Origin of the sequence: Arthrobacter sp. SRS-W-1-2016 (assembly GCF_002009585.1) — a bacterium.
Classification (GTDB): Bacteria; Actinomycetota; Actinomycetes; order Actinomycetales; family Micrococcaceae; genus Arthrobacter; species Arthrobacter bambusae_A.
The window spans coordinates 1-55,992 of sequence record NZ_MTPV01000066.1; the positions used below are offsets into that span (position 1 = coordinate 1).

The following is a 55,992-nucleotide window of genomic DNA, read 5'->3' on the forward strand; positions in this document are numbered from 1 at the left end:
TGGGGGAGGCATGGGGTTCCGTCCTGATCTGATCGTTTCATCGCGGCTCTTGCCGGGAAAATAAGCTTGCTTACTTTAGAGTCTACGCGTAAAGTCTACATTGTAGATAAGTTCCTACCTAGGTTCGAGGAAGCAGGCTCAAGCGCATGGCAGCGGGCCGTTCGCACCGCCTCGGAAGTCCGTGACTGCGCAGCACGCATGGACCGTCAAAACCGCACTTACCCACCATCCACCTTTACTTACACTCAATAGTAAGTATGCTTACTAATGAATGCCCCAGGCCGCCGGCCAGGGCACGCAAACAAACAAGGGAGATTCACATGTTGCTTTGGATAGCCATCATTATCGCCGTTCTCTGGCTTCTCGGCCTGCTCGGCGGCATCGGCGGAGGCCTCATTCACATCCTTCTGGTCGTCGCTGTGATCGTTCTGATCTTCCACTTCGTCCGCGGCAGGTCACGCGTCTAGCCTCCAGCTGCCACGCTGCCGCCCCTCCTGGGCTTAAGTCCAGGAGGGGCGGCGCATTTAAGAGCCGGACTCCTCCGGGGAACGGCCTTCAGCTGCCCCCGGCCTCTACTTCTTCAAAAGGCTCCGGGGCTTCCACCCGGCCCAGGAGCGACAGGCGGCTCGCGATTCTGGCCATGTCAACGGTCTGGGCGCTTGTCTGCCGGGAGCCACTCGGATGCGCCGGGTCCCGGGCCGGATCACCGGCTAAGTCCCAGTCCAAGCGGCCGTGTCCGACCAGGAACAGCGTGATGCCCCGGTCGTAGAGGACATCCACCACATCGCTGAACCGTTGCCAGGCCGATGCGGACCCGGCAGCCGACTCGAACGTGGGCGAGGGTATGCCGTCGATCACCCAGGTTTCGTAGTCCTCCGCCAAGGCGAGGTAGTCCGCCGTCGACATGATGCCTCCGCACAATTCCGCGAAACCAACCCAGAGCATGTCGTCGGCCGCTTTGACGGTGAGTCGTTGCGTTGTGGGCGTGAGGATCCTCTCTTGCGATTTCGACGGCGGGAACAAACCGAAAGCTCCCAGCTGCGCCGGCGTTCCGGGGGTAATGATCCTGCCCCTGCTGAAGCCATCCTGCCCGGGAGCCACTAGAGCCAGTTCTTCCGCTTGAAGATGACCCACATGACAAAGCCCGCGAGAACCATCATGCCGAGTGCCATGGGATAGCCGAGCGGCCAATGGAGTTCAGGCATAACATCGAAGTTCATGCCGTAGAGCCCGGTCACGAATGCGGGTGCGAAGAAGATCGCGGCCCACGAGGAGATCTTCTTCGTTTGTTCGTTTTGTGCCGCGCTCGCCTCGTTTTGCCGGTTCGCGGTCAGGGTCCCGTCGAGGGTCAGGGCGTTTTGGAGCAGGTCGCGGAACCCGTTTGCCCGGGAAATTACCTGCTCGACGTGGTCTTCCACGTCGCGGAGTTTGCGTTGCAGTTCGATGTCGACCCGGTATTTCTCGAACCCGCGCTTCAGGGCGGCCATCATTTCGGGGAGCGGGTTGATCGCGCGCTGGAACTGGATGACCTCCCGGGCGAGTTCGTAGATGCGCCGCGAAACCAGGGGATCGCCGCCGAAGAGCTGGTCCTCGATCTCGTCGATGTCGTTTTCCAACCCGGAGATCACGGGGCCGTAGTCGTCCACCACCTGGTCCAACAATGCGTACAGGACGGCCTCGGGACCATGGCGCAGCAGCTCGGGTTGTTGTTCCAGATCGCGACGGACCTGGGCCACCCCGGGTGTTTCAGCGTGCCGGACCGTGACTACGAAGTTCTTCCCCGTGAAGATATGAAGTTCACCGAACTCCACGGTCTCCGTAGCGTCCACGTATCTGGCCGGCCGGAGGACCGTGAAGAGGTTGTTGTCGTACCGTTCCAGCTTGGGCCGCTGGTGGGCATTGACGGCGTCCTCGACGGCGAGCAGGTGGAGGCCGAACTCGGCAGCCACTGCCGCCATTTCCGTCTCGTCCGGCCGGTACAGTCCAATCCACACCATTCCGCCGTGCGCGGCCAGTGTTTCGACGCTTTGCTCAAGGCTTTCCGGAGTCGCGGTCCGGATACCGTTTACATAGACGGCATTGTCAATGATGGTCACGAGGTTATTCTCCTCCGCTACTGCAACGCCCCGATGATTGACCCGGCGGCGGTCATGGCCACGATGTCGTGGCCGGAGTCGATGAGGGTCACGGGGGACGGCCTGCCCGCGAAACCGTTGTGGATGACGTGGCCGCCCACGCGGAAGACGACAGCAATTACCAGCGCGAAGAAGCCGCAGGCCAAGCTGCCATGCACGCCCAGCTTTCCGATGAGGACGGCCAGCAGAATGCTCGTGAGTGCTGCGGCAACCATCATGGGGATCCAGATTCCAGCCCCGCCGTCGATCTTCTTGAGGTCTTCTTCGGTCTTGCCGATGGCCTGCATCCATCGTCTGCCGAGGACCGCCGGCATGTACCAGACAAATCCGATGACCATGCTTGAGAAGAATGCCAGGAGTATGGCCAGCCAGTTGATGTGCGGAAGAGAAGAGAGCCAATCCATTCTGGAATCCTAGTCGGCTTGGCTGACCGGCGAATCAGGGGAAACTTGCGTTTTCGCCCGTTTGGTAGCCCCGGCCGTTTCTGCCGCGCCCACGAGCCTGCCGATGAGAGGTTCTGTCCGGTAGGGGATATGGGTGTGCAGGGCAAGGACCGTTTCCGTGCGAATGACGCCTTTGGTTCTGAGGATGGAGCGAAGCGCGGTTTGCAGGTTGTGCGTGTCGGTGGCCACCACCCGGCACAGGAGATCGCCCCGCCCTGAAATTTCATGCACCTCAAGGACCTGGGGGATGCGGCGGAGGGCTCCGATGACCCCGTCGAGTTCCCGGTGGGTCACCTCCAGCGTCACGAAGCCGACGACGTCGTACCCCACCTTTTCGAGGTCGACCTCGCGGCCGCCGTCGTTCAGTACGCCCGAGCGGACCAGGCGGCGCATCCTCGATTGGGCGGTGTTGCGTGCAATCCCCAGGGACTCGCTAAGTTCGCCGATCTGTACCCGGGGATCACGGATCAACTCGAGCAGGATCTTCAGGTCCGTCGGATCGAGGCTGTTCAAATCATCACTCCGGATCATTTTTAGTCATCGACAAACATCAATTTTGACTGTTCTGATCAATTGTTTCATGGAGATCTGATCTATCCAGCAGGTTTGCGACATCCTGTTGCCATCAAATATTTTGGGCCGCATAGTCCCGGCCCACAAAGCCAGGTTCCGTGACGGCCGCTGAGGCAAAGGCACGGAAATGACGGTCTTTAGCGAACTCCGCATGCGCCAGGCCACCGCCGGGCGCTGGGGCTGGGATGCTTCCACCACGGCGCGGCTGGTTTTGGCCGGCGCCGTCATGTTCACGCTCCTGGTCGGTGCCAACTTGGCGAGTCCGCTTTATCCGTTGCTTCAGGCGGAACTGGGGATCACCTCACTCGGGGTGACAATTGCCTTTGCAAGCTACGTCCTGGCACTCGTCGCTGTGCTGATGCTCGCCGGCCACTGGTCGGACCACATCGGCAGGCGTGCGGCACTGGTGCTGGCTGTCCTCGTGGGCTTGGCCGGCGGCCTGGTTTTCGCCAACGCGGACAATCTCCTGATGCTCTCGGCCGGCCGGATGCTCCAAGGCGTCGCCGTCGGCCTTGCCACCGGAGCGAGCTCAGCGGCTTTGCGTGAATTGCTTCCGTCCCGGCCGGAGTGGGCTTCGCGCTTCACCTTGCTGTCGTCCTCCGGAGGTGTGGCCGCGGGTCCCGCCATCGGCGGATTGCTCTCGCTGCTCCCGGGCGCTACCTCAACGCCGTTCTTCATCCACGCTGCCGTCCTGCTTCTTCTGCTGATCCCACTGTGGCTCCTCAAGGCTCGTCCGGCGATTCGGCCTGCCGAAGGCCCGCGTCCCTACACCGTGCTTGCCCCGCGGCGACCCTCCGTTTCGCGGGAAGCCAGGGGAGCCTTTTGGCTGGCCTCCAGCGTGGGATTCCTCAGCTTTGCCGTGTTCGGATTCTGCCTTTCGCTTGCGCCCGGCTACTTCGCCGTCGTCGTGCACGCCGATTCCCGCCCCATGACCGGGCTGCTGGCCGGACTCACGCTCGGGGCGTCCGCTCTCAGCCAATTGCTGACAGTCCGCGGCCGGTTCGCCGTCCCCGCTGGACTGGCCGTCCTGGGAGTCTCCATTGTGCTGGTCGGCGTGGCGGCTTCTTTGTCCAGTCCGGTGCTGCTGGTGGCGGCGAGTCTGTCCGCCGGGGTCGGGCAGGGGATCGCCTTCCGGCTCGTGTTCAATGACGTTGCCAGCAAGGTGGAGGCGTCCCGGCATGCGCAGATCATCAGCACCGTCTATGTCATCACCTACCTTGGCAGTGCCGTGCCGGTCATCGGGCTGGGTCTGGCCGCCTCGGTCATCGGCTTGAGCGCCGCTGCCAGCTATTTCACCGTGGTGTGCGGGCTGGCAGCTGCCGTGCTCGCTGTCCTGTCCCTCCGCAGGGTGCTCCGGAAGGGCTGAGCGGCAGTTAATCCCGCATAGCCAAGTTCGCAAAGATTGATTTGCAAAGAAATGCTTGCAAAGGTTTCTTTGCAAGAGTAGCGTTTCCGACATGGACAAGGCCCCAGAGCAGGAATTCCCCGTCCGCAAGGTCGATACGGCGTCCCTCAAAGCGCTCGCGCACCCGTTGCGCGTTCAAATTCTCGAGATGCTGTCCCGTTATGGGCCGCAGACTGCCTGCAGCCTGGCCGAGCTCCTCGATGAATCCAGTGGCGCCACGAGCTACCACTTGCGGCAACTTGCCAAATTCGACTTCGTCCAAGAGGTGCAAGGCAAGGGGACTGCGCGGGAGCGGTGGTGGGAGCGGCCCAGGGGAGCCATCCAGATCACCTCGCCCGAGTTGGCTCATTCACCGGCAACGCAGGAGGCATCGCGGCTGGTAACCCGGGAGTTTGAACGGAGCAGGCAAGCAGTCCTCGCCGACTTCATGGCACACGGGATGGACTCCCTGGACGAAGATTGGCTTGACGCAGCCATCGTCAACACCGCCAACGCCCGGATGTCAGCCGAGCAGCTCGCCCGTTACTCCCGTTCCATGGAAGCCTTCGCCCGCAAGCTCCTGGAAGAAATCAGGAGCGAACCCGAGGCGGACGATGCCCGCCCCGTGCAGATCCACTTCAACGCATTCCCGATCCTGGGCGTCCCGGCGTGGGCCGGGGACAAGAAATCCCGCGACGCAAAGTCGCAGGCAGCAGACACCGAAGGGAAAGAATCATGAGCACTGCCACCGCATCATGCGGCACTTACCGCCGGCCCTCCATGTTGGAGTCGGCAGCCGCCGGTATCGGAACCAGCCTGGTCTCGTGGGCCGAGCGTAGGCGGTACATCCCTCCGGCCGAGCTGGCCATGAAGCGAGCGGCGTTCACGCGCCGGCAGGAACTCGGTGAATTGCGCCGGGACGCACTGGGGGCCGCACACTCGGGACTCGAGCCACGTCACTGAGCCGATCTCATCCACGCCGGGTCCAAGCCGGCTGCTATTCCGGCAGCGGACCGTGGTTGCCCTGGATGTGGGCAAAGACCAAGGTGGTTTCGGTGTGGCCCACCACGGGGTCCGTCGCGAGGTTGTCCAGGACCCAGTCGCGAAGGTCGTCGGTGTTGGCAACCGCGATATGCAGAAGGTAGTCCACGGAGCCCGAGGTGTGGAACGTGGAGATCACTGCGGGGAGCGCGGGAACCCGGGCTGTGAAGCGGTCAATCTGGTCGCGGTCATGGGCGCGGAGGCGCACGGCGATCAGGGCCTGGACCGAACGCCCGATTGCCGGAAGGCTCAGGACGGCTTCGAAACCCTCGATGATGCCGCGTTCGGAAAGCGACCGGGTGCGCATGAGCGCCGTCGACGGTGCGATTCCGACCAGTTCGGCGAGCTGCTTGTTGGAGATCCGGGCATCGTCAACCAATGCCGCCAGGATGCGTTCGTCGATCGCATCCAAAGGCTCGCTGATGCCGACGGGCCGAACGTTCTTCGGGGTGGTGCTCACGGATCCTCCTGAAAGTGCTTTCTGTTCATCATAGAGGCCAATTTCCGCACAATCCATTCATTTGCACTGTCAATATCCGAATTATTGCCAGATACTAACCGAGTTCAACGGTGAATAATTCAAGGAGAACTGTGACAGCCATAGACACACTCGCAGTCCACGCGGGCCGGACAGGGCTCACGGAACAGGGCGTGCACGCCGTTCCCATCGACCTTTCAACCACTGCGCCTTTGCCTTCAGTCCACGACGGCGGCCTCGCGTACGAGCAGATGGCCACGGGCGGCGTGCCCCTCGACGGTCAAAGCACCGTGTACCAGCGTCTCTGGAATCCTACGGTAGCCAGGTTCGAAGACGGCGTAGCGGCGCTCGAAGGCGCAGCGCAATCCGTCGGTTTTGCCTCAGGCATGGCCGCGTTCAGCGCGGTGCTGCTCGCCGCCCAATCGGAAGGCAAGACGCACGTGGTTGCGGTGCGGCCCCTCTACGGTGGCACGGACCACGTGCTGGCCAGCGGCCTGCTTGGCAATCAAGTCACGTTCGTCAACGCCGACGGCGTGCGGGATGCCCTTCGTCCGGACACCGGCCTGGTGGTGGTGGAGACCCCCGCGAACCCGAGCCTGGACCTCGTGGACCTGAACCGCCTCGTGTCCGACGCGGGAGACGTTCCGGTCCTTGTGGACAATACGTTCGCGACGCCGATCCTCCAGCAACCGCTCAAGCACGGCGTCGCGATGGTGCTCCACAGTGCCACGAAATTCCTGGGCGGCCACGGCGATGCCATGGGCGGTGTCGTGGCAACGAGCGCGGAGTGGGCCACGCGGCTGCGCCGGGTCCGTGCCGTGACCGGCGGCATCCTGACTCCGTGGCCCGCGTACTTGTTGCACCGGGGCCTGGCGACCCTTCCCATCCGGGTGCGAGCCCAGCAGGACCATGCCCACAAGATCGCGGCTGTGCTCACGAGCCACGAACTGGTCGCCAAGGTCTATTACCCGGGGCTTCCCGAGTGCGATCCCCTGCACTTGGTGGGCACGCAGATGAGCGGCCCGGGCTCATTGATGGCTTTCGACCTCGAATCGGCCGAGCATGCGGAACGCATTCCCGGCGCCGTCCGCCTCATCACGCACGCGGTGTCGCTGGGCGGCATCGACACTCTGATCCAACACCCCGCCGGACTGACCCATCGCCCGGTGGCCCCGGAGGCCAAGCCCCAGGCGCGCATGCTGAGGCTTTCCATCGGCTTGGAAGATCCGGCCGACATCATCGAGGACCTGGTCCAGGCTATCGAGTCCACCCGTTAGCGTGTCCCGGATCCCGGAGCTGCCCTGAGTCTTGGTTACCCAAGGCAATCGACTGGTTACCTTGAGTCGTTCGCATTACCATGAAATTACTGGGGTTGTCAATTTCCAAAGGTGAATCGGATGACTCAAGGAGGCACTCGGAATGAGTGATGTCAGTCCACTAAGGAATGCAGTCCGCAAGGGAAGTGGCCTCAAGCAACTGGGTGGTACTTGGGGTGAACTCCTCGCCGAGTTCCTCGGCACGTTTGTCCTGATCGCTTTCGGCGACGGCGTCGTGGCCATGGCGGTTGCCGCGTTGCCCGGCTCGGGACGGGCCGCGACGTCGACCACGATCTTCATGGCCGCCGGCGACTGGTTGTTGATCACGTGGGGATGGGCCATCGCCGTAACGATGGCAATCTACGTCGGCGGCGGGGTCAGCGGGGCCCACATCAATCCGGCCGTGACGCTCGCTTTCGCGGTGCGGCGGAAGTTTCCGTGGAAGAAGGTGGGCCCCTATATCCTTGCCCAGATTGTCGGCGCGTTCGCCGGTGCCGCGCTGGTGTACCTGCTCTACCACGATGCCATCGACGCCTATAACAAGGCTGTCGGCACCGGGCGCGGGGATCCGAAGGGCCTGGCCACCTACTCCATTTTCGCCACGTTCCCGGCACCGTACTTCAACGGGAATCCCGTGGGGCCGCTGGTGGATCAGGTTGTTGGCACGGCTTTCCTCGTTTTGTTCGTCGTGGCGATCATCGACATGCGCAATACCGCCGTACAGGCGAACCTGGGTCCGTTCATGATCGGGCTGGCCGTGGCGGCGATCGGCATGTCCGTGGGCGCGAACGCCGGCTACGCGATCAACCCTGCCCGTGACTTCGGACCGCGGTTGTTTGCGTGGCTCGCCGGATGGGGCCAGACGGCGATGCCGGGCACTGTAGACGGGGCGTTCAGTTGGTATTTCTGGATCCCGATCGTCGGCCCCCTCGTCGGTGGAGTGATCGGTGTGCTGATCTACGACTGGTTTATCGGGGATGTGCTCCATGCGCGCACCCTGCTGGCGGAACCCACGCTTCCGGGACGGACCGGCGCGGACATCCCCCGGGCGTCCGAACCGAAGCAAGCAGCCTAGGGATAGCTCAGTCCCGCGGCTGATCCGCCGTGCCGTGCGGCGCGCGCACGGTCACGCGGAGGAGCCGACGACGGCGACCTGGCGCGCCGGGGACCGGTGCACGACGGCGGTGGTCACCGCCGTCGTGCACGCCAGTGCCATGACCGTCAAGGCGAGCGCCGCCCAGCCGAAAGCCTGGAAGGCGAGTCCTCCGGCCCAGCCGATGATGCTGGAACCCAGGTAGTAGGAGAGGTTGTACAAGGACGCTGCTTGCGCGCGGCCGCTCGTCGCGATGGTCCCGGTCCAACCTGCACCGATGCTGTGCGCGGCGAAAAAACCGCCGGTGAAGACCACCAAGCCGGCCAGGACGGCGGCGATGTTGTCCCACAGGGTGAGTCCAAGGCCGGCTGTCATGGTCGCTATCCCGGCGAGCAGGACCGTGCGGCGGCCGAATCGCATGGACAAACCGGCTCCCCAGCGGGAGCTCACGGTTCCCGACAAATAGGCCAGGAAAATCAGGCTGACGACCGTGGCGGGAAGTCCGAAGGGCGCGGCGTGGAGTCGGAATCCGAGGTAGTTGTAGACAGCCACGAATCCACCCATCAACAGGAACGCTTGAACGTAGAGGGCCAGCAGCCGCGGATTGGAAGAATGGCCCGCCAGCGTCTTCATGGCTCCGCGGAAACCTCCGGCGGAACGGGGCGTGAAGCGTTGCGGCTTCGGGACCAGCAGCAGGAACAGGGCGGCAGACACTGTCGCCAGGACGGAGACTGCGAAGGCCGCGGCCCGCCAACCCCACAATTCACCGATGGGTCCCGCGAGCAAGCGGCCGGCCAGTCCGCCGAGGGTGGTGCCGGCGACGTAGCTGCCGGCGGCCAGCGCAGCGTGCACTTTGTTGACTTCTTCATTCAAGTAGGCGATCGCGATCGCCGGAATACCGCCGAGGGCCATGCCCTCCAATGCCCTCAAGGCGAGGACAAGGGGGAAAGTGGGAGCGAGGGGGACGAGCAGGCCCAGGACGGTGGCGGCCGCGATTCCGATGGCCATCGCACGCACGCGGCCGATCTTGTCGGCAACGAAAGACCAAGGCAGCACCGTTGCCGCGAGGCCTACCGTCGCCAAGGAGATGGTGAGCGCCGCCCCTGCGGCCGTGATGTGCAGTTCGTTCGCCATGAGCGGCAAGACAGCCTGGGTGGAGTACAGCTGCGCGAAGGTGGCCACCCCGGCGAGGGCCAGGCCGGCGAGGATCCGCCGGTAAGCGGTGGAGCCTTTCAGGTGGCCTTCCCAGTCGGACTCGGCAGGGCTCGGGGATGCTGCGCTTGTACTCACCTTTCCACAGTAGGGCGAGCCTAAGTGATGACTCCAATGCATTAGTTATTTAGGATTGATAGCAGATTTGGATGATTTACAACGGCGGTCGATCTGAGAGCGGACAAGCATGGACATCGAACACAAGCAATTGGTCCAATTACTCCCGTTGCTGCCACTGCTGGCCGAGCTTGGCCGCACCGAACATGTCACCGAGACAGCCGAACTGCTCGGAGTACCCCAATCGACGGTGAGCCGGGCGCTGGCCCGGGCAAGCGCCGTCGTCGGAACCGAGCTCCTGATCCGTGAGGGGCGCGGCGTCCGACTGACCCCTGCCGCGAAGACGCTGATTCCCTACATCGAGGCGGCGCTCGCGGAATTCCAGGCGGGACTCGACGTGGTCCGCCACGAGTCCGACGTTGTCCGCGGTCGAATCGCCGTAACCTTCCAGCACACCTTCGGCGAGGCGACGTTGCCACTCCTCATGAGCGCGTTCCGGAACCGGCACCCCACCACGGCCTTCGAGCTGAGCCAAGGAGCGCGCGCCGCCTGCCTTGAATCACTCATCGCCGGTGAAGCCGACTTCGCGTTGACGGCACCCGTGGCGGCTCCGGGCAGGAACCTTGGCTCGGCGGCGCTGTACCGCGAGCCGCTGCGGCTCGTGGTCCATCACCGCCATGCAGTGGCCCGGCGGCCCAGCGTGCGGCTCGCCGAGCTCAAGCACGAGCCGTTCGTTTCCATGGGCCCAGGCTTCGGCCTGCGCTCGCTGACCGACGCGATCTTCCGGGATGCGGGCTTTCGCCCACGGGTCGCTTTCGAGAGCCAGGATTCGCACACCATCCGCGGGCTCGTGTCCGCCGGCCTGGGGTACAGCATCCTGCCGCCCGGGGGACTGGGTCCGGGACCCCAAGGGGTTCTGGATTCCACCGACTTGGGGTGGGTGGAAGTACCGCTCGACTCGGAACTCGCATACCGGGAGATAGGGATAGCCTGGCGCGATCGGCGCACGGAGCCTGATCCCGTCAGGCGATTCCGCGAACTCGTGCTTTCCGAAGGGCCGGGGCTGCTCGCAGGGCTGGTCAGGGCGCGATCCGGAAGCGAGGCGCGGTCCGGAAGCCAGGCGCGGTCCGGAAGCCAATAGGAGCACCAAGCGGCCCGCGCTAGGCTTTTGGACGTGGAGACTGCAGAGAACACGACGCCCCGGCCTGACGTAACGGTCATCGGGCTCGACATCGGTGGCACGAAGACCCGCGGCGTCCGTTTCGAAGACGGCAAACCGGTCCGCGACGAAAGCACCGGCAGCTCCAACGTCCAGAACGTCAGCCGGGAGACGGCGGCCAGGAACCTCGCCGAGCTCTTCGCCATGATCGGTGGCGGCGACGTTGACCGCGTCCTCGCCGGCGCGGGCGGAATCGACACCGACGCCGATGCCCGCGCCCTCGCCGAGCTGATCGAACCCCATGTCCCCGGCGCCCAGGTCACGGTGGTCCACGATTCCCGCCTCCTGCTGGCGGCAGGCCGGGCGAGCACAGGAGTGGCTGTCATCGCCGGGACCGGATCCGCGGCCTGGGGTAAGAACGCCGAGGGGGAAGAAGCCCGTGCCGGCGGCTGGGGTTTTCTCCTGGGCGATGAGGGCAGCGGTTACTGGCTCGGCCGTGAGGCGGTGCGTCACAGCCTCCGCAGGATGAACAAGGGGCTGGAGCCGGATGGCCTCACAGCGGCCCTTTTGGAATCCTGCGGGGTGGACGATCCAAACAAACTCATCGCGCTTTTCCATTCGGAGGACACAGACCGGCGGTATTGGGCCCAGCGCGCAAGCGCAGTGGTCGAGACTGCCCGCGAGGGGCTCGAGATCAGCCGCCAACTTCTGGACCAGGCAGGACGGGATCTCGCCGAGCTCGCGGCTCAGGCCGTCCGGCAACTGGGCCTCTCCGGTCCGGTGATTCTTGGCGGCGGGCTCGGGATGAACGTGGAACCCTTGCAGTCCGCATTCCGGGCGGGACTGGCCGCGCACGGAATCACCGATGTGCGCGTCCTGGACCAGGAACCCGTTTTCGGCGTGCTGCGGATTGTCGCGGAGCTTCCTTAGCCGGGCACGGACCCAGGGGCGACGCGCAAACGGCCAGCGGACCCGGAGAGAGACCGGCGACAGACGGAGACCGGAGTCCCGAGCCCTGCTCTGTGTCGCCACGCCATTTGGGTGTCGGGACCGTTAGCCAGTAGCCCTGTTCCGGGACCTCGGCTTGAGCTGGACTCCCGGCATGGGCGGTGCGGCGATGCGCCCGGCTTCAGCTCCGGCGTCGGGCCCGTGGCCGTGGATCCAGCCGAATCGGGCATTGCGGGCGTCCTCGTCGTTCAGGAGGCCCTGGGCTTCCCACTCTTCGCGGGCCTGCTCCACTTCCTCGTGCGTCCGGCCCACGAAGTTCCACCACATCAGGATGTCCTCTTCGAGAGGTTCGCCGCCCTTGAGCATGAAGCGGGTTTCCGGAGCTGCCTCAAGCCGGAGCGATTCCCGGCCCGTGCCGAGGAAGGCCAGGGGACCGGGGTCGACTTCTTGGCCGTCGATCACCGCGGAGCCGTCCAGGACCAGGACCGCATGCTCGAAACCGGGATTCAGCGGCAGCTCGACGGCGCCCGACGCTGAGACTTCGACGCCGACTATCGGGCTGTACATGATAGCGGGGGAGCGTTGTCCGGCAAATTCACCCACGAGCACAATCGCCGTGAAACCGTCGGCGGCGACCACCGGCAGGTCCACGATCTGCTGGAACGACGGCGCCCGGTGCCGTACGGCGTCGGGCAAAGCGACCCACAACTGCAGGCCGCGGGACAGCGGCAGGAGAGCGCCGCCGTCGGGCGCGTCCGGGTCGAGTCCTGGCGGCAGGACGCCGAACTCGGAATGCGAAATGCCGCGGCCGGCCGTCATGATGTTCAACTGCCCGGGACGGACCACGACGTCGCTGCCGACGCTGTCGCGGTGCCGCACCTCGCCGTCGAGGGGCCAGGTGACCGTCTGCAATCCCATGTGCGGGTGGGGAAGGACGCTCATTGCGACGCGATCCGGGCCGAAGCTGTCGAGGAAACACCAGGCTCCTACCGTCGGCATCCCGCGCTGGGGGAGGGTGCGGGAGACATTCATGGCCCGGACGCCGCCGAGGGGAACCTCGCGGGCCGGCCAGAGCTGCACAAAGGGTCCTTGCCCGGGATGTCCGGCCGGGCAGACTTCCTGCGACGGGGCCGTTTCCAAGTTGGTCACAATGCAACTCCCTGTGCTGAACGGTGTTCCCTCCAGCTTAGGCCTAGGCTGGCTCCATGAGCATCCAGTTCGACACCCGCCCGGCCGCGTACGGAGTGGTCATCCGCGACGGAGCGATCCTCCTCGCCTATTGGAAGCAAGACGGCAAGGAAGGCTGGACCCTTCCCGGAGGAGGCCTGGACCTGGGGGAGCATCCCGTGGACGGCTGTCGCCGCGAGATCCAAGAGGAAACCGGGTACGACGCCGATATCGGGCCGATGCTCGGAATCGACGTCGGCCACTGGCCGGGTGAAGAGCGGATGGACGGATCCGACCGTGATTTCCAGGCCATCCGGCTGGTCTACGAGGCGAGCATCACGGGCGGAGAATTGACACACGAAATAGACGGCAGCACCACCCACGCCGCATGGGTGCCGCTGGGCAAGGTTCCCGGACTGAACCGGGTATCGCTGGTGGACATCGGCCTCCGCCTGCACAGCGAGCGGCCACTCAACGGAAAACTGCAGTCGCCCTGAGCATTGCCGATTCATTACGGTCTTCGCGCCTGCGCTGACATCGTCGGTGGCGCTGGTTAGGCTGTAGAACATCAGTTCACTGTTGATTGACTTCCATCGTTGATATTTGCGGCCCGAAAAGTTAGGTAAGCCCCGGAATGGCTGAAGCCATGATTGAGTTCCAGAGCGTCACCAAGCAGTATCAGGGCGGGCAACCCGCCGTTGATGGATTGAGCATGTCCATCGACAAAGGTGCCATCACCGTTTTCGTCGGGCCCTCGGGCTGCGGAAAGACCACGTCCCTGCGGATGATCAACCGCATGGTGGATCCCACCTCGGGCACCATCACCGTGGACGGCAAGGATGTTTCGAACGAACCTGCCGCCCAGTTGCGCCGCTCCATGGGCTACGTCATGCAGTCTTCGGGACTCATGCCGCACCGTTCGGTCCTGGACAACATTGCCACCGTTCCACGGCTCAACGGCGTTTCCAGGGCCGCAGCCCGCAAACGCGCGGAAGAGCTGCTCGACGTCGTCGGGCTGGCTTCGGTGCTCGGCAAGCGGTACCCGTCCCAATTGTCCGGCGGCCAACAGCAGCGCGTCGGGGTTGCCCGTGCGCTCGCAGCGGACCCACCCGTGCTGCTCATGGATGAGCCTTTCAGCGCCGTGGACCCGGTGGTCCGTGACGAACTCCAGCAGGAACTCCTGCGGCTGCAGCGCGAACTGGCCAAGACCATTGTTTTCGTGACCCACGACATCGACGAAGCCACCGTGCTCGGTGACAAAGTGGCCGTCTTCGCCGTCGGAGGCAAACTGGCGCAATACGCGGCACCGGAAGAGATCCTCCGGGCCCCTGCCAATGACTTCGTCGCCTCGTTCGTGGGCCGCGACAGGGGATTCCGGCACCTTGCCTTCAACGGCGCCGAAGCTGTTCCGGTACATCCGGTCAAGACGGTGGAGGTCCCGCAGGTTGCCGCGGGGAGCACAGAATGGGCCTTGGTGCTCGACGGCGACTCCCGGCCCATGGGTTGGGCCTCGCCACGCGACGGTGCCGGGCTGATTCCCGGAGGCTCTTTGTTCCGGCGCGGGGATACGCTCCGCCGGGCGCTGGATGCCGCCTTGTCCTCGCCTTCCGGCCTTGGCGTGGTGGTTGACGACGACGGCAGGCTCGTCGGCGTCCTCAAAGCCGATGAAGTGCTGGCCTTGATCGAAGTGACCCGGCACAACCGGGAGGACGCCCCCTGATGGAATGGTTCCTGGCGAACAGCGGCATGGTCTTCGAACGGGCCGGCGAGCACCTCATCCTGGCTTTGATTCCCATGGTTTTGGGACTGCTCATCGCGGTGCCCCTGGGGCAGCTGGCCCGGCGGAACCGTACCCTCAGGGCCGTGGTCACCACGGGAAGTTCGCTGCTTTACACCATTCCTTCCCTGGCGCTTTTCATCATCCTGCCGCCGATCCTGGGAACCCGGATCCTGGATCCGCTCAATGTGGTGGTCGCCCTCACCCTCTATGCCGTTGCCCTGCTGGTGCGGGCTGCCATGGACGCCTTCGATTCCGTGGACGACGACCTCCGCATGGCGGCTGTGTCCATGGGATTCAAGCCGACCGCACGATTCCTGCAGATCGACCTTCCGCTTTCCCTGCCGGTGCTGTTTGCGGGCCTTCGCGTGGTGTCAGTCAGCAATATCTCCCTCGTGAGCGTCGCCGCGCTCCTGGGTGTCGGGAACTTGGGGATGCTGTTCACTGACGGGCTGCAGCGGGCGTTCGTCACAGAGGTGGTGGTGGGCATCATCGCGATCCTCCTGCTGGCCCTCGTCATGGACACCGTCCTGGTCCTTCTGGAGAAGCTGCTGACGCCCTGGACGCGGGCCGGTGCGGTCTCCGCCAAGCAGGATGGCAAAACAGCGCAGTTCATCGCTGATGCCCGGGTCCACGCGGAGGCAGGCCGATGAGCAACATCTTCGTTGACACCATCGCGTGGCTCACGGATCCGGCCCACTGGTCAGGAAGCGACGGAATCGCCACGAGGCTCCTGGAGCACCTGCAGTACTCGGGGCTGGTGCTGGTGATTGCCGCGGCCATCGCCGTGCCGGTGGGTCTCTTCATCGGCCACACGGGACACGGGCGCGTCGTTGCCGTGGCGTTTGCCGGCGCCTTGCGGGCCCTTCCCACCCTTGGCCTGCTTGTACTCTTCGCCTTGTTGGCCGGGAGCGGTCTCATGCCACCTGTCTGGGCCCTGGTCATCCTGACCGTGCCGCCCCTCCTGGCCGGGACCTACGCGGGGATTTCCAGCGTGGATCCGACGGTGGTTGACGGTGCCCGGGCCATGGGCATGACAGAACTCCAGATCTTGTTCCGTGTGGAGCTGCCCAACGGACTCCAAGTCATGTTCGGCGGCATCCGCACTGCGGTCCTCCAAGTCATCGCAACGGTTTCCGTGGTGGCGTATCTTCCGCTGGGCGGCCTGGGGCGTTATCTTTTTGACGGATTGGTCCTTCAGGACTTCCCCCGCATGCTCGGCGGGTCACTGCTCATCGCGGCGTTGGCAATCGCCGTCGACCTCGTTCTGGCCTTGGCGCAGAGGGTCCTCCTCCCGCCCGGACTTTCCATCGATTCCAACGGCGGCCACAAGGCCGCCGGAGATCTCGCAGCCACTGCACCAGCGGGGGCTGCCGTTCAAGGAGGTACCGCATGAAGCAACCCGTCACCCTGACCCGCCGCGGGCTCGGCGGCCTGGCGGCCGGCGTCGGCATTGCGCTCGCATTGAGCGCATGTGGCGGCAGCCCGCTGTCCAGCCCGTCCACTAACGCCCCCTCCGGGGCCGGTGGCTCGCTCGTCGTGGGCTCGGCAGATTTCCCCGAGAGCCAGGTCATTGCCGAAATCTACGCCGGAGCACTGAACGCCGCCGGCGTCACCGCTACGACGAAGCCCAATATCGGATCCCGCGAGATCTACTTCAAGGCTGTCCAGGACGGTTCGATCGACCTCGCCCCCGACTATTCCGGCAACCTCCTGTCCTACCTGGACACCAGCGCCTCGCAGGTCTCCGCCGACGACGTCTACAAGGCGCTTCCCGGGAAGCTTCCGCAGGGCCTGGGAGTACTCGACCCCGCCAAGGCCGAAGACAAGGACGCCATGGTTGTCACGAAGGCCACGGCGGAAAAGTACCAGCTCAAGTCCATCGAAGACCTCGCCAAGAACTGTGGAGACTTCACGATTGCGGCACCGGCAACCTTTGAGACCCGCGCCTACGGGCTCCCGGGCCTCAAGACCAACTACAACTGCGTGCTCAAGGGCCTGAAGCCGTTCAGCGACGGAGGCGGAAACCTGACACTGCAGGCGCTGCTTTCCAACGACGTCCAGGTTGCCGACATCTACACCACCACGCCGTCCATCCAGGACAACGCGCTGGTGGTCCTGGATGACCCCAAGAACAACTTCAAGGCCCAGCAGGTCCTCCCGCTGTACAACATGGCCAAGATGACGGACAAGGCGAAGCAAGCGCTCAACAACGTGTCCAAGATTCTGACCACGGACGACCTCATCAACCTCAACCGCGCCGTGAGCGGCAACCAGAAGCAGAATCCCAAGGATGCTGCAGCCGCTTGGCTCAAGGACAAGGGGATCGTGAAGTAAGTCCCCACCGACTCCCTCGCCTCGCTCCGCTCGTCCAGGGAACCCTCCCCGCCACCTCCCCAAAACTCGCAAGCTCGATTGGGGCCCCTCGGTGGCGTGGGCCCAGGCGGCGGAGGCCCGTGCAAGGGACGACGGCGGCGAGGAACCCTTTGGGGGCCTCGCCGCCGTCGTCGTCAATGTGAGTGATGTCTCAACGGAAGTACATCCCCGGTGTGGCATATTTGATGGATGGCAGAATTCAAGCAGTCCACCAAGCTTCATAATGTCCTTTACGACATCCGTGGACCGATTCTTCAGGCCGCCCAGCAGATGGAGGCAGAGGGTCACCGCATCCTCAAACTGAATATCGGAAACCCGGCACCGTTCGGATTTGAAGCGCCGGACGCGATTTTGGTGGACATGATCCGCCATCTGCCCCATGCCCAGGGTTACAGCGATTCGCGCGGAATTTTCTCGGCCCGTACCGCCGTTTCGCAGTACTACCAGACCCGTGGCATCCAAAACATCCACGTTGACGACATCTACCTTGGCAACGGCGTCAGCGAGCTCATCACCATGTCGCTCATGGCGTTGCTGGAAGTGGGAGACGAGATTCTCATCCCCACTCCCGACTACCCGCTCTGGACCGCCTCGGTAGCACTGGCCGGCGGCCGTCCGGTCCACTATCTGTGTGACGAAGAATCGGGCTGGCAGCCGGACCTTGAGGACATGGAATCCAAGATCACGCCGCAAACCAAGGGCATCGTGGTCATCAACCCCAACAACCCCACGGGTGCCGTGTACCCGGAGGAGACCCTCAAGAAGATCGTGGCCCTGGCCGAAAAGCACGGCCTTGTGGTGTTCGCCGATGAGATCTACGAGAAGATCCTCTACGAAGACGCAGTCCATGTGAACCTTGCCGCGCTCACCGGCGACGACGTCCTCTGCCTGACGTTCAGCGGACTGTCCAAGGCCTACCGTGTGTGCGGCTACCGTGCCGGCTGGATGGCCATCTCCGGTCCCAAGAAGGACGCCGCAGACTATCTCGAGGGCATCAACCTGCTCGCCAACATGCGTTTGTGCGCCAATGTGCCCGCACAGCATGCCATCCAGACCGCCCTCGGGGGCCACCAAAGCATCAACGATCTCATCCTGCCCGGCGGCAGGCTCCTTGAACAGCGGAACAAAGCCTACGACCTGCTCAATGCCATCCCCGGCGTGAGCACACAACAGGCCAGGGGAGCCCTCTACCTGTTCCCGAAGTTGGACCCCGAGGTCTATCGCATCCGCGACGACGAGAAATTCGTCCTCGACCTTCTCAGGGAACAGAAGATCCTCGTCTCACACGGACGGGCCTTCAATTGGGTGCGTCCGGACCACTTCCGCATGGTGACCCTGCCAAACGTCAAGGATATTGAAGAAGCGATCGGCCGCATGGCGGACTTCCTCGGCCGGTACCAAGGGAACTAGCCTGTTGTGCAGGCCGCGACGAATGCGGCCAGACCAGAGGAGAAGCCCACATGGCCGCTGCAGTGCGTTTCAAGCACAGTCCGTCAAAGGAACTGAAGGCCGGGCCGGGCTTCCTGCTGTCCGGTGTGGACCCGGAATCCACGCCGGGCTACAAAGGAAAGAAGTCTGACGGCGTCGCGTTGCTTGCCGCCCAGGACGAACGCTTGGACGAACTGCAGGAGATGCTCTTTGCGGAGGGAAAGTTCGGATCGTCCAAACGCGTGCTGCTGATCCTCCAGGCCATGGATACGGCCGGCAAGGGCGGGATTGTCGAGCACGTCGTGGGGTCCATGGATCCCCAGGGAGTCAAGGTTGCTCCGTTCAGGGCTCCAACGGACGAGGAGAAAGCCCACGATTTCCTCTGGCGGGTTGAGAGGTCCCTTCCCGACGCCGGATTCGTCGGGGTCTTTGACCGCTCGCACTATGAGGATGTGCTGATTCACCGGGTGCACGGTTGGGCCAATGAGGCCGAACTGGAACGGCGCTATGCTGCCATCAACGCGTTCGAGGCACGCCTCGCCGAACGAGGCACCGCGATCGTCAAGGTCATGCTCAACATCAGCCGCGATGAACAGAAGGAACGCCTGCTTGCGCGCTTGGACGACCCGTCCAAACACTGGAAGTACAGCACCGGCGACCTCAAGGAACGCGCGTTTTGGGATTCCTACATGGAGGCCTACCAACTCGTCTTCGAGAAAACCTCAACCGAAGTGGCGCCTTGGTATGTGGTTCCGGCGAACAAGAAGTGGTTTGCGAGGATCGCTGTCCAGGAACTTCTCCTGGAGGCCCTCGAAAAGCTGGACCTGGCGTGGCCCGCGGCCGACTTCGACGTGTCGGCGGAACGGGCCCTGGCCGTCCGCTCCTAGCCGGCGGTCGGGCTGTCCTCGCCCTTGCTCCGGGCCGCGGCAAGCCTCCTGCGGGCGCCCTCCAGCCACTCCTCGCATCGCTTCGCAAGAGCTTCGCCGCGTTCCCAGAGGGCGAGTGATTCCTCAAGGCTTGCTCCACCCGCTTCAAGGCGGCCCACCACGGCCATGAGCTGCTCACGGGCTTCCTCGTAGCTGAGGGCGTCCAGGTTGTCAGCCGTAGCCTTGGCTGCAGGGGATGTGTTTTCTGCTGTCATTTCTTAGTCCTCGTTTTGCTGATGCTTGCTCGGGCGGCCGGCAGTTCCGGACGATTCGGCGGATCCGGCAGATACGGCGGCAAGGCGGCCTTCCGCCAGCCGAAGGGTCAGTCCAGTGCCTTCAGGGGCTTGGTCCGGGCTCCGGACGACGTCGTGGCCCACCCCGTCCGCCCCGGCAACCTGGACGACGGCGTACCCGCGGTCGAGCGTCTTTTGGGGGGACAACGCCCGTACCTGGGCGCGGAGGTGATGCACTTGGTCAAGGGCGCGGACAACCGCGGAGCTCACCGCAGTGTGTGCATGTTTCCGGAGGCGCTCGATGTCCTCTTCCCGTGCCGTGACCATTCCCTCGGGTGACGCCAGTACAGGTCGCGATCTCAACGCGTGGAGTCGATCCGTTTCGCGGTCCACCAGGCGACCGACGCCCCGGCGTAGCTGCTCGCGGGCCTGACGTACCGTCGCCAATTCCTCGACGACGTCAGGGACGATCCTCTTCGCGGCGTCGGTGGGCGTGGAAGCGCGAAGGTCGGCGACATCGTCCAGGATGGGGTGGTCTGCTTCGTGGCCGATAGCGCTGACCACCGGGGTGGTCGCCGCGGATACTGCCCTGACCAGTTCCTCGTTGCTGAACGGAAGCAGATCTTCCAGGGCTCCGCCGCCTCGGGCGATCACGATCACATCCACGTGCGGGTCGGCGTCGAGTTCCTTGAGCGCAGCCAGGATCTGGTTGACTGCGGTGACGCCCTGGACTGCGACCTCCCGGACGGCGAATTCGACGGCGGGCCAGCGAAGGGCCGCGTTGCGCAGAACGTCCTTCTTGGCGTCCGAATCGCGGCCCGTGATAAGCCCGATCCGGTGGGGGAGGAGGGGCAGCCGTTTCTTCCTCGAGTCCGAAAACAGCCCTTCGGCGCCAAGGGCTTGGCGCAAGCGCTCGATCCTCGCGAGGAGATCGCCGAGGCCGACGGGACGGATGTCCTTGATGGACATGTTGAGCCGACCGGTCTTGAGCCAGAATTCGGGTTTCACCAGGGCCACGACGCGTGAGCCACGCTCAAGCGGCATCTTCTGGCGGTCCAGGACATTGGACCACAGGGACGCCGGCAAGGAGATTTCGGCGTCGGTGTCCCGCAGCGTCACGAAAGCGCTGCTTCCGCGACGGTTGAGTTCGATGACCTGGCCTTCGATCCACGCTGCCGGGGCGCGTTCTATGTGCGTCTTGAGCTTGCGGGACAGCAGCTGCAGCGGCCAAGGATTGTCGGGACTTGTCTCCGACGCCGTCGCGGGCAGGGTTGACTCTGCCTTCGTGGATTCTTCCCCGGAGGTCGCCTCTTCCTGGGCTCCGGCGTCGGGGAGCCCCGAAATCGGCAACGCCCGCGGCGCGCCGCCGGGTAGGGCATCATGGGACACGCGGGTAGCCTCCTGCGGGTGGCTTGTGCATGGTTCCGTCCTCGCTGGTACTTTGCTAAGGGGTGCCGGAAGCACTGCTGCTACCAGTGCTACTGAAAATCGCTACCGGAAAGCCGGCGGCAGGCTTCCAACTCTATCCATACCTTGTAGCATGCATGACCGACATTTACCCGTCGTCGCTCCGCCTGGAAACTGCTGCACTCCAATCTTGAGGAATCCATTGCGTACGTTCGTCTCTGCAATCGCAGTGATCTTTGCCCTTTTGCTCACAGGAATCGCCGTCCCTATGGCATGGACGGACGCCAATATCGTCCGGGAAGACGGGTTTGTGGCGCTCACCGCGCCGATCGGGAAGGACCAGGCGTTCCAGGCCCGCCTGGCTGCCACCGCCGTCGCAAGCCTTGAATCAAAAGTCAATCTGCCGGCGCCCGTGGAACAACTTGGTGCTTCATTCCTCAAGGACGCGGCCACGGCAATGACCACATGGCCCGAATACCCGCAAGCGTGGAATGAAACCGTACGCCGGAGCCACCAACTGAATTTCACGGGCAACGGAGGCCCCGGGAACTCGACCTCGGGGACATCCCTGGTGCTCGACGTCGGGCCCCTGGTCAAGATCGCCGCGGACCGGCTGCACGCGGCAACCGGCCTCCCGATTTCGACGCCGGACTCCACCGTGATCAACATCGGGGGACCCGCCCAGCGCCAACAGGTGGACGCCATCGCGGCATACGCCCCGATGTGGTGGATCCCCGGCCTCGGCGCCGTCCTGCTGTTTGCCCTGGGGCTGCTTGCCGCTAAGCGCAGGGGCGTGGTTCTCCTGTTCGCCGGACTGGGCTTGGCCGCCGTCGCGGCATTGTGGCAAGTGGCGACGACCGTACTGAAGGGCGCAGGCGATGCAGGCCTGGGTGGAACCGCCACGGGTGGGCTTTTCGCGCGGGAGTTGGTGGCGGCGTCGGTCGACAATTTCACCGGCTGGATCACCAACGCATGGATTGCCGCGGGAGTGCTTGTGCTTCTCGGCCTGCTCGTCGTGATCTTCTCCCGCAAAACGAGGCCGAGCGTGCGGGCGAATGCTGCCGGTAGCATGGAGGGATGACCAGCTCAGCAGTTTCCATTCCGATGCCCTCTGTCCCGCGTAGGCGTCGGACGCCGGAAGAGGTGCTGGCCGCCGCTCCGGTTTCCGGCCCCAAACGAGTCCTGCTCGCGGCACCCCGCGGATATTGCGCCGGCGTCGACCGCGCAGTCATCGCAGTGGAGAAGGCGCTGGAACACTACGGTCCGCCGGTCTACGTGCGTAAGCAGATCGTGCATAACGTGCACGTGGTCACGTCGCTGGAGGAGAAGGGTGCCATCTTCGTCGAGGAGACGGACGAGGTACCCGAAGGCGCCCTGGTGATCTTCTCCGCCCATGGCGTGTCCCCGGCTGTCGTGCAGTCTGCCGAAGACCGCGGCCTGCGCACCATCGATGCCACCTGCCCGCTTGTCACGAAGGTGCACCGCGAAGCCGTCCGCTTCGCCAAGGAAGACTACGACATTCTCCTCATCGGCCACGACGGTCACGAGGAAGTGGAAGGAACGGCGGGCGAAGCCCCGGACCACATCCAGATCATCAACGGTCCGCACGAAGTGGACAAGGTCACCGTGCGCAATCCGGAGAAGACCATCTGGCTTTCGCAAACCACCCTGAGCGTCGACGAGACGATGGAAACCGTCCGGATGCTCAAGGAGCGGTTCCCCACGTTGCAGGATCCGCCCAGCGACGACATTTGCTATGCCACCACCAACCGCCAAGTGGCCATCAAGAAGATTGCCCCGCAAGCTGATCTCGTCATCGTGGTGGGATCTGCGAACTCTTCCAACTCCGTGCGGCTCGTCGAAGTGGCGCTTGAGTATGGCGCCAAAGCCTCCTACCGGGTCGATTTCGCGAACGAGGTGGACGAGACCTGGTTCGAAGGCGTCGCCACCGTGGGCGTAACTTCCGGTGCTTCCGTTCCCGAGGTCCTGGTCCAGGACGTTCTCCGTTTGCTGGCCGATTACGGCTACGGTGCGGTCGAAGAGGTGGTGACGGCGGAGGAAGACCTGCTGTTCTCCCTGCCGAAGGAACTGCGCGCCACCCTCAAAGAGGCCGGAGACGTCACACGCGCCCTGGGCGGACGCGGGAACCGGCCGAACTCGTAGTCGGGGCCGAAGGCCCTCAGGCCGCGGATTCTCCTTCGATCAACTCGGGTGCGGCGAGGGTCCGCGGCACTGCTTCCACCGCCGGCGGTGACACCAGGCCGTCGGTGTCCATGGAATTGAGTTTCCGTGCCGTCGGCAAAACGCGTGCTTCGAGCGTTCCGACGAGTGCGTTGTAGCGATCCACCGAGGTCTTCAACGATGAGCCCAATTTGCCCACGTTGTCACCGAGAGTGCCCATCCGTTCGTACAGTTGCCGGGCGAGCTCGAAGAGTTCCCGGGCGTTGTCCGTCAAGACGTCCTGGCGCCACGTGAAGGCAACGGACTTGAGAACTGCCAACAAAGTGCCGGGGGACGCGAGCACCACATTCCTGGACAATGCGTGATCCAACAGTGCCGGGTCCGCTTCGAGGGCCGCGGCCAGGATGGATTCCGCGGGCAGGAAGCAGATCACCAGCTCGGGTGAGTTGCCGGGGATGTCCCAGTACTTCTTCGATCCCAAGGCATCCACGTGGGATTTGAGCGCCTTCGCATGCGCGGTGAGCAGGGCATCAGTGCTATTGCCCGTCGACAGGATGCCGTTCTCCGCGGAGTGCTTGGTGTCGCCATGTCCTGTGCTGCCTTGTTCTTGGGCAGCGAGGTAGGACGCCAGCGGAACCTTTGCATCCACTACCAACTGCTTTCCACCCGGCAACTGGACCACAAGATCCGGCCGGATGGCATTGTCGGCGGAAGCGGAGTGCACCTGCTCGTGGAAATCGACGTGGCGCAGCATGCCGGCGGCTTCCACTACCCGGCGCAGCTGGACTTCACCCCACTGGCCCCTCGCACTGTTGGACCGGAGGGCGGAGGCAAGGGCGTGCGTTGAGCGCAGCAGTTGTTCATCGGACAGCCGGGCTTCCTGGAGTTGCTGGGCAAGCTGGCCGTACTGCTCCAAACGATCCCGTTCCAGAAGGGAGACCTGTTGCTGGACGGCTGTCAGCTTCTCTGCGACCGGGGCGAGGGCACGCAATACACTGCCATCCTGGTTCCTGGCCTCGCTCAGTTCACGGTTCTGCGACAGCAGAAGGCGCCGTTCGGCGTCGGCCGCGGCAAACTGGGCGTTCACCGAGGCAAGCCGGGCCGAGACGCCGTCGAAATCTTCTTCGAGCGCCGCATTCCGGCGCCGGAACAGGACGAAGCCGGCCACCACACCGGCGGACCCTCCGAGAAGAAGCATGAACAAAGCGAGAATTACTGCGAAACCATCCATGCTTCCAACCTTGGCATAGGGGTAGGACAATTTAGCGAAGCGGGGTCACGGCACCGGGGCGTGGGCTCCCGGGTTCTTCCCCGCAAAGCGGACAGGGGCACTCAACGGGTAGAATCAATGCTCGTGGCTCTTACTATTGGCATCGTCGGACTGCCCAACGTCGGCAAATCAACTCTTTTCAACGCACTGACCCGCAACCAGGTGCTGGCCGCGAACTACCCGTTCGCCACCATCGAGCCAAACGTCGGCGTCGTCAACCTCCCGGACCCGCGCCTGCAGAAGTTGGCGGAGGTCTTCGGATCGCAGCGCCTCCTGCCCGCCGTCGTCTCGTTCGTTGACATCGCCGGAATCGTCAAGGGCGCCTCCGAAGGCGAAGGCCTGGGCAACAAGTTCCTGGCAAACATCCGCGAAGCAGAAGCCATCGCCCAGGTCATCCGCGTCTTCGACGACCCCGACGTTGTCCACGTCGACGGCAAGGTCGATCCCCGCTCTGACATTGAGACAATCAACACCGAACTGATCCTGGCCGATCTCCAAACGATCGAAAAGGCCATTCCCCGGATCGAAAAAGAAGTCAAGATCAAGAAGCGGGAAGCTGCCGAACTCGCTGCGATCCTGGCAGCCCAGTCCGTGTTGGAACGGGGCGACACGATCTTCTCCTCCATCAAGAGCGACAAGCTCGAGATGGAGCACCTCAAGGAGCTCAGCCTCCTCACGGCCAAGCCCTTCATCTACGTCTTCAACTCGGACGAAGGAATCCTCGGCAACCCGGAGAAGCAAGAGGAACTGCGCGCCATGGTGGCGCCGGCGGACTGCATCTTCCTCGACGCCAAGCTGGAATCCGATCTCGTCGAACTCGACGAGGAAGAAGCCCGCGAGATGCTTGAGATGAATGGCCAGGACGAATCCGGCCTGGACCAGTTGGCACGCGTCGGTTTCCACACGCTCGGACTGCAGACCTACCTCACCGCCGGTCCCAAGGAAGCCCGCGCCTGGACCATCCACCGAGGCGACACCGCGCCGCAGGCTGCCGGAGTCATCCACACGGATTTCCAGCGCGGATTCATCAAGGCCGAAGTTGTCTCCTACGACGACCTTATCGACGCCGGGTCGATGGCCGAGGCCAAGTCCCGCGGCAAGGTGCGTATTGAAGGCAAGGAATACGTCATGGCCGACGGCGATGTGGTGGAGTTCCGCTTCAACGTCTAGCGCCCAAGCAGTGATCCGTAACTCACCGGCTGTGGTTCGGTCCGCTGATTGGACACTGCCGGAACATCGGCATGTATGCGGCCATGCCCCAAAGGGTCCCCGCTGATGCGGGGACCCTTTGTGGTTGTCGCGAGGATCAGGTGCGCGGCACTTTACCGGAAAATGGAGCGGCCCGTTAGGCCGCGGGTGCCGTGGCGGAGGCCTTCTTCTCAAGCGACTGGACTGCCTTCTGGATCTTGGCACCGTATCCGCCGTTCAGCGCAGTGTCCTTGATCTTGTTGGCCTGGGTGTCCAGGTCAGCCGGGGCGGCGGCCTTGATGGTCTTCAGGTCCGACTGCAGGTTGGCCGGGAGCTTGGCGAAGAGTTTCGGGTGGCTGATGAGTTGGTGGGCAATCTTCTGCATGCCAGCGCCCGGGTTGGCAGAAGTCAGGGCGGTGCGCAATTCCTGCCGCAGCCCTGCGGTCCCGGTCGCGGTCTTCTGCAGGTTCTCGGCGCGCTTCTGGATGTCGGCGCCGTATCCGCCGGAGAGGGCGGTGGTCTTGATTTTGACGGCGTCCTTCACCCGGTCAGCCGGGGCGGCGTTCTTGAGGGTTGTCAGGTCCGCCTGCAAGGCGGCCGGAAGCTTGGAGAAAACCTTCGGGTGGTTCACCAGCGCGGTGGCGGCCTTCGCGGCGCGGTCCCCGGCAGCCTGCGGGCTGTTCGCATTGAGGCGCAGGAACGCGCCGAGATTCCCGGCACCTGCGTGGGTGCCGGTTTTGGCTCCGGCCGACGGGCTTGCGGTTGCGGACGGCGCCGGGGCGGACGGCGAGGCTGCTGCTACTCCGATGCCGACGGTGGCCATTGCGCCGGCGGCCACTACGGCGGCCGCTCCGATTCCGATACGGGTTTTCAGTGACTTCGTTGTGGGCTTTGCCATTCGGTGTCCTTCCACATGCGGTTCGTGTCTGCCGGTTCATTGCGCAGACATGTAAGCCCCACTACCTTATTCGTCCACTCTGGGCGCAGGCTGGGTACGTGGTGCCGCGGCTGCCGACTCACCAAACAAGTCTGGCCGGGTTTCTTTCCGCCCGGACAACACACGCCCGCAGCGTGGGCCGGCCAGGGCGGGAAAGCGCATCGCGGCGGCCTTCGGCGCAGCCCAAGTCCCTTAGAACAGCGGCCAAGGCACAGCGGACATCTCACCGCTCGGAGCCGGAAACCGCCCCGCCAAGCGCAACCGGGCGCAGCGGGCGGCGAGCGATGCGATTTCTTCGGCGCTGAGCAAGTCCGCCAGGTTTCGGCCCAGGCCACCGTGCAGTCCTTCGCTGACACGATCGATGCCGTTTAGTTCCTCGGCGGTCAGGGGGTCTCCCAACCAACCCCACAGCACCGTGCGCAGTTTGTGGTCTCGGTGAAAGGTGAGCCCATGGTCCACGCCGTGCCGGTGTCCGTCCGTCATGGCAAGAATGTGGTCGCCTTTGCGGTCGGCGTTGTTGACGACGACATCGAACACCGCCATGCGTCTGAGCGCTGGTGAATCTTCGTGAACGAGGGTGACCATCCGTCCGTTCGCATCTTGTCCCTCGAGGACGGGTTTCCAGCCCGTCTCCGGCACATGGTCCGTTTCGACCAGGTCCACGGCGTTTTGCGCGGGGTCTCGGTCCTGCCAGAGCTGCACCATTCCTTCGCCCATCGGACCATCGCGCAGCCAGGTGCGCGGCACGATGTCCCAGCCGAAAGCCTGCGAGACCAGGTAGGCGGCCACTTCCCGGAGAGCCAGGGTGCGATGGGGAAAGTCCCACAGCGGGGTTTCGCCGGCTATTGGCTTATAGACAACCGCCACGTCGCCTATTCTGCCCAGAAATGTGGCGTTTGAAGCCGTCGTGATGCGGCCGGTGAGCGTCAGCTCGGCGGTCACTAGGTCCGTCGCTGGCATCAGACCTCGGGGAGGGTACAGACGTGCCCGTCGGGGTCTATCGGGTAACCGCAGAGCGGGCATGTGGGACGCCCGGCGGCCACGATCTCACGGGTACGTTTGGCGAACGCGCGGGCGGTGCCGACCGGCATGCGCACCAGGAGCATTTCGGTCTCGTCAGCGCCGTCCTCATCAAGCGACGGGTCGCTTTCATCAGCATCGACATCGGCGATGGGGTAGGCCTCTAGTACCACCTGGGCCGTGGTTGGGTCCCAGCCTAGGCTCATGACGCCGGTGCGAAACTGCTCCTGAACGGCGTCGAGCTGATCATTGTCGACAAGTTCGATGGGAGTACTCGTGGGAACGCTGAAGGGGTTGCCCTCCACGGTGATGAGCTGGTCGAGAATTTCGTCGATCTTCTCCGCGAGCAGAGCCGATTGCTGCTTCTCCAAGGCAATACTGACGATCTGCGTCCCTGCCCGTACCTGCAGGTAGAACGTGCGCGCCCCTGGAAGGCCAATGGTTCCGACGACGACCCGATCAGGCCAGGCAAACTCGTGAACACGTGTAGGCATGTCAGTATTCTAAAGCCTGGGGTTCATGGCGCCTGCCGTCCTGCTCCGCCGCCCACCGGCGCATCGCCAGAGTGGACGCCGTTTGACAGCCATGACAGATCACCCGCGTCGGTGTTTGTCGCGTGTACGCTGGGCCGGCTAGCGCCGTAGCGCACGATCGATACGGAGCCGGGGCCCACGGTAAGACGCTGGAACAGGTCAAGGTGCATGCCGAGCGCGTCGGCGAGGATTGACTTGATGATGTCGCCGTGACTCACGGCCACCCACACGGCTCCAGGCCCGTGCTCGGCTTCGAAGGCTGTATCGTGGCGTCGAATCGCGGCCACCGACCGAGCCTGCATCGCGGCCATGGATTCACCTCCGGGGAAGACGACGGCGGACGGTTGGGACTGCACAACCGGCCACAGATCCTCGGTCGCGAGATCACTGAGCGTGCGGCCCTGCCACTGGCCGTAATCGCACTCGGTGAGATCGGGATCGACCGGCGCGTAAGGCGTGCCAGCCTGGTGATCGAGGATGAGCCGGGCGGTCTGCTGGCAACGCTCCAGCGGGCTCGACACCACCGCGACCAAGGGCACGGCCGCGAGACGGTTTCCCGTCAGAGCCGCCTGGTCGCGCCCGATGTCGTCCAGGCTGACGCCGACGGCCCGGCCGGCCAGCAGCCCAGTGGCATTGGCTGTAGTGCGGCCGTGCCGCACGAGAATAACTGTCGCCATCCACCCAGCCTATCCGTCCGCTCGCTGCAGTGGCGCCGATAGTTACGCCGTCCATCCGGCGTGGTGTATGCCGGGGTGACTTCGCCGGCCGGACGCCTGCTTTCCTGTGACGGAACGCGTGGTGAGGCCCCGATTTAACGTCTAGCGTTATTAACGCCGTGCGTTATATTCTGATGTCATGATCAGGTCGTTCGGGAGCAAAGACACCGAACGGCTGTGGCGTCGTGAGCATGTGGCTTCGATGGATTCACGGATCCTTCGGTCCCCCCTCCGCAAGCTTCGCCAGGTGGGGTCCGCGGAGTCGATCGAGGATCTCCGCGTTCCGCCGGGGAACCGGCTCGAAGCACTGAAAGGTGACCGGGCCGGTCAATACAGCATCAGGATCAACGACCAGTGGCGGATCTGCTTCAGGTGGACAGACGCTGGACCAGAGGAGGTGGAGATCGTTGACTACCATTGACTATCTTGCGCCGATTCACCCAGGTGAAGTTCTCATGGAGGATTTCATTGTGGGTTTCGGCATCACGCAGAACAAGCTCGCCGTGGCGATCCATGTGCCGCCGCGCCGAATCAATGAGATAGTGCACGGCAAGCGTGCGATCACAGCCGACACGGCACTACGTCTCGGCAAGTATTTTGGAACGTCGGCTCAGTTCTGGCTCAACCTGCAGACGCATTACGATCTCGACGTTGCCGAAGATCGTGCGGCTGGGCAGATCGCGGCCATCACGCCTCTCAAGGTCGCGTGAACAAATCGGTGCGGCTGGTCATCGACATGCCGGTACAGTGCATCTCGCGAATTATCCACATAACGCAACTCAACCGTCCTGCGCGGTTTGCTCTTTGGCAATACTTGGTGAATGGGAATCAGATATTACGCATATGCATTCGACGGCGACCTCACTGAACGGGTGCTTTCCGACCCGATGACCTTCGTGTCGGTCGATCCGCTTGCTGATGCTTGGGGCCTTGACCCTGGTGTCGGGACCAGTGGTACCACCTTCGAGCAATTGATATCTGAGCGCGACATGCTCTATCTGGACAAGGCGTGGCGGCATCTACAGGTTCTCACGGCCCCAATGGGGGCGGCCATGGCGGCGCGACCCGCTTTTCGTATGTTTGAAGGGAACGTGACCATGCATGGCGACGGTTGGGACCCGTGGGTAAGGGCCTTGACTCCGTCCGAGGTTTTGACGATTGCTCAGGACTTGGACGATATCTCTGATGCGGAGGTGAGGCTGCGGTTGCCGGATTCGCCACGTGTCGATCGGGACCTTGACGTCGAGTATGCCGTTGGCTATCTCCGACTCGCTCGGGTCTTCGCCGCCAATCTCGCCGACGAGGGGCGCGGCATGGTCTACCTGATCGGGTAACGATCATCCTGTCTCAGCCCCAACGTTCAATATCTCGGCTCAGGATATTGGGCCAGGTTTCGACATCGTCCGGGGTGCGGGCGACCGTCAGTGTTGCTTGGGGGAGCAGCGCGGCGAGGGATTCCGCGGTTGACAGCGGGTGTCCCGGATCATCAACCCACGCCAGGATCGTCGTCGGGATATCGATTCGCGCGACGGCCTCACGAGCAGGCAGATCGCTGAGTGCCGCGCCCCGAAACACCGACGGCAAGAGGGCATCGGGGACGTCGGGCACCGTCTCCGGCGCACCAATCGTGGCCGGCGGGGTTGTTGTTCCGCGGGTGGTGGCGAGGAATGCCTCGACACCAACAGACTCGATAAGCGCCGCGGCAACCCGGTAGTTTGCAGCCTGCGCAGCTCGGGTTTCCCACGCAGTGGGCGGCACCATGAGAGTGAGCCCGGTAAAGCGGTCCGGCTCGCGGGAAGCGGCGTGCAGGAGTGTGCCGGTACCCATGGAGGGACCGACTCCGTGGACACGTTCGCCGGGGAACCAGTGATCGAGCAGCCGCAGGAGGTCGTCGGCGAGGTTTTGCCACTGATAGTCCTCGGGGACCTTCCGGCCTGTCGACCGGCCATGGCCGCGTGCGTCGTACCGCAGCAGCCGGGTTCCACTGAGTCCTCGGCCGAGGTCGAGGTTGAGAACCCGGTCGTGCGCGCGACTTGAAGTGAGGCCATGCAGTTGGACAATCGGATGCCCACCTTCGTCGCTCAAAGCAACCGCAAGCTCGGCGCCGGGAACCTCGAAAGTGGGCATCAAGCTCCTCGTTTCGTCACTGGCCGCGGCACTTGGAGCGGCCGCGTTGAGCATTCAGGCTATCTGGGGCGATACGATACTGCCATGCGCCTGACCAACGTCACGCACCTGCGCCTACCGTTCGGACGACTTTGGGGCTATGACGTCAGCGTGTCTGCGCTCCGGGGTCGTCTTCCGGTGTCCTTTGACCAGCGGCTCCATGTCGGGGCCGGCGACCGGCGCGGCTCCTGGATGGCAATGTCTTTTCGGCTGCCTGCACCAACTGGTCGTGAGGCGATTGCCGATGCGTGGCTGGCCGTCGTCGGCCGTCACGGAACTCTGCGAACGGCATTCGTGCCCGGTGCGGACGGTGATCCGGAGCTTCACGAAATTGAAATTGGTCCGGGAACCTGGGTGGAGCATGAGGTATCTCCTGGCCAGGCCGTCAATGAGGCGGTGCGGGACATCCTTGATGCGGCCTGCTCCCCATACCAACGCCCCTCACACCGGCTGTGCGTTTTGGAGACTGCCGCTGGAATCACCGTTGTGATCGCGGCCGACCACGCACATGTGGACATGTGGTCGATGCTGGTGATCGCGCGCGACCTGCTGTCAGCCCTCGACGCCGGGAGCAACGGCCGTGAACTGTTGCCCGAGCCAGCGCCGGCGTTTGTTGAACACACCCAGACGCTGCTGGACCGGAAACCGGCGCCGGACCACGTGCGCCACCGATGGGAACAAATCATCGGGGACAGCGGCGGCGCAATGCCGCAATTCCCACTGCCCCTGGGTGCGCCCGATCCTCAGCGCGAGCGCGTGGAAGTTCGCGATGTGTTCGATCTCGACGACGGTGCGGCCTTCGCGGCGCAAGCCCGCAACGACGGTGTCTCGACGCTCGCACTCGCCGTTGTCGCGATGACCGCGGTGACCCGAGAGTTGGCGGGAACCCCGCTGCGAGCCGTATTTCCCGTGCACAGCCGCTTCGACGACAAATGGCATGACTCAGTCGGATGGTTCATCACTAATTCGGTACTTGAGTCTGCGGTCGCCGAGCCGCTCGCCGCGGCGGCCGCGGTCAAAGAGGCCGTACAGCTTGGCTCATGGCCCCTCGCGGACGTCCTGGCTCCATGGGGCGGCATGCCGGTAGTTCCCGGGATGTTCGCGATCTCCTGGCTGGACCTGCGCAGGCTGCCTGTGCGAATCGATTCCGTCGGACTCGACGCCCAGTACGTGAGCGCGACAATCGACACGGACGGCGTCATGCTGTGGTTCATCCTGGACGACACCGGGTTGCATTTGAGGTGCCGCTATCCCGACACCGTTGAGGCCCGGGTCAGCGTCGGCGGATGGCTTGATCTTCTGGTCGCTCGTTTGCAGTCAGATGCGCGGTCCTCGGTTCGAGGACTTCTGCGCGCGGCTGGCCGGACCTTCAGGCTGGAACGGGCGAGACGCGATGATGTTAAAGCCATCGCCGCGCTGCTGTCGGATGATCAGTTCGGTCCGGATCGGGAGTGCGCCGAGCTCGAACGGTACGAGGCGGCCTACAACCTGGTTGTTCGCGACAGCTCCAACTATCTGGGGGTTGTCCGCAATGATTCCGATTGCATTGTTGCCACGATGCAATTGACCGTCATTCCAGGACTTTCCCGGGGTGGTTCTTCCCGACTACAGATCGAAGGACTTCGAGTTGCTGCCGCGGAACGTTCACAGGGCTTGGGTGCCGCGATGCTTGAGTGGGCCCACAATTTTGGCCGTGCGCGTGGGGCGCAACTAGCACAAGTGACCACCGACGAAGCACGGGAACGGGCCCGAGCCTTCTACACCCGGCTCGGGTATCGGACGGCACACGTCGGGCTGAAACGGCGCATATAGGCACCTCGCCCGCGCGTCGTTGGCGGGTTCGGCGTGACTACGGTTCCAGCCCTACAACGGAGGGCAGCCCTTTTACACGTTCCAGTGGTAGTGCCCGTTCTTGTCGGCGCCCTTGCCGCCGCAGACGTAGCTCCGGCCATTTGCCGCAATCCCTTGCATGCCGACGTCGGCATTAGGGCAAAAGGCTCCGGGGATTATCCCTTGGACCGTGTTCGGCGCTGCGGGCGGCTGGGCAGCGGGACCAGGGTCTGCGGGCGCCACCGGTGCGGCTGGTACAACAGGCGCCGGCGCCTGTACTGCGGGTGCCGGTGCAGCCGGGGCTGGTGCGGCGGGCGCTGGTACGACGGCGACCGGCGTCGCCGACGGCGGAGCAGCGGCCGCCGTCGTGGGGGCCTCAGGAGAAGGCGACGACGAAGAAAATGCCGAATTGACGCTTTCGCTTGGCGACGCCGTAACCGTGGCCACCGCTGATTCGCTTGGCAAGTGGCGCACTTCCGACGCCGGTGCGCCGCACGCGGCCAGCGCCAAGCCGACGATTGCGCCGATGAAGGCACGCTGAATGGAACGGGTTGAGACCATGATTCCCCCAAATAGACCAGTGAATTGAGAAAAGACTAGGCCTGCACAAGGGGGAAAGCGAGACTAACCAGTTGTTTTCGGGAACCAGACGACGGTGGCGCGCTCGCCGTCGTCGGATACTCCGGCGGGTTCATCGCCAAGCGGTTGGCCGTGCGCCAATCCGGACCATTGGTACTCTCCGCCTGGGTGAATCTCCGGGAAATCCGATACCTCGCCCTCGCTGCGTTCCTTGTCGCGGGGACCGCCCTCATAAGTGAATTTCTCGCCCATACACCTCAACGTAGACTCCGGGGCGAGGCCTGGATACCCCCTCCACCCTGCCAGCGGCCCGTGCGAACCCACGCCGGAGGTCCCTCCCGGAAGGGTTCAGTGATGGAGAATTAACTGACATAGGCCCCGATTCGCCTTGAATCGGGGCCTATGTCATGTTGCCTTGGATCAAGAAACCACTTGGACGTCCTTGAATGATTGCATCTCGATAACAAACTTTACCGGCGGGAAACTTTCGACCCAAACATCCGTTCCGGGCGCTAGGCTACTGCACATGTGAGACGAGCCACAAGCCTGCTGAGGGGGTTGTGGCAGTCTGCCGGAGTCAACAGCGCCGGCTTTTTCCACTCAAAAAAATAGGAGGCGGAATGCGTTTCGGACGTACTTCCAAAGCAGTGGGTATTGCGGCAATCGCCGTAATGGCACTGAGCGCCTGTGCCGGCAATTCCGGTGGCAATACCCCATCCACCGGAGCAGCTGCCAAGACGGGTGGCACGGCCACTGTGGTCGAGGTCAACGCTTTCAACACGTTCAACCCCAACACAGCCGATGGCAACACTGATATCAACTCCAAGATCAGCTATGCAACGCACTCGGGCTTCTACTACATCGACAACAAGCTGAACGTCGTTCACAACGACAAGTTCGGCACGATGGAGAAGGTCTCGGACAACCCGCTGACCGTCAAGTACACCATTAACGATGGCGTGAAGTGGTCTGACGGCACTCCGGTTTCCGCAGCTGACCTCCTCCTGCAGTGGGCAGCCTTCTCCGGTTACTACGACGACGCCGACACCAAGGCCAAGACGGGTACGTCCTACTTCTCTTACGCCGGTGACAACACCGGCTTGAGCCTGACGGACTTCCCGGAGATCAGCAACAACAACAAGACCCTCACGCTCAAGTACTCCAAGCCGTTCGCCGACTGGGAGATCGTGCTGGGTGGTCCCGGCATTGACGTTCCTGCACACGTCCTTGCCCAGAAGGCTGGCCTGAAGGACACCCAGGCCCTGATTGACTTCTTCAAGAGCAAGCCGCGCGGAAACTCCAAGGCACCTCTTCCGACGGACCCGAAGCTGAAGGCCATGTCGGACATGTGGAACACCGGCTTCGACACGAAGACGCTTCCCGCGGACCCGACCCTGTTCCTCTCCAACGGTCCTTACATCGTGAAGAGCATGAACCAGGACCAGTCCCTCACCATGGTCCGGAACAAGGACTACAACTGGGGGCCGACACCGAACCTTGACGAAATCACCGTCCGGTACATCGGTTCGGCACCGGCCCAGGTCCAGGCCCTCAAGAACGGCGAGGCGGACATCATTGCCCCGCAGGCTTCCGCTGACACTCTCGACCAGCTGAAGGCACTCTCCAGCCAGGGCGTTACCGTCGACCAGGGCAACCAGCTGGCCTTCGACCACCTGGACCTGAACTTCTCGGGCCCGCTGGCCGACCAGAATGTGCGTACCGCCTTCATGAAGACCGTGCCCCGCAAGGACATCGTCAACAAGATCATCGGCAAGCTTGACCCGAACGCGAAGCCGCTGGATTCCCAGATCTTCGTACCCCAGCAGGCTGCGTACGCTGATTCCGCCAAGAACAACGGCTCCTCGGCCTTCCAGGACGTGGACATTGATGGTGCCAAGAAGCTCCTGAACGGTGCTACTCCGGAAATCCGCATCATGTACAACAAGGACAACCCGAACCGTGTTGACGCCTTCTCGCTGATCCGCGAATCCGCCACCAAGGCCGGCTTCAAGATCGTCGACGGCGGCTTGGGCGCCTCTGACTGGGGCAAGGCCTTGGGCAAGGGCGGCTATGACGCCACCATCTTCGGCTGGATCAACCCGGGTGTCGGCGTGTCGGGTGTTCCGCAGATCTTCAAGACCAACGGTGGAAACAACTTCAACCAGTTCAGCAACACCGACGCAGACAAGCTGATGGAGCAGCTCGTGGTCACTACCGACCGCAGCAAGCAGGACGACCTCCAGAAGCAGATCGACAAGAAGATCTGGGACAGCTCCTACGGTGTTCCGCTCTTCCAGTCGGTGAACGTGGACGCCTACAGCGACCGCATCACCGGCGTGAAGCTCATGCCGAACCAGACGGGTGTTTGGTGGAACTTCTGGGAGTGGGCTCAGAAGTAAACCTTGCTCGCTGAGCTAAATTACCTGCCAAGGCGCCGGGACCGACGTATCATGGTCCCGGCGCCTTGGTTGGTGCACCGGCATATTGTCCGCTTCCTACAACCTCATCCAGGGAACGGGCACGATTCTGCGATGGGCGCCGGCGAACCCGGGCCTGGATTTCGAGGTTCCTCACCATGTTGACCTATATAGTCCGGCGGTTGATTACCGCCGCGTTCATTCTTCTCGGAGCATCGTTCCTGGTGTATCTCCTGACAGCGTCGTCCGGAGATCCCCTGGCCGAGTTCCGGGCCAGCAGCGCGCCCAACCGGCAAGCGCTGATGGATGCCCGCATCGATTTGCTTGACCTCAACACACCGCCCCCATTGCGCTACTTCAAGTGGCTTGGCGGTGCGGCCCAATGCATTGTGCCTTTTGGAAACGCCTGCAACCTCGGCAAGAACATCGCCGGCCAGCCCATTACCGAAGCTCTCGGCTTTGCCCTGGTTCAAACGCTCACACTCGTCACGGGCGCTACGATCCTGGCCATCCTGATCGGCATTTCCCTCGGCATCGTCACGGCACTCCGCCAGTACAGCGCGCTCGACTACGGCGTGACATTCATGGCGTTCCTCTTCTTCTCGCTGCCGATCTTCTGGGTTGCCGTCCTCCTCAAGGAATTCGGCGCCATCGGCTTCAACGACTTCCTCCGAAATCCGGAAATACCGCCGACCGTCGCTTTGGGGATCGGTGCTGTCCTTGGCATCATTGGCGCCGTGGTTGTCGGGGGAGCGGCCAAACGCCGGCTGATCGTCGGCGGATCAGTCTTTGCCGCGGTGTCCCTCATCCTTTTCTACTTCTCGCTGACTCAGTGGTTCCGCAATCCCGGTTTGGGCCCTGTCGTCATTGCCATTCTTGGAGTAGGAATTGCCTTCGGAGTCACCGTTCTGGTTTCAGGGCTCAAGAACCGCAAGGCCCTCCAATCGAGCCTGATCGTGGTGGGCATCGGCGTAATCGCCTACTTCGCGGTCCAACCGTTGCTCAACGACGCGACCGGGCTCATGATTTTCCTGCTTGCCATCGCCACCATCCTTGTTGGACTGGCCGTCGGGTACTTCATGGGCGGCTACGACCGCGGGCAGTCAATGCGTGCCGCCGCGATCACCGCTTTCCTGGTCGGAGCGCTCGTGGTGATGGACCGCTTCATGCAAGCGTGGCCGTCGTACTTCAACAACAGCAGGGTTCGCGGACGCCCCATCGCCACCATCGGTGCAGGAACCCCGAACATTCAGGGTGACTTCTGGATCATGTCCACCGACACGCTGACCCACCTCGTGTTGCCCACCATCGCCCTCATCCTGGTGTCCCTGGCCAGCTACACGCGATTCACGCGCTCGTCGATGCTGGAAATCATGAACATGGACTACATCCGGACGGCGCGGGCCAAGGGCCTGAGCGAACGGTCCGTGATCATGGGCCACGCATTCAGGAACGCCCTGATACCCATCGCGACGATCGTAGCGTTCGACATCGGCGCGTTGATCGGTGGCGCAGTCATCACGGAATCGGTGTTTTCCGTCCGTGGCATGGGCTTCCTGTTCATTGACGGACTGCAACGCTCGGACGTGAACCCGGTTATGGGTGTCTTCCTGTGCGTTGCCATCACCGCAATGGTCTTCAACCTCGTAGCGGACCTCGCGTACTCCGCTCTCGACCCACGCGTAAGGATCAAAGCATGAGCCAGCCAACCCAAGAGGAAGAGATCCTGGCACAACAGGCGCTTGCCGAAGCCGCAGGCGCCGAGGCCGGCAGCGAAGCCACCGGAGGCCTGAGCCAAGGCCAGATTGTCCGCAAACGGTTCTTTGGCCACACCGGAGCCCTGATCGGGCTCGCAGTGTTCGCCGCGATCTTCCTGCTCGCCTTCACTTCCGTGGGTGCCTTCGGCATACCCGGGTGGTGGAAGTACAACCACACGGATGTTTCGCCCCTCGTCAACGATGGCGTCCCCACGTCGTCGTTGTGGCCCCTTGCTTGGGGCGAGCACCCGTTCGGCCAGGACCGGATTGGCCGCGACTTGTTTGCCATGACCATGCGCGGCGCCCAGCAGTCCATCACCGTCATGGTCCTGATTGGTGCCATCGCGGGGGCGGTCGGCGCAATCGTCGGTGGCCTTGCCGGCTATTTCCGCGGCTGGGTGGAAGCCATCCTGATGCGCCTCACCGACGTCATCATCATCATCCCGGTGTTGCTCCTCGCGGCCGTGGTTGGCCAGATTGCCAACCGCAGGGATGAAGGCAGCTGGATTGCAAGCTTTGCTTCCAACAACGGCGTCGTCATTCTCGGCGTCTTCCTCGGCTTCGTCCTCTGGGTGGGCCTCGCCCGCCTGGTCCGCGGAGAGTTCCTGACCCTGCGCGAGCGGGAGTTCGTGGACGCAGCCAGGATCTCCGGAGCGTCGAACGCAAGGATCATCTTCAAGCACATCCTCCCCAACGCCGTCGGTGTGCTGATCGTGAACGTGACCCTGACGATGTCCGCAGCGATCCTGCTGGAGACCGCCCTCAGCTACCTGGGCCTCGGCGTGAAGGCTCCCGACACTTCGCTGGGCCTGTTGGTTGCCCAGAACCAGGAAGCCTTCGCCACACGGCCGTGGCTGTTCTGGTTCCCCGGCCTGTTCATCATCCTCATCTGCCTGAGCATCAACTTCATCGGTGACGGCCTGCGGGACGCCTTCGATCCGCGGCAGAAGAAGTTCAAAGCCAAGAGCGCCGTTGAAACCACAAGCCACTCCAGCACGACGGCGCCGGTTGCCGATGCCTCGAAAGGCAGCTGAGTGCGACCTGTCCGGCAAAACCTCCTACAGGAAGACCGCCCAGTAACTGGCCGCGGCCAGGACCACCGTGGCCGCTATCCGGAACCATCCGACGGCGACCGTCACCAGGGCGTCCTCGGCCCGGCCGGGTTCCACGCGGCCGGCCTCCACGAGGTCCTGCCAGCGGGTGCGCACGAGGACTGCAGCGGCACCGGAATCTGTGTTCTTGAGGTCCCCGGGGCGAACCGAGCTGCCGGGGCCGTACGTGGTGCCCGGGAGTCCTTTGAGGTGTTCGGGGCGGGCATTGCGCCCGCCCCAGATTCCCGGTGCGGGAGCAGCCCACGCCGGGTACTTCTTGCGCGGCGTCACCAGCGTGAGGGCGTAGCGGGTATCAACTTGCACCAGTGCGTCCCACGGAACATCGATGGTCCGGTAAGGATTCTCCAGCGCGACGCCGGAATCCCGGACCACCACCACCGGGCGCCAGAAGAGCAACCAGCCAAGGAACGCTACGAAGAGCAGGGGAGCGGTTCCCGGAAGGGCGCGCGGCCCGCCTGCCACAAGCGTGACCACCACTCCGAAAACGGCAACGGCCCAGCAGATCCAAGCAAACAGCTTGCTGGTCCGGGCCTTGAAGATTTCGACATTTCCGGCATACGGCTCTCTGCTCATGCCCCTAATAATTCAGGATTCCGGGCTACTTCACTAATCACCCCTTGGAGGGTGGCCCGGGTGGAAGGGAAGACCCAACATGACTGACAACGCCAGCCCCGAACCGGAGGCTACCCAGCTCGAAACCGAGTCGGACAGGAGCACTCGCGGGGCCATGGTCCTGGAAGTACGCGATCTCAGCGTCGACTTCGGCGTAGACAAGAAATGGGTTCCTGCCGCCATCGGACTTAACTACGAGGTCAGGGCCGGCGAGGTCCTCGCCATCGTCGGTGAGTCCGGTTCCGGCAAGAGCGCCAGCTCCATGGCCCTGCTCGGCTTGCTGCCCAGCAACAGCCGCGTTCGGGGAAGTGTCAAGCTTTCGGGCAAGGAATTGCTCGGCGAAAAGTCGGGCAACATCCGTGAGGTCCGGGGCAAGGACGTCGCCGTGATCTTCCAGGAGCCCATGACCGCGCTCAACCCTGTGTACACCGTGGGTGCGCAGATCGTGGAGACGCTCCGGCTGCACAACTCGATCTCCCCGGATGAAGCAAGGCAGCGGGCCGTGCGCATGCTTGAGCTGGTGGAACTTCCAGACCCGGAGAAGGCATTCAAGTCCTATCCGCACCAGCTCTCCGGCGGCCAGCGGCAACGGGCCATGATCGCGCAGTCATTGTCCTGCGATCCCAAGCTCCTGATCGCAGACGAACCCACTACTGCGTTGGACGTGACGGTCCAGGCCGAAATCCTGGATCTGATGCGCAACCTGCGCAACAAGCTGGACAGCGCCATCGTCCTGATCACGCACGACATGGGCGTGGTGGCAGACCTCGCCGACCGGATCGCAGTGATGCGCAAGGGCGTCATCGTGGAGAGCGGCACTGCGCAACAGATCTTCAGCAACCCGCAGCACGAATACACGCAGGCTCTTCTGGCCGCCGTTCCCCACCTGGGACAGGGGGCGGACAGCACCGACGTCGACGTTACCGCGGCACTGGCCGCGGCAACCCACGCCGAGCTGGAATCGGTCGATCACGACGAGCTGGTCCGCCGGGAGCGCGAAAACCAGGCTGCTTTGAAGGCAGCGGCGGAAGAAGCGTCCAGGCCCAAGGGTGAACCGGTGCTTGAGCTGGTCGACGTGGCCATCGAGTACCCCAAGCAGGGCAGGGTTCCGGCGTTCCGTGCTGTCGAGGGGGCCAACCTCGTGATCTACCCCGGTCAGGTGGTGGGTCTCGTCGGGGAGTCCGGTTCGGGCAAAACGACGATTGGACGCGCCGCCGTCGGGCTCTTGCCTGTAGCCGAAGGCAGCATGCGGGTGGTGGGGCAGGACATTTCCGCCGCCAAGCGCAATGGAAAGCAGCTGCACGAAGTGCGGCGCGACATCGGCATGGTGTTCCAGGATCCGTCGTCGTCGTTGAACCCCCGGCTGCCCATCGGTGAGAGCATCGGCGAGCCGATGTTCCTTGCGGGGGTGGCGAAGGGCGTCAATCTGCAGAAACGGATTGAGACCCTTCTGGACCAGGTGGAACTGCCGCGCGGCTACCGCAACCGGTATCCGCATGAATTGTCAGGCGGCCAGAAGCAGCGCGTCGGCATTGCCCGGGCGCTGTCGCTGCAGCCCAAGCTCATGGTCGCGGATGAGCCGACGTCGGCGCTGGACGTTTCGGTGCAGGCAAAGGTCCTGGAACTCTTCCAGAACCTGCAGAGGGAGCTGGGGTTCGCGTGCTTGTTCGTCACGCACGACCTCGCCGTGGTTGATGTGCTCGCGGACCGGATCTGCGTGATGCAGCGAGGCCGGATCGTGGAGCAAGGCACCCGGGAACAGATCCTCCGCAATCCGCAGGAGCCCTACACGCAGAGGCTGCTGGCCGCGGTGCCGCTTCCGGACCCCGAGAAGCAGCGCGAGCGTCGGGAACTGCGCGCGCAGCTCATGGCGGCAGGCATCGAGTAGCAATCCGGAGGCGTTCCCGGCGGCACGAACCGACCGGCGCAACCGCAAGAGAGTCTCCGTCGCCATAGGCGGCGGGGGCTCTTTTTCGTGGGTGTCTTTGTGGTTGTCTGAGGCGCCGGGAGTGTCTGTTGTACCCCTTTGGGGTGCCAGAAATAGCCCTACATTCCGGGGAAAATCAGGGATCAGGCATGTCGAGTCTAGCAACGCAGCCCTCATTGCGTGAAATGACTGCTTCATTTACGTGAAATGACTGCTTCATTACTAAAACTGTCAACTGCACACTTCGTTCTTCACGCCAATGGGATTCCATATTTCGGACAAGCTGTGGTTAGGATTACACATCCATGTAGGCCGCGTCACAGGATATTTCTGTGCCGGGCCCCGGGGGCAGCTATGAGTTGCCCTGACCCATCCCCCTGAATCCATAGGAGGCGGAATGCGTTTTTCGCGCACTTCCAAAGCTCTTGGCTTGCTGGCAGTCGCCGCACTTGCCCTCACCGGATGCGGCAGCGCCGGCACCGGAAGCAGTGCAGCAACCGCTGCCGGCGATCCGAACAAAATCATCACCGCATACAGCAATGAACCCCAGCACCCCCTGCTCCCGTCCAACACCAACGAGGTGTACGGTGGCCGCGTTGTCGACCTCCTGTTCGAAGGCCTGACCAGCTACGACGCCAATGGCAAGTCCGTGAACGCACTCGCGGAGTCCATTGACACGACTGACGGCCAGAACTACACCATCAAGGTCAAGAAGGGCGCCAAGTTCACCAACGGCGAGGCAGTTACTGCCAAGAGCTTTGTTGACGCTTGGAACTTCGCAGCCCTGAGCACCAACGCCCAGGCCAGCAGCAGCTTCTTCGAATCCATCGAAGGCTACGACGCAGTCAGCGCCGTAACGAAGACCAAGGGCGCGGACGGCAAGTCAACGTCGACTCCCGCACCGACCGCCCAGACGATGTCCGGCCTCGTGCTGAAGGACGATTCGACCATCACGGTCAAGCTGGCCCAGCCGGAAGCCGACTGGCCGCAGCGCCTCGGCTACTCCGCCTTCATGCCGCTTCCGGCTGACGCCCTGAAGGACCCGAAGGCCTTCGGCGAAAACCCCATCGGCAACGGCCCGTACAAGATGGCCGCGAAGGGTGCCTGGCAGCACGACAGCCAGATCGCCCTCGTCAAGAACCCTGACTACCAGGGCAACCGCATGGCCAAGAACGGCGGCGTGACCTTCAAGTTCTACACCGACCCGGCTCCGGCTTACACGGACGTCCAGGCCAACAACCTTGACGTGACCGACGTCCTGCCGACGAACGCCCTGAAGACCTACACCACGGACTTCCCGGACCACAACCTGAACAAGGCTTACGCAGGCAACGCGACCCTGAACATCCCGAACTACCTGCCTGAGTTCCAGGGGCCGGCCGGCCAGCTGCGTCGCCAGGCCATCTCCATGGCGATCAACCGCGATGAGATCACCAAGGTCGTCTTCAACGGCACCCGCATCCCGGCGAAGGACTTCACGTCGCCGTCCATCGACGGCTACAACGACAACGTGGCCGGTTCCGACGTCCTGAAGTTCGACGCCGCGAAGGCCAAGGACCTCTGGTCGAAGGCAAACGCCATGAGCCCGTGGCCCGCCGGCAAGGTTCTCCAGCTCGCGTACAACACCGATGGTGGCAACAAGGAATGGATTGACGCTGTTGCCAACAACCTGAAGAACAACCTCGGCATCCAGGCAGAAGGCCAGCCGTTTGCGAAGTTCGCAGAGATCCTGAACCTCCGCACGGCGAAGACCCTCCCGGGCTTCACCCGCGCCGGCTGGCAGGCAGACTACCCGTCGCTGTACAACTTCCTCGGCCCGCTGCTGAAGACCGGTGCCAGCGCCAACTACGAGGGTTACAGCAACCCTGACTTCGACAAGCTGCTGACCGAGGGCCTTGCATCCAAGTCCACGGACGACGCCAACAAGAAGTTCACCCAGGCACAGGAGATCCTCTTCAAGGACCTTCCGAACCTGCCCCTGTGGTACCAGGCCCGCCAGGCTGTATGGAGCCAGAACGTCAGCAACGTTGACTCCGGCTGGAACGGCGTCCTCCTGTACTACAACATCACCGCAAAGTAGTCCTTCTGGACTCGTTCCAAGCTCGTTAGCGTATGGGGGTCCGGCCACAAACCGGGCCCCCATGCCTTGATTCGGCACGAAAGCTGTCCCCAATGAATCCCTATATTTCCAAGAGCGTCCAGGAACCGTTGCTGTGACCCAGTACATCCTCCGGCGTTTGCTGCAGGTCATCCCCGTGTTCCTGGGAACCACCCTGCTCGTGTACTTCATGGTCTTTGCCCTCCCGGGCGACCCCATCCGCGCCCTGTTCGGCGACCGGCCGCCCAGCGAGTCCGTCATTGCCGCGCTGCGCCAGCAATACAACCTCGACCAGCCTTTCTGGGTCCAGTACGGGCTGTTCCTCAAGAACCTCTTCACCTTCAACCTCGGGGTGGACTTCACCGGCCAGCCGATCGCCGCAACCCTTGGCCGTGTTTTCCCGGTCACCGCCATGCTCGCCGTCGAGGCCCTTGCCATCCAGGCCGTCTTCGGAGTGGCCTTCGGCCTGATTGCCGGCCTGCGCAAGGGGAAGATCTTCGACTCCACCGTGCTGGTTGCTTCCCTCGTCGTCATTGCCGTCCCGACGTTCGTCCTGGGCTTCGTGCTTCAGCTCGTCGTTGGCGTGCAGCTCGGCTGGGCCAAGCCGACCGTTGGATCCAACGCGGATTGGGGCACCCTGATCCTTCCGGCGACGGTTCTTGGCCTCGTGTCCTTTGCCTACGTGCTGCGCCTGACCCGCGCCTCGGTCATTGAAAACATGAACGCCGACTACGTCCGCACCGCAACCGCAAAAGGCCTGTCCCGCCCCCGCGTGGTCCTGGCCCACATCCTGCGAAACTCCATGATTCCCGTGGTCACCTACCTGGGCGCGAACCTGGGTGGCTTGATGGGCGGCGCGATCGTCACCGAAGGCATCTTCAACGTGCCCGGCGTCGGCCAAAAGCTCTACCAAGCCGTGATCCGCAGCGAAGGCCCCACCGTCGTCGCCATTGTCAGCGTGTTGGTACTGGTCTTCGTTGCCGCCAACTTGTTGGTCGACCTCCTCTACGCCTGGCTTGACCCCAGGATTCGCTATGAAAAGTAGATCCGATATGAAAAGTAACCGTCAGATCGAGCACTACGTTGCCCCTATCGACGAGACACCGCTGCTCGCGACCGATACCCTCAAGGTCGACGCAGCACCCCTGAGCCTGTGGGCTGATGCCTGGCGGAAGCTCCGCCGTCGGCCGCTCTTCATCATCTCGGCGCTCATGATTCTCCTGCTCCTCGTCGTCGCGTTCTTCCCGGGCCTGTTCACGCAGACAGCCCCGAACGACAACTGTCAGCTGGCCGACTCCCTCGGGGGTCCCTCGGCCGGCCATCCCCTCGGATTCACTTTCCAGGGGTGCGACATCTACTCCCGCGTCATCCACGGCACGCAGGCGTCCTTGACCGTCGGCGTCGTCTCGGTCATCTTCGTCCTGATCATCGGAGTCACGCTCGGCGCGCTGGCCGGCTTCTTCGGCGGCTGGGTTGACACCGTCATTGCCCGCATCGGCGACATCTTCTTCGCCTTGCCTTTGGTCCTCGGCGCACTGGTAGTCACCCAGCTCCCGTTCTTCCGCGAGAACAAGAGCGTCTTCACGGTGGTCATGGTCATCGTGATGCTCGGCTGGCCCCAAATGGCCCGCATCACCCGCGGCGCGGTGATCGAGGTCCGCAACGCGGATTTCGTCACCGCCGCACGCTCGCTCGGCGTCTCCAAGATCGGCACGCTGGTCCGGCACGTCGTACCGAACGCGCTTGCGCCGATCATCGTGCTGGCCACCATGGAGCTTGGCGTCTTCATCGTGACGGAAGCAACGCTGTCCTTCCTCGGCATTGGCCTGCCTGGCAGCATCATGTCCTGGGGTAACGACATTTCCGCGGCGAAGGACACGTTGCGCACCAACCCCGAGGTGCTGATGTTCCCCGCAACCGCACTGTCCATCACGGTCCTGAGCTTCATCATGCTTGGCGACGCGCTGCGTGACGCCCTTGATCCCAAGAGCCGCAAGCGATGAAGGAGGCAATCATGTCAACGTCCAACATCACCATCGACGAAGCCGGATCCGAAGAGCGTCCGCTCCTGGAAATCCGTGACCTCGCCATCTCCTTCCAGACGGCGAGCGGCGAATTCCAGGCCGTCAAGAACGCCCACCTGACCATCATGCCCGGCGAGACCGTCGCCATTGTGGGGGAGTCCGGTTCGGGAAAGTCGACGACGGCGCTTGCCGCCATCGGTCTCCTGCCGGAGAATGGCAGGGTTTCCGGCGGGCAGATCCTGCTCGACGGCGAGGACATTTCCCATGCACCGGAACGGCGCATGATCGAGCTGCGTGGCAACACGATCGGCATGGTTCCGCAGGATCCGATGTCCAACCTGAACCCGGTCTGGAAGATCGGCTACCAGGTGCGCGAAACACTTCGCGCCAACGGCAAGCCCAGCGGTCCTGCCGACGTCGCCCGCGTCCTGGGGGAAGCCGGCCTGCCGGACTCCGCTCGCCGCGCCAAGCAGTACCCGCACGAATTCTCCGGCGGCATGCGTCAGCGTGCCCTGATCGCCATCGGCCTGTCCTGCCAGCCCCGGCTCCTGATCGCCGATGAGCCGACGTCGGCCCTGGACGTGACCGTGCAGCGGCAGATCCTGGACCACCTCGAAACCATGACGGCGGAACTCGGTACGGCTGTCTTGCTCATCACCCACGATCTTGGCCTAGCTGCCGAGCGCGCGGACAAAGTGGTGGTCATGTACCGCGGCAACGTGGTGGAGGCTGGTCCTTCGCTCGAATTGCTCCGCAACCCGCAACACCCCTACACCCAGCGGTTGGTGGCCTCGGCCCCGTCCCTCGCTTCCAGGCGTATCCAGGCTGCCAAGGCCGAGGGAATCCAGACGGAAGAACTCCTGGCGCCCACCGACGTCGTGGCCGAAAAGGCGTTGTCCGACGACGTCCTGAAGGTCGAGAGCCTCAGCAAGGTCTTCAAGCTGCGCTCAGGAGTGGGCAAGGCAACGGACTTCAAAGCGGTGGACAACGTCTCGTTCAACGTCAAACGCGGGACGACGACGGCGATCGTGGGGGAGTCGGGTTCCGGCAAGTCCACCGTGGCCCAGATGGTCCTCAACCTGCTTGCACCGACGTCGGGCCGGATCGTGTTCGACGGCGTGGACACTTCCACCCTGAACAGCCGGGAGATCTTCAAGTTCCGGCGCCGCGTTCAGCCGATTTTCCAGGACCCGTACGGTTCGCTCGACCCGATGTACAACATCTTCAGGACCATCGAGGAACCGCTCCGGACCCACAAGATCGGTGACAAGGTCAGCCGCGAGAAAAAGGTCCGGGAACTCCTGGACCAGGTGGCGCTGCCGCAGTCCACGATGCAGCGGTACCCGAACGAACTCTCCGGCGGCCAAAGGCAGCGTGTCGCGATCGCTCGGGCGCTGGCCCTCGACCCCGAAGTGATCATCTGCGACGAGGCGGTCTCCGCCCTTGACGTTTTGGTTCAGGCCCAGGTACTGAACCTCCTGGCCGAGTTGCAGTCCAATCTTGGTCTGACGTATCTGTTCATCACGCACGACCTCGCCGTCGTGCGGCAGATCGCTGACCATGTCTGCGTGATGCAGAAGGGCAAGCTCGTGGAGACGGGCAGCACCGACGAGGTCTTCGATTTGCCGCAGCAGGACTACACCAAGGCCCTGCTTAACGCGATCCCGGGTGCCAGCCTCATGCTGCCGCCCGTGGTGGCCTGACGGGTTTGCCACCCGTCTGCTGAGCGCCAGTTTGGCAGGCAGAAGAGCCGGTACCACTTCCGTGGGGGGAAGTGGTCCCGGCTCTTTTGCTGTTTCCGGCGCGTCTCGGAGCTCGCTGCCCGTTGTGATGAAGGGCACAATTCGGCGGCCTGCAGGGTGATTTTTAGGCCAATAAATACCACAGCGCTTAGACTCTAGGAAGGTGCCCTGTGTCAAAGGGGCTAATCCGTCGTGCGTTCCGGTTGGAAATGTCGCGATACAACAGCTGACTTCACCACTGAATCGAGCCATTACGCATGTCTGAAACCACCACCAACACCGCCGCGGCCACTGCATCGCGCAGTGATCTGCGCAACGTCGCGATTGTGGCCCACGTTGACCACGGCAAGACCACCCTGGTCGACGCCATGCTCAAGCAGACCAACTCCTTCGCCGAGCACAACCACCTGGAAGACCGCGTCATGGACTCCGGTGACCTGGAGCGCGAAAAGGGCATCACCATCCTCGCCAAGAACACCACGGTTGCCTACAACGGCCCGTCGTCCAATGGCGAGACCATCACCATCAACGTGATCGACACCCCCGGCCACGCCGACTTCGGTGGCGAGGTGGAGCGCGGCCTGTCCATGGTTGACGGCGTGGTCCTCCTGGTTGACGCTTCCGAAGGTCCGCTGCCGCAGACCCGCTTTGTGCTCCGCAAGGCCCTTGCCGCCCACCTGCCCGTCATCCTGCTGGTCAACAAGACCGACCGCCCCGACGCCCGCATCGAAGAGGTTGTCCACGAGTCCATGGACCTGCTCCTCGGCCTGGCCTCCGACCTCGCGGACGAAGTTCCGGACCTGGACCTCGACAAGATCCTCGAAGTACCCGTGGTCTACGCCGCAGCGAAGGTCGGCCGCGCCTCCCTCGAGCAGCCGGCTGACGGCTCGGCCCCGGATAACGAAGATCTCGAACCCCTCTTCAAGGCGATCATCGAGCACATTCCGGCGCCGACCTACAACCCGAACGGTGTCCTTCAGGCGCACGTCACCAACCTGGACGCTTCCCCGTTCCTCGGCCGCCTCGCCCTCCTGCGCATCTACAACGGCACCCTCCGTAAGGGCCAGACCGTCGCTTGGGCGCGCGCCAACGGCGAGCTGAAGAACGTCAAGATCACCGAGCTCCTGGCCACCAAGGCCCTTGACCGCGTGCCGGCGGAGTCTGCCGGCCCGGGCGAGATTGTTGCTGTTGCCGGCATCGAGGAAATCACCATCGGTGAGACCCTGACCGACGCCGAGAACCCGCAGCCGCTGCCCCTCATCACGGTGGATGACCCCGCGATCTCCATGACCATCGGTATCAACACCTCTCCGCTGGCCGGCAAGGTCAAGGGCGCGAAGGTCACGGCCCGCCAGGTGAAGGATCGCCTGGACAAGGAACTGATCGGTAACGTCTCCATCAAGGTTCTGCCTACCGAGCGTCCGGACGCCTGGGAAGTCCAGGGCCGTGGCGAGCTCGCACTGGCCATCCTCGTGGAGCAGATGCGACGCGAAGGCTTCGAACTGACGGTCGGCAAGCCGCAGGTTGTCACCCGGACCGTTGACGGCAAGATTCACGAGCCGATGGAACACATGACCATCGACGTGCCCGAAGAGTACCTCGGTGCGGTCACGCAGCTCATGGCCGCGCGCAAGGGCCGCATGACCAACATGGCCAACCACGGTACCGGCTGGTGCCGCATGGAATTCATCGTTCCTGCTCGCGGGCTCATCGGCTTCCGCACCAAGTTCCTCACGGACACCCGTGGCGCCGGCATCGCTTCCTCGATCTCCGAGGGCTATGAGCCGTGGGCCGGCCCCATCGAATACCGCACCAACGGTTCGATGGTTGCCGACCGCGCCGGCGTCGTCACCCCCTTCGCGATGATCAACCTGCAGGAACGCGGCTCCTTCTTCGTGAAGCCCACGTCCGAGGTCTACGAAGGCATGATCGTCGGCGAGAACTCGCGCGCTGATGACATGGACGTCAACATCACCAAGGAAAAGAAGCTCACCAACATGCGTGCTGCTTCCTCCGACACCTTCGAGAACCTGACGCCGCCGCGCGACCTGACCCTCGAAGAGTCCCTCGAATTCGCCCGCGAAGACGAGTGCGTTGAGGTGACCCCGGATTCCATCCGCATCCGCAAGGTGATCCTGGACGCCAACGAGCGCGCCAAGGCTACCCGCGCACGCGCCAAAGTCTGATCCTGCGCTGATTGCGTACTGACGCACTGAACGGATTGACGCATTGAATAAGGGAGCCACCGGAACGGTACGCGGCATTGCCGCGGCTGTTCCGGTGGCTCTTTTTGCTGCCGTTGCAGGCACTGCACTGCACCGGCAGACGCTCCTCATTGCCGGCGTCGACGTCTATTGGGGCACCGCGGCAGCATTGCTCCTGCTCGCCTCGCTCCAGCTCCTGCTGGGCGCGTGGTCGCGGTCTTTGCTCCCGACGGCGGTAGCGGGCATTCTTTGTTACGCGACCGTAGGTCTGCTGTCCGCCGGTGGAACCGGCAAGCAGCTGATCGTCGCGGATGTGCCTGGAAATGTGTGGGTCTACGGGAACGCAGGGATCACGTTTGTCATGCTCTTGTGGTGCCGGCGCTACCGGCGTACGTCGCGCGGCTAGCTAATCTGCGCTCGGGTCCCGGTGGTGGGCGATCAAGAGCGAGGTGGCCTCGCCGTCGTCGTCTGCCGGAAGCCGCATGTATTCTTCGACGACCGCCCGTAACTTGCCCATCATTTCCTGCTGCCGTGCTGAGTTGAACTTGACGCCAAGCCGCCAGATTTCGATGTCCTCGGGTGCGAGTCCGCGGGTTTCCTGGACGAATGTTTCGATCAGGATCGGGGATATATCGTTGACGGGCGTGCTCCAGGAGGCGCGTGTGGCGATATATGGAACCTCTTTGGCGCCCCTCTTTCCCTTCCGGCCTTCCTGAGGTTCGAGAAAACCGGTGCGCACCAGGGTCCTGACGTGGTGCAGGCTCGACGCCGGGTTGATGTCCAAGAGCCCGGCAATCTCTTTGTTGGTGCGCGCGTGGTGCAGGCAGAGCCGGAGGATCCTCAGGCGCAAGGGCGAGCTCAAGGCGCGGCCCTTGGCGACCAGGTCGCTGTCGTCCCGCGCGTGTTCCGTCATGGAGGCCAGTGTAGCCACCCATAAGTGATTGACATATACCAATCACTGCAGGAAACTGAGCGGGTGAACGCCGGGACCGCTGACAACGCTCAGCAGAGCGACAACGCTCTGCAAACTGAGGCGACTCTCCAAGGTGACACAGCTCTTCAAGCTGCCCCGGCTCAGAAGCCGGCCTCGCTTTGGCGGGACCGGAACTTCATGACCTTCTGGTCGGGCCAAGCCGTCAGCCAGTTCGGAGCGCAACTTGGGCAATTGGCATTCCCCGTCCTCGCAGTGACTTTGCTCGGCGCCAGCGAGTTCGAAGTTGGTGCACTCAATGCCGCCGGCCTTGCGGCCTTCCTGCTCATCGGTTTGCCGGCAGGAGCCTGGGTTGACCGCTGGCTCAAGCGTCGCACCATGATTGTGGCTGACCTGGTCCGGACCGCGGCGATGGCCACCGTACCTATACTCTGGTGGGCCGGCATCCTGCAGATCTGGCACCTCTACGCTGTTGCCGCCGTCGTCGGGGCTGCGACGGTCTTCTTCGACGTTTCCTACCAGAGCTACGTGCCCGTGCTCGTGGACGCCGGGAAGGTGCCGCAGGCCAACTCCAAGCTGGAAGCCACCTCCCAGATCGCCCGGATCGGTGGTCCTGCCGCGGGCGGTGCGCTCCTGGTGATCGTTTCCGCCCCGGTGCTGTTCGTCGGGGAGGCGATGGGGTACCTGTTGTCGGCCATCTTCCTGCTCAGGACACGCGACGCGGAAGTACCGGTGCCCGCGAAGGACCGGCGGCCGCTGGCAAGCGAAATCAAGGAAGGCCTGGTCTTCGTCGTCAGGCATCCGTTGATCAGCAGGGTTGTGGCCTGCACGGGCGGGGTCAACTTCTTCACCACGCTTGCTTTTACCTTGATGCCGGTACTCGTGCTTCGTGAATTGGGACTCGGTCCGGAGGGCATGGGCCTCATCATGGCGGTCGGTGCTGTGGGTGGTCTGATCGGGGCGGTTGCCGCGCCCCGATTCGCGGCCTGGATCGGCGAGGGGACCGTCATTCCCGTGGCGTCGATGATCAGCTCGCTTTTCCTCCTCCTGGTCCCTTTGTCCGTGCTTGCCCCCGAACGATGGATGTCCCTCGTGATGCTCATCGTCTCGGAGTTCGGGTTCGCCTTCGGCGTCCTGGCGTACAACATCATGCAGTTGAGCATGAGGCAGCGGGTGTGTCCTCCCAGGCTCCTGGGGCGCATGAATGCGTCCATTCGCTTTGTGGTGTGGGGAGTCATGCCGATCGCAGCCCTCGCCTCGGGTCTCCTGGCCGAGAACCTTGGCCTCGTCCCGACACTCTGGATCGGCTGGGCCGGAAGCATTGTTTTTGTTGCGCCGGTGCTGTTCTCCCCGCTGTGGGGAATGCGCAGGCTGCCGGACGAGGTGCACGGCGCCTGACCCTCCCCTTGGGACATGCCCCGCCTTGGCCCGCAGCATTGGACATATTGGCAACATGCTCATTCCTTGGTCTCCACGTGGCGCATGCTCTGCGGTGAGGGAGGCACATGTCCAGCGCTTGGCCACAGGAGTGGACTGGACGTTTTCCACATAGTGAATATTGGCGCTTCCGCACCCATGATTCGGTCGGAACGATGGGCACATGGTGAACATTACCGACGTCATTTCAGCGTACGACGGCGTGGCGCGGGCCAAGCATCTTGCTGCGGCCGGAGTGTCGCATTTCCAACTGAAATCCGCGTTGGCGAGCGGGCGGATTCTCCGTGTGGCGCGAGGGGTTTATGCGATGCCCGACGCCGATCCCGGCTTGGTTGCCATCCGATCCCTTCCTGCTGAACCGGCCTGCGTTTCCGCGGCCGAGCTGTCCGGGTTGTGGGTCTTGGATCCCCCTCAATTTCCCCACGTGGCCGTCCCTCACAGCCGAAGGTACCAAGGTTTTGTTTGCCATAGATCCGCAGCCGCGCCGTCCCTCATGGATTCAGTTGTCCAGGCCCTCCGTTGCCTGCCGGACCTGGATGGGCTTGTCGTTGCGGAATCTGCCGTAGCTCTGGGAAGGCTACCGCTCTCTGGCATGAGGATGCGGCTAAGCGGGCGGAACGATGCGCGGGAGCGGAGGCTGGTGTCAAAAATTGTTCCCCAGTCACAGTCGATCATTGAGTGCATCGCCCGGTACCTCCTGCGCGAAGCCGGTTTCCATGTGGAATCACAAGTGAACATACCCGGCATGGGGCATTTGGACTTGATGGTGGACGGAAGGCTGGGGATTGAAACCGACGGAGCAGGTTTCCACATGGACAAGCCGAGCTTCGAGGAGGACCGCCGACGGTGGAATGTCACCACCAGGCTGGGTATTCCCACCTTGGTTGTGAGCTATTCCATGCTGAAGAACCGGCCTCGGGAATTTGTGGCGATGGTCCGCGACACTCTGAGGTCGCTCGACCAGGCCGCGTGATCTCCGCCTAGCTCATCTTCGGCCCCGTCAAAAGGGACATGCCCATCGCTGAGCCTCAGGAACGGACATGTGCCTCGCCCGAGCTTGCGCTGCCGCGGGACATGCCCAGCCCTCCGAGCCAGGAATGGACATATTCGCACTATGTCCAATGGTTTGAGCGGGCGGTGGGCATGTCCTGTGGTTTGAGCGGGAAGGGGGCATGTCCGCGTGGGTAGGCAAAGGTGGGTGGGCAGAGGTGGGTGCGCAGGGGTGGCGGGATTACTGGCGGGCTGTGCGCGGACCACGGCGCGGAGGCGGAGGAGGGACCTCCTTGGCGGCCACTACAAGGGCAAGGGGGATCTCGACGTCGGACTGCCGGGTACGGATGGTGCACGCTCCATCGGCGACGCAGAGCAGGTAGCCGAGGGCATCGGTGAAGCCGTCGTCCAGCCGGTATCGGACAACGACGCGTGTTCCGGATACGGTATTGAGCAGGAAATCCTGGGGCCGGGGCTGATTCACCAGTTCATAGTAAGACGCCCGGCTAGGTTGCTGAGTTCCCGCTGGGGGATAATAGGCTCAGAATTCGATGTACCGGCCACATGGCCGGTGGTACTACCCGGAAACTGTCCGGGACAACTGTGGAGAGGCAAGGGACGTGACCTACGTAATCGCGCAGCCGTGTGTGGACGTCAAGGACAAGGCATGTATTGAAGAGTGTCCTGTTGACTGCATCTACGAAGGCGAACGTTCCCTCTATATCCACCCGGATGAGTGCGTGGACTGCGGAGCTTGCGAACCCGTGTGCCCGGTGGAAGCGATCTACTACGAGGACGACACCCCGGAGGAATGGGCCGACTACTACAAGGCCAATGTCGAGTTCTTCGATGACCTTGGTTCCCCGGGCGGGGCTGCCAAGATCGGCAACACCGGCAAGGACCACCCCTTCATCGCTGCGCTGCCTCCACAGAACCAAGACCACTAAGAACGGTTGCTTCCTTTGATTTCTGCGGCCCCCGCTTTCGGCCTCAACCTGCCCGACTACCCTTGGGAAGCCATGGCGCCGTATGTGGCCAAGGCCTCAGAACACGCGGGCGGGGTGGTCAATCTCTCCATCGGAACCCCCGTGGATCCTACGCCGCAGCTGGTCCGCGAGGCGCTCGCCGGGGCCGCGGATGCCCATGGGTACCCGACAGTCCACGGCACGGAAGCACTCCGCGAGGCTGTGTCCGCCTGGTTCGCCAGCCGTCGCGGGGTCACGGGGATCGATCCGAAGGATGTGATGCCCACGGTCGGCTCCAAGGAATTGGTCGCTTGGCTGCCGTTCCTGCTGGGACTCAGCGCGGGTGACGTCGTGGTCCGTCCCACTGTTGCTTACCCCACCTACGACATCGGCGCCATGCTCGCAGGGGCCACCGCGGTCGCCGCGGACAGCCTGGACGAACTGGATTCAGCCACTCGCGCCAAGGTCCGGCTCATCTGGATCAATTCCCCGGGCAATCCCACGGGCAGCGTCCGTGACGTCGAATCGCTCAGGCAGATCGTGGCCCAGGCGCGCGAGATCGGTGCGGTCGTGGCATCGGATGAATGCTATGCCGAACTCGGCTGGGGTGAATGGGATGCGCAGCGTGGCGGCGAGGCCGTTCCGAGCGTCCTTGATCCGCGCGTCACGGGAGGATCCACGGACGGCCTCTTGTGCGTCTACTCGCTGAGCAAGCAGTCGAACCTCGCCGGCTATCGTGCTGCTTTCGTGGCCGGGGATTCGTCGATCGTGGCAAACCTCGTCAACAGCCGCAAGCACGCAGGCATGATCGTGCCCTACCCGGTTCAGGAAGCCATGCGCGCCGCGCTCGGCGATGCCGGCCACGTGCTTGCCCAAAAAGATCTCTACCGCGGACGCCGCGAACGCCTCGTGCCTGCACTTCAGAACTTCGGCCTGGAGATCCACGAGTCCAAGGCGGGCCTGTACTTGTGGTCCACGGCAGGGGAGGCGACGTGGGACACGGTCCAGCGTTTCGCTGACCTGGGGATCGTCGTCGGGCCCGGAGTGTTCTACGGAGACGCAGGCAACGGTTTCATCCGAGTGGCGCTCACGGGCACCGACGAACGCATCGATGCGGCCGTGCAACGCTTGAACACTGCCCGGTAACAATGCTGTGACTTGCCGCACAGGGCGCGTCATTCCGCCAGTAACCCTAGCTTGTGAATTAGTTTGTCCCGCTTACTGGCGGTAGCTTTTAACTGACTATCAATGGTGGCTTTCTCCATGAAGGCAGTCCGGCCGATGGCACCTGCACCTGCAGGCCCCCGGTTGGAGTCACCAGATGTTGGTTGGATCAAGCTTTCGACCGAGGCCAAGAGCCTCATGAAGGGGACTCCATGACTGAGACCACCAGCGCTACCCTGCGCCATGCCGGCGGAGAGCTCGAACTCCCGCGGATCAAGGTTGTAGAAGGGAACGAAGGATACGACGTTTCCAAGCTGCTGAAGCAGACGGGCGCCGTCGCCTATGACCCCGGCTTCATGAACACCGCCGCCACGACGTCGGCGATCACCTACATCGATGGCGACGCCGGTATCCTGCGGTACCGCGGCTACCCGATCGAGCAGCTTGCCCAGCACTCAAGCTTCCTGGAAGTTTCCTACCTGCTGATCTACGGCAACCTTCCCACACCCACCGAGCTGGACGCGTTTGACCAGCGGATCCGCCACCACACGCTGCTCCACGAAGAGCTCAAGGGCTTCTTCGGCGGCTTCCCGCGTGACGCGCACCCGATGCCGGTGCTTTCCTCGGCTGTCTCCGCGCTGTCCACGTTCTACCAGGACTCCTTGGACCCGTTCAACCCGGAGCACGTGGAAGTTTCCACTATCCGCCTCATGGCGAAGCTCCCGGTCATCGCTGCCTACGCACACAAGAAGTCCATCGGCCAGCCCATGCTGTACCCGGACAACTCCATGAACCTCGTGGAGAACTTCCTGCGCCTGAGCTTCGGCCTGCCGGCAGAGCAGTACGAGCTGGACCCCGTCGTCGTCAAGGCGCTCGACCTTCTGCTCATCCTGCACGCCGACCACGAGCAGAACTGCTCGACGTCGACCGTCCGCCTGGTGGGCTCCTCGAACGCGAACCTGTTCGCTTCCGTTTCCGCAGGCATCAACGCCCTCTTCGGGCCCGCCCACGGTGGCGCCAACGAAGCCGTGCTGAAGAT

At 63.4% G+C, this 55,992-nt stretch carries 57 protein-coding genes (1 of these 57 only partly in view); 38 read left to right on the plus strand and 19 right to left on the minus strand.

From position 1 onward, the window contains the following. Positions 1-320 precede the first annotated feature (320 nt). Entirely contained in the window at positions 321-467 is a 147-nt protein-coding gene (locus BMF89_RS21750) for a lmo0937 family membrane protein (protein ID WP_139359721.1), read from the plus strand. Positions 468-555: 88 nt separating this feature from the next. On the opposite strand, the gene zapE is transcribed toward BMF89_RS21750, so the two are convergent. The 4 genes from zapE to BMF89_RS16945 are packed head-to-tail and all read right to left on the minus strand — an operon-like array spanning position 556 to position 3,109. Further along, positions 556-1,101 (minus strand): AFG1/ZapE family ATPase, encoded by a 546-nt coding sequence (zapE, locus tag BMF89_RS16930; protein ID WP_253190869.1) that lies wholly within the window; start codon positions 1,099-1,101, stop codon positions 556-558. After that, entirely contained in the window at positions 1,101-2,096 is a 996-nt protein-coding gene (corA, locus tag BMF89_RS16935; protein ID WP_078108245.1) for a magnesium/cobalt transporter CorA, read from the minus strand. The genes zapE and corA overlap by 1 nt, the downstream gene beginning before the upstream one ends. 17 nt (positions 2,097-2,113) lie before the next feature. After that, positions 2,114-2,539: a DUF1761 domain-containing protein gene (locus tag BMF89_RS16940; protein WP_078108246.1), complete on the minus strand. Its 426-nt coding sequence runs from the start codon at positions 2,537-2,539 to the stop codon at positions 2,114-2,116. A gap of 9 nt (positions 2,540-2,548) precedes the next feature. After that, on the minus strand, positions 2,549-3,109 hold the full coding sequence (locus tag BMF89_RS16945; RefSeq protein WP_078108247.1) for an Lrp/AsnC family transcriptional regulator: 561 nt from the start codon (positions 3,107-3,109) through the stop codon (positions 2,549-2,551). A 169-nt stretch (positions 3,110-3,278) separates the two neighbouring features. Here BMF89_RS16945 and BMF89_RS16950 point away from each other — a divergent pair, with 169 nt between their 5' ends. The 3 genes from BMF89_RS16950 to BMF89_RS16960 all read left to right on the plus strand — a co-directional run bounded on the left by BMF89_RS16950 (position 3,279) and on the right by BMF89_RS16960 (position 5,498). After that, positions 3,279-4,517 carry an MFS transporter gene (locus tag BMF89_RS16950; protein ID WP_078108248.1) on the plus strand — a complete coding sequence of 413 codons (1,239 nt, stop codon included), beginning with the start codon at positions 3,279-3,281 and terminating at the stop codon, positions 4,515-4,517. A gap of 91 nt (positions 4,518-4,608) precedes the next feature. Continuing rightward, entirely contained in the window at positions 4,609-5,274 is a 666-nt protein-coding gene (locus BMF89_RS16955) for a winged helix-turn-helix domain-containing protein (RefSeq protein WP_078108249.1), read from the plus strand. Continuing rightward, entirely contained in the window at positions 5,271-5,498 is a 228-nt protein-coding gene (locus BMF89_RS16960) for a hypothetical protein (RefSeq protein ID WP_078108250.1), read from the plus strand. The genes BMF89_RS16955 and BMF89_RS16960 overlap by 4 nt, the downstream gene beginning before the upstream one ends. A gap of 34 nt (positions 5,499-5,532) precedes the next feature. On the opposite strand, the gene BMF89_RS16965 is transcribed toward BMF89_RS16960, so the two are convergent. Next, the gene (locus BMF89_RS16965; RefSeq protein ID WP_078108298.1) at positions 5,533-6,036 is read right to left on the minus strand and encodes an Lrp/AsnC family transcriptional regulator; all 504 of its coding nucleotides are present in this window, start codon (positions 6,034-6,036) and stop codon (positions 5,533-5,535) included. Between the two features lie 131 nt (positions 6,037-6,167). Between BMF89_RS16965 and BMF89_RS16970 the strand changes: the two genes are divergently transcribed. Together BMF89_RS16970 and BMF89_RS16975 are read left to right on the plus strand one after the other, a co-directional pair. Then, positions 6,168-7,331, plus strand: a complete 1,164-nt coding sequence (locus BMF89_RS16970; RefSeq protein ID WP_078108251.1) for a PLP-dependent aspartate aminotransferase family protein — start codon at positions 6,168-6,170, stop codon at positions 7,329-7,331. Between the two features lie 142 nt (positions 7,332-7,473). Beyond that, complete coding sequence (locus BMF89_RS16975; protein ID WP_078108252.1) at positions 7,474-8,445, plus strand: MIP family channel protein; 972 nt, start codon at positions 7,474-7,476, stop codon at positions 8,443-8,445. 51 nt (positions 8,446-8,496) lie between these two features. On the opposite strand, the gene BMF89_RS16980 is transcribed toward BMF89_RS16975, so the two are convergent. Continuing rightward, positions 8,497-9,753 carry an MFS transporter gene (locus tag BMF89_RS16980; RefSeq protein WP_253190870.1) on the minus strand — a complete coding sequence of 419 codons (1,257 nt, stop codon included), beginning with the start codon at positions 9,751-9,753 and terminating at the stop codon, positions 8,497-8,499. A gap of 109 nt (positions 9,754-9,862) precedes the next feature. On the opposite strand from BMF89_RS16980, the gene BMF89_RS16985 reads away from it, so the two are divergent. Together BMF89_RS16985 and BMF89_RS16990 are read left to right on the plus strand one after the other, a co-directional pair. Further along, the gene (locus tag BMF89_RS16985) at positions 9,863-10,873 is read left to right on the plus strand and encodes a LysR substrate-binding domain-containing protein (RefSeq protein WP_078108254.1); all 1,011 of its coding nucleotides are present in this window, start codon (positions 9,863-9,865) and stop codon (positions 10,871-10,873) included. Between the two features lie 33 nt (positions 10,874-10,906). Next, positions 10,907-11,821 (plus strand): BadF/BadG/BcrA/BcrD ATPase family protein, encoded by a 915-nt coding sequence (locus BMF89_RS16990; protein WP_253190871.1) that lies wholly within the window; start codon positions 10,907-10,909, stop codon positions 11,819-11,821. Between the two features lie 123 nt (positions 11,822-11,944). On the opposite strand, the gene BMF89_RS16995 is transcribed toward BMF89_RS16990, so the two are convergent. Continuing rightward, the gene (locus BMF89_RS16995) at positions 11,945-12,988 is read right to left on the minus strand and encodes a pirin family protein (RefSeq protein WP_078108256.1); all 1,044 of its coding nucleotides are present in this window, start codon (positions 12,986-12,988) and stop codon (positions 11,945-11,947) included. Positions 12,989-13,044: 56 nt separating this feature from the next. Between BMF89_RS16995 and BMF89_RS17000 the strand changes: the two genes are divergently transcribed. The 7 genes from BMF89_RS17000 (at position 13,045) to BMF89_RS17030 (ending at position 19,474) form a co-directional block, all read left to right on the plus strand. Further along, on the plus strand, positions 13,045-13,503 hold the full coding sequence (locus tag BMF89_RS17000; protein WP_078108257.1) for an NUDIX hydrolase: 459 nt from the start codon (positions 13,045-13,047) through the stop codon (positions 13,501-13,503). A 137-nt stretch (positions 13,504-13,640) separates the two neighbouring features. Beyond that, positions 13,641-14,726: an ABC transporter ATP-binding protein gene (locus BMF89_RS17005; protein WP_078108258.1), complete on the plus strand. Its 1,086-nt coding sequence runs from the start codon at positions 13,641-13,643 to the stop codon at positions 14,724-14,726. Next, complete coding sequence (locus BMF89_RS17010) at positions 14,726-15,436, plus strand: ABC transporter permease (RefSeq protein ID WP_078108259.1); 711 nt, start codon at positions 14,726-14,728, stop codon at positions 15,434-15,436. The genes BMF89_RS17005 and BMF89_RS17010 overlap by 1 nt, the downstream gene beginning before the upstream one ends. Then, on the plus strand, positions 15,433-16,179 hold the full coding sequence (locus BMF89_RS17015; RefSeq protein ID WP_078108260.1) for an ABC transporter permease: 747 nt from the start codon (positions 15,433-15,435) through the stop codon (positions 16,177-16,179). Before BMF89_RS17010 ends, BMF89_RS17015 begins: the two co-directional genes overlap by 4 nt. Then, positions 16,176-17,120: an ABC transporter substrate-binding protein gene (locus tag BMF89_RS17020; protein WP_078108261.1), complete on the plus strand. Its 945-nt coding sequence runs from the start codon at positions 16,176-16,178 to the stop codon at positions 17,118-17,120. The genes BMF89_RS17015 and BMF89_RS17020 overlap by 4 nt, the downstream gene beginning before the upstream one ends. Positions 17,121-17,348: 228 nt before the next feature. Beyond that, positions 17,349-18,569 (plus strand): pyridoxal phosphate-dependent aminotransferase, encoded by a 1,221-nt coding sequence (locus BMF89_RS17025; protein WP_078108262.1) that lies wholly within the window; start codon positions 17,349-17,351, stop codon positions 18,567-18,569. Between the two features lie 50 nt (positions 18,570-18,619). After that, positions 18,620-19,474 carry a PPK2 family polyphosphate kinase gene (locus BMF89_RS17030; protein ID WP_078108263.1) on the plus strand — a complete coding sequence of 285 codons (855 nt, stop codon included), beginning with the start codon at positions 18,620-18,622 and terminating at the stop codon, positions 19,472-19,474. On the opposite strand, the gene BMF89_RS17035 is transcribed toward BMF89_RS17030, so the two are convergent. Together BMF89_RS17035 and xseA are read right to left on the minus strand one after the other, a co-directional pair. Beyond that, complete coding sequence (locus tag BMF89_RS17035; RefSeq protein WP_078108264.1) at positions 19,471-19,728, minus strand: exodeoxyribonuclease VII small subunit; 258 nt, start codon at positions 19,726-19,728, stop codon at positions 19,471-19,473. The two genes, BMF89_RS17030 and BMF89_RS17035, sit on opposite strands and share 4 nt — an antisense overlap. A 3-nt stretch (positions 19,729-19,731) precedes the next feature. Then, entirely contained in the window at positions 19,732-21,015 is a 1,284-nt protein-coding gene (xseA, locus tag BMF89_RS17040; protein WP_253190872.1) for an exodeoxyribonuclease VII large subunit, read from the minus strand. Between the two features lie 340 nt (positions 21,016-21,355). Between xseA and BMF89_RS17045 the strand changes: the two genes are divergently transcribed. Beyond that, positions 21,356-22,234, plus strand: coding sequence for a hypothetical protein (locus BMF89_RS17045; protein ID WP_078108265.1), 879 nt, complete (start codon positions 21,356-21,358; stop codon positions 22,232-22,234). Continuing rightward, the gene (locus BMF89_RS17050) at positions 22,231-23,316 is read left to right on the plus strand and encodes a 4-hydroxy-3-methylbut-2-enyl diphosphate reductase (protein WP_078108266.1); all 1,086 of its coding nucleotides are present in this window, start codon (positions 22,231-22,233) and stop codon (positions 23,314-23,316) included. Before BMF89_RS17045 ends, BMF89_RS17050 begins: the two co-directional genes overlap by 4 nt. A gap of 16 nt (positions 23,317-23,332) precedes the next feature. Here BMF89_RS17050 and BMF89_RS17055 read toward each other — a convergent pair whose 3' ends face one another. Further along, positions 23,333-24,565 (minus strand): DNA recombination protein RmuC, encoded by a 1,233-nt coding sequence (locus tag BMF89_RS17055; protein ID WP_078108267.1) that lies wholly within the window; start codon positions 24,563-24,565, stop codon positions 23,333-23,335. A 123-nt stretch (positions 24,566-24,688) separates the two neighbouring features. Between BMF89_RS17055 and ychF the strand changes: the two genes are divergently transcribed. Then, positions 24,689-25,774 carry a redox-regulated ATPase YchF gene (ychF, locus tag BMF89_RS17060; protein WP_078108300.1) on the plus strand — a complete coding sequence of 362 codons (1,086 nt, stop codon included), beginning with the start codon at positions 24,689-24,691 and terminating at the stop codon, positions 25,772-25,774. A 175-nt stretch (positions 25,775-25,949) separates the two neighbouring features. Here the strand turns inward: ychF and BMF89_RS17065 are convergent, their stop codons facing one another. The 4 genes from BMF89_RS17065 to BMF89_RS17080 form a co-directional block, all read right to left on the minus strand. Beyond that, positions 25,950-26,690 carry a hypothetical protein gene (locus tag BMF89_RS17065; RefSeq protein ID WP_078108268.1) on the minus strand — a complete coding sequence of 247 codons (741 nt, stop codon included), beginning with the start codon at positions 26,688-26,690 and terminating at the stop codon, positions 25,950-25,952. 231 nt (positions 26,691-26,921) lie between these two features. Further along, positions 26,922-27,689, minus strand: coding sequence for an SCO1664 family protein (locus BMF89_RS17070; RefSeq protein WP_078108269.1), 768 nt, complete (start codon positions 27,687-27,689; stop codon positions 26,922-26,924). Continuing rightward, the gene (locus tag BMF89_RS17075) at positions 27,689-28,243 is read right to left on the minus strand and encodes a DUF3090 domain-containing protein (protein WP_078108270.1); all 555 of its coding nucleotides are present in this window, start codon (positions 28,241-28,243) and stop codon (positions 27,689-27,691) included. Before BMF89_RS17075 ends, BMF89_RS17070 begins: the two co-directional genes overlap by 1 nt. Before the next feature lie 23 nt (positions 28,244-28,266). Continuing rightward, entirely contained in the window at positions 28,267-28,959 is a 693-nt protein-coding gene (locus tag BMF89_RS17080; RefSeq protein ID WP_078108271.1) for a histidine phosphatase family protein, read from the minus strand. A gap of 178 nt (positions 28,960-29,137) precedes the next feature. On the opposite strand from BMF89_RS17080, the gene BMF89_RS17085 reads away from it, so the two are divergent. From BMF89_RS17085 to BMF89_RS17095, 3 genes are all read left to right on the plus strand, one after another. Next, positions 29,138-29,419 carry a type II toxin-antitoxin system RelE/ParE family toxin gene (locus tag BMF89_RS17085; protein WP_078108272.1) on the plus strand — a complete coding sequence of 94 codons (282 nt, stop codon included), beginning with the start codon at positions 29,138-29,140 and terminating at the stop codon, positions 29,417-29,419. Beyond that, positions 29,406-29,708 (plus strand): HigA family addiction module antitoxin, encoded by a 303-nt coding sequence (locus BMF89_RS17090; protein WP_078108273.1) that lies wholly within the window; start codon positions 29,406-29,408, stop codon positions 29,706-29,708. The genes BMF89_RS17085 and BMF89_RS17090 overlap by 14 nt, the downstream gene beginning before the upstream one ends. 111 nt (positions 29,709-29,819) lie before the next feature. Continuing rightward, positions 29,820-30,332: a DUF1877 family protein gene (locus BMF89_RS17095; protein WP_078108274.1), complete on the plus strand. Its 513-nt coding sequence runs from the start codon at positions 29,820-29,822 to the stop codon at positions 30,330-30,332. Positions 30,333-30,345: 13 nt separating this feature from the next. Here the strand turns inward: BMF89_RS17095 and BMF89_RS17100 are convergent, their stop codons facing one another. After that, the gene (locus BMF89_RS17100; protein WP_078108275.1) at positions 30,346-31,125 is read right to left on the minus strand and encodes an alpha/beta hydrolase; all 780 of its coding nucleotides are present in this window, start codon (positions 31,123-31,125) and stop codon (positions 30,346-30,348) included. An 84-nt stretch (positions 31,126-31,209) separates the two neighbouring features. Here BMF89_RS17100 and BMF89_RS17105 point away from each other — a divergent pair, with 84 nt between their 5' ends. Both BMF89_RS17105 and BMF89_RS22015 read left to right on the plus strand, forming a co-directional pair. Beyond that, the gene (locus tag BMF89_RS17105; RefSeq protein WP_078108276.1) at positions 31,210-32,976 is read left to right on the plus strand and encodes a GNAT family N-acetyltransferase; all 1,767 of its coding nucleotides are present in this window, start codon (positions 31,210-31,212) and stop codon (positions 32,974-32,976) included. 208 nt (positions 32,977-33,184) lie between these two features. Beyond that, entirely contained in the window at positions 33,185-33,535 is a 351-nt protein-coding gene (locus BMF89_RS22015; protein WP_216353842.1) for a hypothetical protein, read from the plus strand. Between the two features lie 83 nt (positions 33,536-33,618). Here the strand turns inward: BMF89_RS22015 and BMF89_RS17115 are convergent, their stop codons facing one another. Next, positions 33,619-33,825 carry a hypothetical protein gene (locus BMF89_RS17115; RefSeq protein WP_078108278.1) on the minus strand — a complete coding sequence of 69 codons (207 nt, stop codon included), beginning with the start codon at positions 33,823-33,825 and terminating at the stop codon, positions 33,619-33,621. 368 nt (positions 33,826-34,193) lie between these two features. On the opposite strand from BMF89_RS17115, the gene BMF89_RS17120 reads away from it, so the two are divergent. The 3 genes from BMF89_RS17120 to BMF89_RS17130 all read left to right on the plus strand — a co-directional run bounded on the left by BMF89_RS17120 (position 34,194) and on the right by BMF89_RS17130 (position 38,781). Next, positions 34,194-35,972: an ABC transporter family substrate-binding protein gene (locus BMF89_RS17120; RefSeq protein ID WP_078108279.1), complete on the plus strand. Its 1,779-nt coding sequence runs from the start codon at positions 34,194-34,196 to the stop codon at positions 35,970-35,972. A 176-nt stretch (positions 35,973-36,148) separates the two neighbouring features. Then, entirely contained in the window at positions 36,149-37,690 is a 1,542-nt protein-coding gene (locus tag BMF89_RS17125; protein ID WP_078108280.1) for an ABC transporter permease, read from the plus strand. Next, positions 37,687-38,781, plus strand: a complete 1,095-nt coding sequence (locus tag BMF89_RS17130; RefSeq protein ID WP_078108281.1) for an ABC transporter permease — start codon at positions 37,687-37,689, stop codon at positions 38,779-38,781. The genes BMF89_RS17125 and BMF89_RS17130 overlap by 4 nt, the downstream gene beginning before the upstream one ends. Before the next feature lie 24 nt (positions 38,782-38,805). Here the strand turns inward: BMF89_RS17130 and BMF89_RS17135 are convergent, their stop codons facing one another. Continuing rightward, on the minus strand, positions 38,806-39,432 hold the full coding sequence (locus BMF89_RS17135) for a PH domain-containing protein (protein ID WP_078108282.1): 627 nt from the start codon (positions 39,430-39,432) through the stop codon (positions 38,806-38,808). A gap of 79 nt (positions 39,433-39,511) precedes the next feature. Here BMF89_RS17135 and BMF89_RS17140 point away from each other — a divergent pair, with 79 nt between their 5' ends. The 7 genes from BMF89_RS17140 (at position 39,512) to BMF89_RS17170 (ending at position 49,872) form a co-directional block, all read left to right on the plus strand. Beyond that, the gene (locus BMF89_RS17140) at positions 39,512-41,359 is read left to right on the plus strand and encodes an ABC transporter ATP-binding protein (RefSeq protein WP_078108283.1); all 1,848 of its coding nucleotides are present in this window, start codon (positions 39,512-39,514) and stop codon (positions 41,357-41,359) included. A 436-nt stretch (positions 41,360-41,795) separates the two neighbouring features. Further along, on the plus strand, positions 41,796-43,478 hold the full coding sequence (locus BMF89_RS17145; protein WP_078108284.1) for an ABC transporter substrate-binding protein: 1,683 nt from the start codon (positions 41,796-41,798) through the stop codon (positions 43,476-43,478). A 133-nt stretch (positions 43,479-43,611) separates the two neighbouring features. Further along, positions 43,612-44,541 carry an ABC transporter permease gene (locus tag BMF89_RS17150; RefSeq protein WP_059387472.1) on the plus strand — a complete coding sequence of 310 codons (930 nt, stop codon included), beginning with the start codon at positions 43,612-43,614 and terminating at the stop codon, positions 44,539-44,541. 7 nt (positions 44,542-44,548) lie between these two features. Next, positions 44,549-45,499 carry an ABC transporter permease gene (locus BMF89_RS17155; protein WP_078108285.1) on the plus strand — a complete coding sequence of 317 codons (951 nt, stop codon included), beginning with the start codon at positions 44,549-44,551 and terminating at the stop codon, positions 45,497-45,499. An 11-nt stretch (positions 45,500-45,510) separates the two neighbouring features. Beyond that, a complete protein-coding gene (locus BMF89_RS17160; RefSeq protein ID WP_078108301.1) occupies positions 45,511-47,223 on the plus strand; it encodes an ABC transporter ATP-binding protein in 1,713 nt (570 codons plus the stop codon). A gap of 296 nt (positions 47,224-47,519) precedes the next feature. Beyond that, positions 47,520-49,448, plus strand: a complete 1,929-nt coding sequence (typA, locus tag BMF89_RS17165) for a translational GTPase TypA (RefSeq protein ID WP_078108286.1) — start codon at positions 47,520-47,522, stop codon at positions 49,446-49,448. Positions 49,449-49,491: 43 nt separating this feature from the next. Continuing rightward, a complete protein-coding gene (locus BMF89_RS17170; RefSeq protein WP_078108287.1) occupies positions 49,492-49,872 on the plus strand; it encodes a hypothetical protein in 381 nt (126 codons plus the stop codon). On the opposite strand, the gene BMF89_RS17175 is transcribed toward BMF89_RS17170, so the two are convergent. Beyond that, on the minus strand, positions 49,873-50,379 hold the full coding sequence (locus BMF89_RS17175) for a helix-turn-helix domain-containing protein (RefSeq protein ID WP_078108288.1): 507 nt from the start codon (positions 50,377-50,379) through the stop codon (positions 49,873-49,875). A 108-nt stretch (positions 50,380-50,487) separates the two neighbouring features. On the opposite strand from BMF89_RS17175, the gene BMF89_RS17180 reads away from it, so the two are divergent. Both BMF89_RS17180 and BMF89_RS17185 read left to right on the plus strand, forming a co-directional pair. Further along, the gene (locus tag BMF89_RS17180; protein ID WP_290439683.1) at positions 50,488-51,795 is read left to right on the plus strand and encodes an MFS transporter; all 1,308 of its coding nucleotides are present in this window, start codon (positions 50,488-50,490) and stop codon (positions 51,793-51,795) included. Between the two features lie 202 nt (positions 51,796-51,997). Continuing rightward, complete coding sequence (locus tag BMF89_RS17185) at positions 51,998-52,807, plus strand: type IV toxin-antitoxin system AbiEi family antitoxin domain-containing protein (protein ID WP_078108289.1); 810 nt, start codon at positions 51,998-52,000, stop codon at positions 52,805-52,807. A gap of 258 nt (positions 52,808-53,065) precedes the next feature. Here the strand turns inward: BMF89_RS17185 and BMF89_RS17190 are convergent, their stop codons facing one another. Further along, positions 53,066-53,308, minus strand: coding sequence for a hypothetical protein (locus tag BMF89_RS17190; protein ID WP_078108290.1), 243 nt, complete (start codon positions 53,306-53,308; stop codon positions 53,066-53,068). 136 nt (positions 53,309-53,444) lie between these two features. On the opposite strand from BMF89_RS17190, the gene fdxA reads away from it, so the two are divergent. From fdxA to BMF89_RS17210, 3 genes are all read left to right on the plus strand, one after another. Beyond that, entirely contained in the window at positions 53,445-53,771 is a 327-nt protein-coding gene (gene fdxA / locus BMF89_RS17195; protein WP_018776555.1) for a ferredoxin, read from the plus strand. Positions 53,772-53,786: 15 nt separating this feature from the next. Further along, positions 53,787-54,935 (plus strand): succinyldiaminopimelate transaminase, encoded by a 1,149-nt coding sequence (gene dapC / locus BMF89_RS17200; RefSeq protein ID WP_078108303.1) that lies wholly within the window; start codon positions 53,787-53,789, stop codon positions 54,933-54,935. A gap of 230 nt (positions 54,936-55,165) precedes the next feature. Next, positions 55,166-55,992 carry the 5' portion of a citrate synthase gene (locus BMF89_RS17210; RefSeq protein WP_059387479.1) on the plus strand. Its footprint extends 457 nt past the window's final position, so the window shows 827 of its 1,284 coding nt (coding positions 1-827); the start codon lies at positions 55,166-55,168; its stop codon lies off the right edge, out of view.

What these genes read in the sequence shown, in the direction of transcription:
- BMF89_RS21750 (WP_139359721.1), top strand. Translation starts at nt 321, where the DNA reads ATGTTGCTTTGGATAGCCATCATTATCGCCGTTCTCTGGCTTCTCGGC.
- BMF89_RS16940 (WP_078108246.1), bottom strand. Translation starts at nt 2,539, where the DNA reads ATGGATTGGCTCTCTTCTCTTCCGCACATCAACTGGCTGGCCATACTC.
- BMF89_RS16945 (WP_078108247.1), bottom strand. Translation starts at nt 3,109, where the DNA reads ATGATCCGGAGTGATGATTTGAACAGCCTCGATCCGACGGACCTGAAG.
- BMF89_RS16950 (WP_078108248.1), top strand. Translation starts at nt 3,279, where the DNA reads ATGACGGTCTTTAGCGAACTCCGCATGCGCCAGGCCACCGCCGGGCGC.
- BMF89_RS16955 (WP_078108249.1), top strand. Translation starts at nt 4,609, where the DNA reads ATGGACAAGGCCCCAGAGCAGGAATTCCCCGTCCGCAAGGTCGATACG.
- BMF89_RS16960 (WP_078108250.1), top strand. Translation starts at nt 5,271, where the DNA reads ATGAGCACTGCCACCGCATCATGCGGCACTTACCGCCGGCCCTCCATG.
- BMF89_RS16975 (WP_078108252.1), top strand. Translation starts at nt 7,474, where the DNA reads ATGAGTGATGTCAGTCCACTAAGGAATGCAGTCCGCAAGGGAAGTGGC.
- BMF89_RS16985 (WP_078108254.1), top strand. Translation starts at nt 9,863, where the DNA reads ATGGACATCGAACACAAGCAATTGGTCCAATTACTCCCGTTGCTGCCA.
- BMF89_RS17000 (WP_078108257.1), top strand. Translation starts at nt 13,045, where the DNA reads ATGAGCATCCAGTTCGACACCCGCCCGGCCGCGTACGGAGTGGTCATC.
- BMF89_RS17005 (WP_078108258.1), top strand. Translation starts at nt 13,641, where the DNA reads ATGGCTGAAGCCATGATTGAGTTCCAGAGCGTCACCAAGCAGTATCAG.
- BMF89_RS17010 (WP_078108259.1), top strand. Translation starts at nt 14,726, where the DNA reads ATGGAATGGTTCCTGGCGAACAGCGGCATGGTCTTCGAACGGGCCGGC.
- BMF89_RS17015 (WP_078108260.1), top strand. Translation starts at nt 15,433, where the DNA reads ATGAGCAACATCTTCGTTGACACCATCGCGTGGCTCACGGATCCGGCC.
- BMF89_RS17020 (WP_078108261.1), top strand. Translation starts at nt 16,176, where the DNA reads ATGAAGCAACCCGTCACCCTGACCCGCCGCGGGCTCGGCGGCCTGGCG.
- BMF89_RS17025 (WP_078108262.1), top strand. Translation starts at nt 17,349, where the DNA reads ATGGCAGAATTCAAGCAGTCCACCAAGCTTCATAATGTCCTTTACGAC.
- BMF89_RS17030 (WP_078108263.1), top strand. Translation starts at nt 18,620, where the DNA reads ATGGCCGCTGCAGTGCGTTTCAAGCACAGTCCGTCAAAGGAACTGAAG.
- BMF89_RS17035 (WP_078108264.1), bottom strand. Translation starts at nt 19,728, where the DNA reads ATGACAGCAGAAAACACATCCCCTGCAGCCAAGGCTACGGCTGACAAC.
- BMF89_RS17050 (WP_078108266.1), top strand. Translation starts at nt 22,231, where the DNA reads ATGACCAGCTCAGCAGTTTCCATTCCGATGCCCTCTGTCCCGCGTAGG.
- BMF89_RS17055 (WP_078108267.1), bottom strand. Translation starts at nt 24,565, where the DNA reads ATGGATGGTTTCGCAGTAATTCTCGCTTTGTTCATGCTTCTTCTCGGA.
- BMF89_RS17065 (WP_078108268.1), bottom strand. Translation starts at nt 26,690, where the DNA reads ATGGCAAAGCCCACAACGAAGTCACTGAAAACCCGTATCGGAATCGGA.
- BMF89_RS17070 (WP_078108269.1), bottom strand. Translation starts at nt 27,689, where the DNA reads ATGCCAGCGACGGACCTAGTGACCGCCGAGCTGACGCTCACCGGCCGC.
- BMF89_RS17075 (WP_078108270.1), bottom strand. Translation starts at nt 28,243, where the DNA reads ATGCCTACACGTGTTCACGAGTTTGCCTGGCCTGATCGGGTCGTCGTC.
- BMF89_RS17080 (WP_078108271.1), bottom strand. Translation starts at nt 28,959, where the DNA reads ATGGCGACAGTTATTCTCGTGCGGCACGGCCGCACTACAGCCAATGCC.
- BMF89_RS17085 (WP_078108272.1), top strand. Translation starts at nt 29,138, where the DNA reads ATGATCAGGTCGTTCGGGAGCAAAGACACCGAACGGCTGTGGCGTCGT.
- BMF89_RS17095 (WP_078108274.1), top strand. Translation starts at nt 29,820, where the DNA reads ATGGGAATCAGATATTACGCATATGCATTCGACGGCGACCTCACTGAA.
- BMF89_RS17100 (WP_078108275.1), bottom strand. Translation starts at nt 31,125, where the DNA reads ATGCCCACTTTCGAGGTTCCCGGCGCCGAGCTTGCGGTTGCTTTGAGC.
- BMF89_RS17105 (WP_078108276.1), top strand. Translation starts at nt 31,210, where the DNA reads ATGCGCCTGACCAACGTCACGCACCTGCGCCTACCGTTCGGACGACTT.
- BMF89_RS17115 (WP_078108278.1), bottom strand. Translation starts at nt 33,825, where the DNA reads ATGGGCGAGAAATTCACTTATGAGGGCGGTCCCCGCGACAAGGAACGC.
- BMF89_RS17120 (WP_078108279.1), top strand. Translation starts at nt 34,194, where the DNA reads ATGCGTTTCGGACGTACTTCCAAAGCAGTGGGTATTGCGGCAATCGCC.
- BMF89_RS17125 (WP_078108280.1), top strand. Translation starts at nt 36,149, where the DNA reads ATGTTGACCTATATAGTCCGGCGGTTGATTACCGCCGCGTTCATTCTT.
- BMF89_RS17130 (WP_078108281.1), top strand. Translation starts at nt 37,687, where the DNA reads ATGAGCCAGCCAACCCAAGAGGAAGAGATCCTGGCACAACAGGCGCTT.
- BMF89_RS17135 (WP_078108282.1), bottom strand. Translation starts at nt 39,432, where the DNA reads ATGAGCAGAGAGCCGTATGCCGGAAATGTCGAAATCTTCAAGGCCCGG.
- BMF89_RS17140 (WP_078108283.1), top strand. Translation starts at nt 39,512, where the DNA reads ATGACTGACAACGCCAGCCCCGAACCGGAGGCTACCCAGCTCGAAACC.
- BMF89_RS17145 (WP_078108284.1), top strand. Translation starts at nt 41,796, where the DNA reads ATGCGTTTTTCGCGCACTTCCAAAGCTCTTGGCTTGCTGGCAGTCGCC.
- BMF89_RS17155 (WP_078108285.1), top strand. Translation starts at nt 44,549, where the DNA reads ATGAAAAGTAACCGTCAGATCGAGCACTACGTTGCCCCTATCGACGAG.
- BMF89_RS17160 (WP_078108301.1), top strand. Translation starts at nt 45,511, where the DNA reads ATGTCAACGTCCAACATCACCATCGACGAAGCCGGATCCGAAGAGCGT.
- typA (WP_078108286.1), top strand. Translation starts at nt 47,520, where the DNA reads ATGTCTGAAACCACCACCAACACCGCCGCGGCCACTGCATCGCGCAGT.
- BMF89_RS17175 (WP_078108288.1), bottom strand. Translation starts at nt 50,379, where the DNA reads ATGACGGAACACGCGCGGGACGACAGCGACCTGGTCGCCAAGGGCCGC.
- BMF89_RS17185 (WP_078108289.1), top strand. Translation starts at nt 51,998, where the DNA reads ATGGTGAACATTACCGACGTCATTTCAGCGTACGACGGCGTGGCGCGG.